At 35.2% G+C, this 57,671-nt stretch carries 32 protein-coding genes and 2 tRNA genes (2 of these 34 running past the window's edge); 6 read left to right on the top strand and 28 right to left on the bottom strand.

Going from position 1 to position 57,671, the window contains the following annotated elements:
* The 4 genes from RTX21_RS01860 to RTX21_RS01875 all read right to left on the bottom strand — a co-directional run.
* A tRNA-Phe gene (locus RTX21_RS01860) sits at positions 1–54 on the bottom strand (it extends 119 nt beyond the left edge of the window).
* Between the two features lie 119 nt (positions 55–173).
* Positions 174–246, bottom strand: a tRNA-Phe gene (locus RTX21_RS01865).
* Positions 247–338: 92 nt separating this feature from the next.
* The gene (locus RTX21_RS01870) at positions 339–2,183 is read right to left on the bottom strand and encodes a lysophospholipid acyltransferase family protein (protein ID WP_312765021.1); all 1,845 of its coding nucleotides are present in this window, start codon (positions 2,181–2,183) and stop codon (positions 339–341) included.
* A gap of 7 nt (positions 2,184–2,190) precedes the next feature.
* Positions 2,191–3,429, bottom strand: coding sequence for an aspartate kinase (locus tag RTX21_RS01875; RefSeq protein WP_312765022.1), 1,239 nt, complete (start codon positions 3,427–3,429; stop codon positions 2,191–2,193).
* Positions 3,430–3,669: 240 nt separating this feature from the next.
* Here RTX21_RS01875 and fbp point away from each other — a divergent pair, with 240 nt between their 5' ends.
* The 6 genes from fbp to RTX21_RS01905 all read left to right on the top strand — a co-directional run bounded on the left by fbp (position 3,670) and on the right by RTX21_RS01905 (position 11,027).
* Complete coding sequence (fbp, locus tag RTX21_RS01880; RefSeq protein WP_312765023.1) at positions 3,670–4,689, top strand: class 1 fructose-bisphosphatase; 1,020 nt, start codon at positions 3,670–3,672, stop codon at positions 4,687–4,689.
* Positions 4,690–4,750: 61 nt separating this feature from the next.
* Positions 4,751–5,761 (top strand): o-succinylbenzoate synthase, encoded by a 1,011-nt coding sequence (locus tag RTX21_RS01885; protein WP_312765024.1) that lies wholly within the window; start codon positions 4,751–4,753, stop codon positions 5,759–5,761.
* 174 nt (positions 5,762–5,935) lie between these two features.
* The gene (locus RTX21_RS01890; protein ID WP_312765025.1) at positions 5,936–6,649 is read left to right on the top strand and encodes a hypothetical protein; all 714 of its coding nucleotides are present in this window, start codon (positions 5,936–5,938) and stop codon (positions 6,647–6,649) included.
* Between the two features lie 180 nt (positions 6,650–6,829).
* The gene (gene groES / locus RTX21_RS01895; RefSeq protein WP_074235464.1) at positions 6,830–7,108 is read left to right on the top strand and encodes a co-chaperone GroES; all 279 of its coding nucleotides are present in this window, start codon (positions 6,830–6,832) and stop codon (positions 7,106–7,108) included.
* 101 nt (positions 7,109–7,209) lie between these two features.
* Entirely contained in the window at positions 7,210–8,832 is a 1,623-nt protein-coding gene (groL, locus tag RTX21_RS01900; RefSeq protein WP_312765026.1) for a chaperonin GroEL, read from the top strand.
* 152 nt (positions 8,833–8,984) lie between these two features.
* A complete protein-coding gene (locus tag RTX21_RS01905) occupies positions 8,985–11,027 on the top strand; it encodes a M48 family metallopeptidase (RefSeq protein WP_312765027.1) in 2,043 nt (680 codons plus the stop codon).
* Between the two features lie 82 nt (positions 11,028–11,109).
* On the opposite strand, the gene RTX21_RS01910 is transcribed toward RTX21_RS01905, so the two are convergent.
* The 24 genes from RTX21_RS01910 to RTX21_RS02025 form a co-directional block, all read right to left on the bottom strand.
* Positions 11,110–11,478 carry a septal ring lytic transglycosylase RlpA family protein gene (locus RTX21_RS01910; protein WP_312765028.1) on the bottom strand — a complete coding sequence of 123 codons (369 nt, stop codon included), beginning with the start codon at positions 11,476–11,478 and terminating at the stop codon, positions 11,110–11,112.
* A 524-nt stretch (positions 11,479–12,002) separates the two neighbouring features.
* A complete protein-coding gene (gene rimO, locus RTX21_RS01915; RefSeq protein WP_312765029.1) occupies positions 12,003–13,304 on the bottom strand; it encodes a 30S ribosomal protein S12 methylthiotransferase RimO in 1,302 nt (433 codons plus the stop codon).
* A gap of 94 nt (positions 13,305–13,398) precedes the next feature.
* Positions 13,399–14,790 (bottom strand): exopolysaccharide biosynthesis polyprenyl glycosylphosphotransferase, encoded by a 1,392-nt coding sequence (locus tag RTX21_RS01920; RefSeq protein ID WP_312765030.1) that lies wholly within the window; start codon positions 14,788–14,790, stop codon positions 13,399–13,401.
* Positions 14,791–14,933: 143 nt separating this feature from the next.
* The gene (gene rfbC, locus RTX21_RS01925; protein WP_312765031.1) at positions 14,934–15,479 is read right to left on the bottom strand and encodes a dTDP-4-dehydrorhamnose 3,5-epimerase; all 546 of its coding nucleotides are present in this window, start codon (positions 15,477–15,479) and stop codon (positions 14,934–14,936) included.
* Complete coding sequence (locus tag RTX21_RS01930) at positions 15,476–15,934, bottom strand: adenylyltransferase/cytidyltransferase family protein (RefSeq protein ID WP_312765032.1); 459 nt, start codon at positions 15,932–15,934, stop codon at positions 15,476–15,478. The genes rfbC and RTX21_RS01930 overlap by 4 nt, the downstream gene beginning before the upstream one ends.
* Before the next feature lie 171 nt (positions 15,935–16,105).
* Positions 16,106–17,074 (bottom strand): NAD(P)-dependent oxidoreductase, encoded by a 969-nt coding sequence (locus tag RTX21_RS01935; protein ID WP_312765033.1) that lies wholly within the window; start codon positions 17,072–17,074, stop codon positions 16,106–16,108.
* A 49-nt stretch (positions 17,075–17,123) separates the two neighbouring features.
* On the bottom strand, positions 17,124–18,203 hold the full coding sequence (locus tag RTX21_RS01940) for a glycosyltransferase (RefSeq protein WP_312765034.1): 1,080 nt from the start codon (positions 18,201–18,203) through the stop codon (positions 17,124–17,126).
* Between the two features lie 195 nt (positions 18,204–18,398).
* Complete coding sequence (locus tag RTX21_RS01945; protein WP_312765035.1) at positions 18,399–19,691, bottom strand: GH39 family glycosyl hydrolase; 1,293 nt, start codon at positions 19,689–19,691, stop codon at positions 18,399–18,401.
* 38 nt (positions 19,692–19,729) lie between these two features.
* Complete coding sequence (locus RTX21_RS01950) at positions 19,730–20,209, bottom strand: acyltransferase (RefSeq protein ID WP_312765036.1); 480 nt, start codon at positions 20,207–20,209, stop codon at positions 19,730–19,732.
* A 6-nt stretch (positions 20,210–20,215) separates the two neighbouring features.
* A complete protein-coding gene (locus RTX21_RS01955; RefSeq protein WP_312765037.1) occupies positions 20,216–21,169 on the bottom strand; it encodes a glycosyltransferase family 2 protein in 954 nt (317 codons plus the stop codon).
* A 23-nt stretch (positions 21,170–21,192) separates the two neighbouring features.
* Positions 21,193–22,335: a glycosyltransferase family 4 protein gene (locus RTX21_RS01960; RefSeq protein ID WP_312765038.1), complete on the bottom strand. Its 1,143-nt coding sequence runs from the start codon at positions 22,333–22,335 to the stop codon at positions 21,193–21,195.
* Positions 22,336–22,340: 5 nt separating this feature from the next.
* The gene (locus RTX21_RS01965; protein ID WP_312765039.1) at positions 22,341–23,564 is read right to left on the bottom strand and encodes an EpsG family protein; all 1,224 of its coding nucleotides are present in this window, start codon (positions 23,562–23,564) and stop codon (positions 22,341–22,343) included.
* Positions 23,565–23,572: 8 nt separating this feature from the next.
* The gene (locus RTX21_RS01970) at positions 23,573–24,526 is read right to left on the bottom strand and encodes a glycosyltransferase (protein WP_312765040.1); all 954 of its coding nucleotides are present in this window, start codon (positions 24,524–24,526) and stop codon (positions 23,573–23,575) included.
* 28 nt (positions 24,527–24,554) lie between these two features.
* Positions 24,555–26,003, bottom strand: a complete 1,449-nt coding sequence (locus RTX21_RS01975) for a flippase (RefSeq protein ID WP_312765041.1) — start codon at positions 26,001–26,003, stop codon at positions 24,555–24,557.
* Between the two features lie 19 nt (positions 26,004–26,022).
* On the bottom strand, positions 26,023–28,380 hold the full coding sequence (locus tag RTX21_RS01980) for a polysaccharide biosynthesis tyrosine autokinase (RefSeq protein ID WP_312765042.1): 2,358 nt from the start codon (positions 28,378–28,380) through the stop codon (positions 26,023–26,025).
* Between the two features lie 242 nt (positions 28,381–28,622).
* Positions 28,623–29,405 carry a polysaccharide biosynthesis/export family protein gene (locus tag RTX21_RS01985; protein WP_312765043.1) on the bottom strand — a complete coding sequence of 261 codons (783 nt, stop codon included), beginning with the start codon at positions 29,403–29,405 and terminating at the stop codon, positions 28,623–28,625.
* Positions 29,406–29,455: 50 nt separating this feature from the next.
* Entirely contained in the window at positions 29,456–31,387 is a 1,932-nt protein-coding gene (locus RTX21_RS01990; protein WP_312765044.1) for a nucleoside-diphosphate sugar epimerase/dehydratase, read from the bottom strand.
* Positions 31,388–31,405: 18 nt separating this feature from the next.
* Positions 31,406–32,539 (bottom strand): DegT/DnrJ/EryC1/StrS family aminotransferase, encoded by a 1,134-nt coding sequence (locus RTX21_RS01995; RefSeq protein WP_312765045.1) that lies wholly within the window; start codon positions 32,537–32,539, stop codon positions 31,406–31,408.
* A gap of 221 nt (positions 32,540–32,760) precedes the next feature.
* Complete coding sequence (locus RTX21_RS02000) at positions 32,761–33,336, bottom strand: sugar transferase (protein WP_312765046.1); 576 nt, start codon at positions 33,334–33,336, stop codon at positions 32,761–32,763.
* Positions 33,337–33,428: 92 nt separating this feature from the next.
* Positions 33,429–33,743 carry a hypothetical protein gene (locus RTX21_RS02005; RefSeq protein WP_312765047.1) on the bottom strand — a complete coding sequence of 105 codons (315 nt, stop codon included), beginning with the start codon at positions 33,741–33,743 and terminating at the stop codon, positions 33,429–33,431.
* Between the two features lie 110 nt (positions 33,744–33,853).
* Positions 33,854–40,267 carry a proprotein convertase P-domain-containing protein gene (locus RTX21_RS02010; RefSeq protein WP_312765048.1) on the bottom strand — a complete coding sequence of 2,138 codons (6,414 nt, stop codon included), beginning with the start codon at positions 40,265–40,267 and terminating at the stop codon, positions 33,854–33,856.
* A gap of 435 nt (positions 40,268–40,702) precedes the next feature.
* Positions 40,703–46,834 (bottom strand): T9SS type A sorting domain-containing protein, encoded by a 6,132-nt coding sequence (locus RTX21_RS02015; RefSeq protein ID WP_312765049.1) that lies wholly within the window; start codon positions 46,832–46,834, stop codon positions 40,703–40,705.
* Positions 46,835–47,557: 723 nt separating this feature from the next.
* A complete protein-coding gene (locus RTX21_RS02020; protein WP_312765050.1) occupies positions 47,558–52,033 on the bottom strand; it encodes a YDG domain-containing protein in 4,476 nt (1,491 codons plus the stop codon).
* 334 nt (positions 52,034–52,367) lie between these two features.
* Positions 52,368–57,671: the 3' portion of an InlB B-repeat-containing protein gene (locus RTX21_RS02025; protein WP_312765051.1), read on the bottom strand. It continues 810 nt past the right edge of the window; only the last 5,304 of its 6,114 coding nucleotides appear in the window; its start codon lies beyond the right edge, outside the window; its stop codon occupies positions 52,368–52,370.

Here is a 57,671-nt window from a genome sequence, read left to right on the forward strand (position 1 = left end):
ACCAGGGACACACGGATTTTCAGTCCGTTGCTCTACCAACTGAGCTAAGAAACCAATACTCTTGTTGTTTTTGAGTGGTGCAAAAATACACTCTTTACTTTTATAATCCAAATTAGATCATTACTAATTTTAAGATTTCCATAAAAAAACCGCCTATTTTAGGCGGTTTTAAGTGGTTTCTCCAGGGATCGAACCAGGGACACACGGATTTTCAGTCCGTTGCTCTACCAACTGAGCTAAGAAACCAGCACTCTTGTTGTTTTGAGTGGTGCAAAAATATACTCTTTATCCTTACCACGCAAATTATATTGAAAAATACTTCTCAAATTCCACAAAAATCATTGATTATCAGAAGATTTTTTTTCAGTTTGGGCTTTAAAAAAATCACTCAACTCTTCTAAAACAGGCTTGATTGTATCTTCCGGGAGATCACTGATCCTGATATACATCAATCCATCAATCGCATCGTTGAAGTTAGGGTCCACATTGAAAGCGATCATTTTTGCATTCTGCTTAATATATTTCTTGATCAGAACAGGCAATCTAAGTTCCGGCTCCAGATCATCTATGATCTTATCCAATTTGTTAAGGTCTGCGTCCATATCTTCGAAAAACAAAGCTTTGTCACGCTCCTTCATCACAACTTTAAATTCATTTTTCGGATGGATATATTGCGCAACAGCAGAATCATAATAATGGGATCGCATGAACTCTATCATCAAGGATTTTGAAAATTCTGAGAATTTGTTACTGATGCTTACACCGCCCATCAAGAATTTGTGTTCCGGATTCCTTAAGCAGACATGGACAATCCCTCGCCAAAGTAAGAATAATGGAAACGGTTTTTGCTGATATTCGATTGATATATATGCCCTTCCCATTTCTATCACTTTTCTGAAAAATGGTTGTAGCTCCGGATCATATTCGAAAAGTGAGCTGGTGTAAAATCCGTTGATTCCAAATTTCTTCATCACTTCGGAACCCAGGGCCATTCTGTATGCACCTACCAATTTTTTCCCGGCATTATCCCAAAGAAAAAGATGATGATAATGATTATCATACTCATCCAGGTCAAAAGGAAGATTCGTCCCCTCTCCTATCGCTCGAAAAGTCAATTCTCTTTGCCTACCGATTTCCCTCATAATAGACGGAATCTCTGCAGAAGTCGTAAAAAACACATCGTAATCTCCGTGCGAAAAGAGTTTTTTATTTTCAGTCTCTTTGAGTATCTGGATTTCTTTAACGATATCCTCAACAGGCGTTTCATCAATAATATTCTGTACAATATTATTTTGCTTTTGAAGTGGTAACTTTAGAGACATATTAGGAAGCTTCAACTTCTCCGTGATACTTTTTCTCTTTTCATAGTAAGACTTCAGCATATATACTTTATTGTAAAGATATTCTCCTAATTCTTCCAGGCTTTCCTCTTCTTCCATCTGTTTTACAGAAATAGGCTTCCCAATTCGGATCCGGATCGGCTTGTCTCTTTTCCGCATCATTTCTGTAGGCAACATAAGCGTTTGCAGATCGGGATGAAGCTTGGAAACATTATAAAAGACCTTGCTATTGGTTGCATGGAAGTACATCGGAATTACAGGTACTTTCGCTTTTTTAATGATCTTAAGCGCTGTTTTTCCCCAGGGTCTGTCAAGTACTTCACCATATTCATTATTTTTATTGGATACTTCGCCAGCGGGAAAAATCCCAATACATCCTCCTTCAGAAAGATGTTTGAAAGTTTCTCTCATTCCGGAAGAGCTATTGTAAGCATCTTTTCTGCCTTCGAAAGGATTGACAGAAATCACAAAAGGTTCCATCGGCTTTATCTTCGAAAGGAGAAAATTACCCATCACTTTGAAATCCGGACGGACGCGTAACAGGATCTTGCACATCAAGATTCCATCCAACGCTCCAAGCGGATGATTGGACACAATGATAAACGGACCTGTTTTCGGCACTTTTGCAAGATCTTCCTCGAAAACGATGTAACTAAGTTCCTGTTCTCTTATAAATTCATCAAAAAATTCTACCCCTTTTGTATGAATCAGTTTATTATATAGATTATTGACCTCATTTATTTTTGTGAGATTCATGATAGCCGAAGCAACCGGTCTCTTGAGAAAACCAATCTTATCAAGTCCGGCGGCTTTTATCAAATCTTCTTTGGATATTAAGCTCATAGTGTTTTTACATGGTTACCATCTGGAAGGTTTTTTTGGATATCTGTTCCAGCAATACTTTTTTGTCCTTGTAAAATTGGTCCAACTTATCCAATTCCGCATTTCTGACGGTGAATAAAGATACATTTTTTGTCATTTGTGTGATGAAATTCTGCTGCAATTCCTCATTAAAATCATTCGCCGTACCAAATTTGTCTTCTAAACATAAAGCTAATGATATTGCTGAATTCTGCATCAAGGAAACTTTGATCTTATATTTCGCCAAAAGTGTAAAGATCAGACTGATGTGGTCTTCTGCTATAAAAGAGAAATCTCTTGTCTCAACATTTAGTAATGTTTGATTTTCTTTTAGAATATAGCTTTCCACCAATTCATTTTCTGCTGAATTTCCCACTTTGGTTCCCGGTTCTTTTGGCTCAACAAAAGATTTTACAAAGAATGGGATATTTTTCTGCTTCAATGGCTGAAGTGTTTTCGGGTGAATTACGGAAGCTCCATAATATGCCATCTCAATCGCTTCTTCGTATGAAATGAAAGATAACAATTCTACATTTTCAAATTTTCTCGGATCGCCTGTCATCACACCTTGAACGTCTTTCCAGATGGTCATTTCGTCTGCATTCAGACAATAAGCAAAAATCGCAGCTGTATAATCCGACCCTTCTCTTCCTAATGTCACAGTGAAATTATTGCTTTCTGAACCAATAAATCCTTGAGTCACGTAACAATTAATTTTATCCAGTTTAGAAATATTCTGCTCCGTTTCTTGCCAGTTTACAATTCCTTCTCTATAATTGCTATCGGTTTTGATATAATCTCTGGCATCCAACCAATGATTGAAAAACTGAATATCATTAAGATATTCGCTCAAAATCTTGGAAGATATCATCTCGCCACAACTCACAACCTGGTCATAAACAAAATTATAATTAGGAGACTTATTTCTTCTCAAAAAAGAATCTATATCATCAAAAAATAATGATATCTCTCCAAAAACCGGATGTCCTTCTGAAAATAGACCTTTGGCAATATCGATGTGATTTTTCTTTATCAATTCTATTTCTTGTTGATAATCCTGTTTCTTGAAATAATATTCTACCACTTTTTCCAAAGCATTTGTAGTTTTCCCCATCGCAGAAACTACCAATAGACATTTTTCAAACCCCTGAGTTTCCAGAACCAAGGCCACATTTTTCACACCCTCAGCATCTTTTACAGATGCACCACCAAATTTGTAAACTTTCATTAGATTTTTTACCGTTAAACTTTTTTATTAGAAATTAAGGACCCGTTAATCGATTATTAACCTCCAAAAATATTAATTATGAACGGAATATAAAAATCAGCAACATTTTTTCTAATGTTTCCAAATGAGATAATGAAACCATATTAATAAATTTATGATAAGTATCATCAAAAATCGATAAATTTTGTTTCATTTGATTGAAAAAAAATTTAGTTTTGTAGAAAATCAAATCAACCAAATATGTCACAACAGGCTTTACAGACTTTAGGGGAATTCATTATTGAAAAACAGGATGATTTCAAGTACTCTACCGGAGAACTTTCCCGTCTTATCAGCTCTATAAGAATTGCCACAAAAATTGTAAATCGTGAAGTCAACAAAGCTGGAATTGCCGACATTATTGGAAAAGTGGGTACAGAAAATATCCAAGGAGAAGAGCAACAAAAACTGGATGTTTTAGCCAATGATATCTTCATCGCAGCTTTGTCACAAAGAGAAGTCGTTTGCGGAATTGCGTCCGAGGAGAGTGACGATTTCATCGAGGTCAAATGTACAGAGAATGCACATCTTAGTAAATATGTTGTTTTGATCGATCCTTTGGACGGTTCTTCCAACATCGATGTCAATGTTTCCGTTGGAACCATTTTTTCTATTTACAGAAGAGTTTCCGATCCGGGAAGTCCTGTTGAGCTTAGAGATTTCTTACAAAAAGGCGTAAATCAAGTAGCTGCAGGCTATGTGGTTTATGGTTCTTCCACAATGATCGTTTATACTACCGGAAATGGCGTGAACGGATTCACGTTAGATCCATCTATCGGAACTTATTATCTTTCTCATAAGGACATCAAATTCCCAACTTCGGGAAAAATCTATTCTATCAACGAGGGAAATTATGCGAAATTCCCACAAGGTGTGAAAGACTACATTAAATATTGTCAGGAAGAAGAAGGTGACAGACCTTATACTTCAAGATACATTGGTTCTTTGGTCTCTGATTTTCATAGAAATATGCTGAAGGGTGGAATTTATATCTATCCATCAACTTCACAATCGCCGAAAGGAAAATTAAGATTATTATATGAAGCCAACCCAATGGCATTTTTGACAGAACAGGCAGGTGGAAAATGCAGCGACGGATTCAAAAGGATCATGGAAATTGAGCCGACAGAGTTGCATCAACGCGTTCCTTTCTTCTGTGGAAGTGCTGCAATGGTGACCAAAGCAGAAGAATTTATGGTAAAAGCTGTGGATAAAAACTAAGATTGAATTATTTAAACAATACTAAAGGCCGATTTCCTCGGTCTTTTCCTATTTTTGTAGAATGAAGACTGCAAAATTCCATCAATACATTTTGAATTTCAAACGACCAAGCGGAACATCGCGAGGTGTTTTGAAAACGAAAGAAACATACTTTATCGAAATCTTTGAAGATGACAAAAAAGGAATCGGAGAATGTTCTCTTTTCCGAGGTTTGAGTTTCGATGACGATGATGATTATGAGGACGCTTTGGAATGGGCTTGCCGAAATATCAATTTGAGTTTTGAAGAATTACAGGAAGAACTCATTAATCATCCGTCAATTATTTTTGGGATTGAACAAGCTTTATTTAATCTTGAACACCAAGGAGATTTGTATTTTCCAAGTGATTTTACCGATGGAAAAGATTCGATTAAAATTAACGGTTTGATCTGGATGGGCGATGCCGATTATATGCAATCTCAAATCGAGGAAAAAATAGAAAACAATTTTACTTGCATCAAACTTAAAATCGGTGTGGATTGGAATTCTGAAAAAGAGGTCATCAAATCCTTAAGAAAAAAATTCCCGAAAGACAAAATTGAACTTCGTGTGGATGCGAATGGTGCGTTTTCTCCGGAACAAGCCAAAATTGTTTTGCAGGAATTGGCAGATTTGGACATTCACTCCATTGAACAGCCGATTGCAGCTGGAAACTGGAAAGCAATGGCTGAACTTTGCAAAGATACACCAACTCCTATTGCTTTAGACGAAGAATTAATCGGCGTTTTGAATATCGAATCCAAAAAAGAACTTCTCAAAGAAATCAGACCTCAATATATAATTTTGAAACCAAGTTTAATCGGCGGATTTTCCGGTTCGGATGAATGGATAAATTTGGCAGAAAAAAACAATATCGGTTGGTGGATTACCTCAGCTCTTGAAAGTAACATTGGTCTTAATGCGATTGCGCAATATACTTACCTCAAGCAAAATCCGATGCAACAAGGTTTGGGAACTGGCGGATTATTCACCAATAATTTCGATACGCCTTTGGTTTTGAATGGTGAAAATCTTTGGTTTGGCGGCAATTGATTTGAGATTTGAGATTTGAGATGTCGTTCCTACGGAGCTCTGCTCACAACATACAATACTATTTCTACAAACATTTAACTCCTACGGAGTTTTTAACGTTATAACTTCCATCGATTCATCAGATTTAGTATGCTGTAACTATATCATATTTGGTACTACTTATTATTAAAAATTATGAGAACACTTCTTACACTTTTAATAATAAATAGTGCCCATTTTTTTTCGGCACAAAACCTTCTGTTACCCAATAATGTCAAGCTCGATTCAAAGTATATCCAAGATGAATCTTCGGAGGTGACTTGGACAATGGAAAATGCCGGTTCGAAATTTGAAATTGGCAAAGTAACCACAGATTTTAAGAAATTAAACAAAAAAGAACTTCTGATAAAAACGACGGTCAAAATGAAACAATCGCCTGAAGCTTGGGTGGATTCTACGATTGTAAAAATTTCAGATTTCCAGCCGGTTTACCATTCGTCATTTAATTCGACGAGAAATATGTCGATTAGATTTAATAAAAATAAAGCGACCGGATATTATCTTGATAAGAAAACTCAGAAAAGAGATATGATTGATGAAGCGACGACTTTGCCTTATTTTGACAGCAACGCTTATCCCGCTTTGATTCGTTTTTTACCTTTGAAAGAAAATTATACGACAGAACTTTCTATTTTCGATTATAATCCAACAGCCAAAAAAGACTTTATCAAAGCTTATATGGAAAAAGTTGAAAAAGCTGAATACAATGGCAAAAAAGTCTGGGTTGTAAAAACGACTGATGATATTCAGGATAGAAAAGCCGAAAGCACTTATTACATTGATATCGATTCCCGAAAAGTTCTTAAGCAGGAAATCAATGTGGGTGGAAGGAAAATGATAATGGAATAATGAGAACTTACTCATATAAAGTTTACCCAATCGGTAAACTTTTTTTTCTGCCAAAATTTCACATCTATAAACAAATTCTGCCAAAATTTAACTTCCATCTTCCATCTTCCGCTTTCCATCGCCATTGGCACATTGTTGGAGATGTAGGAAGCAGAATAACATTAAAATTATATACTTATTATGTCAGTAAATTTTAAACCATTAGCAGACAGAGTGCTGGTAGAACCAACGCCAGCTGAAACTAAAACTGCATCTGGATTGATCATCCCAGACACCGCAAAAGAAAAACCACAAGAAGGAACTGTTGTAGCCGTTGGCCCAGGTAAAAAAGATGAGCCAACAACTGTAAAAGTAGGCGACAAAGTTCTTTATGGAAAATATTCTGGAACCGAGTTGAAATTTGAAGGTAAGGATTATCTGATCGTAAAAGAAGGAGACCTTTTAGGAATCATTGGTTAAAAATTTGTAAAACGTAAAATGTATTCACGTAAAATGATTTGATTTTCGTGGATGCAAAATTCATTAATACATTGTACAACGTACATTAATACAAGAAAAAAATGGCAAAAGAAATAAAATTCGATATAGAATCAAGAGACGCTCTTAAAAGAGGTGTTGACGCATTGGCTAATGCAGTAAAAGTAACTTTGGGACCAAAAGGCAGAAACGTGGTCATCGAAAAATCTTTCGGTGCTCCTCACGTGACTAAAGATGGTGTTTCTGTTGCAAAAGAAATCGAGCTGGAGGACAGAGTAGAAAATATGGGTGCTCAAATGGTGAAAGAAGTAGCTTCTAAAACCAATGACATCGCTGGAGACGGTACAACTACCGCTACTGTTTTAGCTCAGGCAATCGTAAGAGAAGGTCTTAAAAACGTAGCTGCTGGTGCTAACCCAATGGATTTGAAAAGAGGAATCGACAAAGCGGTAACTGCAGTTGTTGAGAACTTGAAATCTCAATCTCAAACAGTTGGTGATTCTACAGAAAAAGTAAAGCAAGTAGCTTCTGTTTCCGCTAATAACGACGAAACCATTGGTTCATTGATCGCTGAAGCTTTCGGAAAAGTTGGGAAAGAAGGTGTTATCACTGTAGAAGAAGCAAAAGGTATCGATACAACTGTAGATGTTGTAGAAGGGATGCAGTTCGACAGAGGTTTCCAATCGCCTTATTTTGTAACTAATCCTGAGAAGATGGTTGCAGAATTGGATAATCCTTATATTCTTTTGGTTGAGAAAAAAATCTCTTCTATGAAAGAATTGTTACCAGTTCTTGAGCCTGTTGCACAGGGTGGAAAATCTTTATTAATTATCTCTGAAGAAGTTGAAGGTGAAGCTTTGGCGACTTTGGTCGTAAACAAATTGAGAGGTTCTCTTAAAATTGCTGCTGTGAAAGCGCCAGGTTTTGGTGACAGAAGAAAAGCAATGTTGGAAGACATCGCAATCTTAACAGGTGGAACTGTGATCTCTGAAGAAAGAGGTTTCACAATGGAAAATGTAACTATCGAAATGTTAGGAACTGCTGAAAAAGTTTCTATCGATAAAGATAATACAACTATCGTAAATGGTGGTGGTGATGAGGCTCAGATCAAAGGAAGAGTTTCCCAGATCAAAGCTCAGATGGAAACGACCACTTCCGACTATGACAAAGAAAAACTTCAGGAAAGATTGGCTAAGTTAGCTGGTGGTGTTGCTGTACTTTATGTTGGTGCTGCTTCGGAGGTAGAAATGAAGGAGAAAAAAGACAGAGTAGATGATGCCCTTCACGCAACAAGAGCTGCGGTTGAAGAAGGTATCGTTGCCGGTGGTGGCGTTGCGCTTGTAAGAGCGGTTTCTGCCCTTAACTTCGAAGGTGACAATGCTGATGAAACAACTGGTATCAAAATCGTAAAAAGAGCTATAGAAGAACCTTTGAGACAAATCGTTGCTAATGCTGGTGGAGAGGGTTCTGTAATTGTTGCCAAAGTTGCTGAAGGAACTGCAGACTTTGGTTACAATGCTAAAACTGACGAATACGTGAATATGTTAGAAGCTGGAATCATTGACCCAACTAAAGTAACAAGAGTTGCTCTGGAAAATGCAGCTTCTGTTTCAGGAATGCTTTTGACAACGGAATGTGTAATCACTGAAGTGAAAAAAGACGAACCAGCAATGCCAATGGGCGGCGGAATGCCAGGAATGATGTAACAATCGGCGACCGAAGCAAATTATAAATTAAACCGTTCAGATTTTTTCTGAGCGGTTTTTTTGTTAAATATTTTCAAATAATTAATTGGATATATTCTGAAAATACCGTTCAATTCTTTATTTTTATTGAAAAATTAATTACCATTCAATTTATGTTTGTACAAGTTCCATCAGATTTCAAGAAAAAAAGCACTTCTGCGATTATTGCGATTGTTTTATTCATCATTGTTTACATTTTATTGTTTCTTTCCGCAATTGCATTGACCATCGGTTGTATCGCCGCCGGACTTTGGATCATTAGCATCAAACCTATGTTTTTCACGGTGATGATAGGTATCGGGCTGGCAAGTTTAGGAATTTTGATTTCATATTTCCTGATAAAATTTCTCTTCAAAAAACACATTACGGATAGAAGTGACCTTACTGAAATCACTAGGAATGATGAACCTCAACTATTTGAGATGATAGACGGGATCGTGAAAAAAGCAGGAACAGATTTTCCCAAAAAAGTCTATTTGGCTTATGATGTCAATGCCAGCGTTTTCTATGATTCCAGCTTTTGGAGTATGTTTCTGCCCATCAAGAAAAATCTGATCATCGGGATTGGACTTGTCAATGCTTGTACCAAACAAGAACTGAAAGCTATTCTGGCCCACGAATTCGGTCATTTTTCACAACGTTCTATGAAAGTTGGGAGCTATGTCTATAACGTCAATCAAATCATTTTCAATTTGGTAAATGAAGATGAAGCTTATAGAAATACCGTTCAAGGTTGGGCGAATGCAAGTGGCTATTTTGCTTTTTTCGCAGAGTTGGCCATAAAAATAACGCAAGCCATCCAATGGACCCTAAGGAAGATGTATTCTTTCGTCAACATCCGTCATATGGCACTTTCCAGAGAGATGGAGTTCCACGCAGATGAAGTTGCTGCCAATATCGCTGGTTCAATCGCTTTGGAAGAATCGCTTCTTAGACTTGACCTTGCAGGTAATTCCTACAGTTCTGTGATAGATTTTTATAATAGCAAAATAGAGGAAAGCCAGACCAGCAAAAATATCTACAAAGAGCAAAATTTTGTGATGAATTTTTTCGCAAAAGAAAGCGAACTAGAACTGAAATATGATTTGCCGGTTGTGAAAATATCAGAAGCCGGTCTTTTCAATAAATCGAAATTGGTCATAGAAAACCAATGGGCTTCCCATCCTTCTACCGAAGATAGAGTTGCTAAACTGCGACAGCTCAACATCATCAAAGATTCTGACAACAGCTCGGCGAGAATTTTGTTTAAAAATATTGATGCTACAGAAGAAAAACTGACCTCAAAAATATTTTCTAATGTACAATATGAAAAACCAAAATCCGAATTAGACCTCGATACGTTTCAAGATGAATTTGAGAAAAATTATAATAAAGATACTTTTGATAAAATCTTCAATAATTATTATGACAACAAAAACCCGAATCAGTTTGATTTGCATTCTGCTGTTCCATCCAAGGAATTTTTCAGCTTTGATGAATTGTTTTCTAAGGATAAAGTAGAATTGGTCTATACTTTAATTGCTTTGGAAAATGACAGAAATACAATTTCTTCTATTGCAGATAAAACTTTCGATATCAAAACTTTTGATTATGATGGTATAAAATTCAAAGCAAAAGAAGCTAAAAATCTAATTCCGAAACTAGATGGCCAAATAAAAATCCTACAGGACGAAATCACTCAAAACGATATCAATATTTATCTTTATTTCCTGAATTTGGCAAAAAATAAAAACCTGGAATTCGAATTAGGACAATCGTTCTCTGATTTTTATGATTATGATAAGAACTATGAAGAAAAATTTGGCTTATTTGCTGAATTAAGCAAAGCTTTGGACTTTGTAAGTACAACAACACCTTTTGAAAGGATAATTAAAAACTTCGTAAAACTAAAACCTCTGGAAACAAAACTAAAGCAAGAATTACAAGAGATCATAGACAATCCTCTGGTGAAAGAAGAGATCAGTGAGCAGAATAAAAAAGATCTGGAATATTATATCAACAATGATTTGTTATACTTCAATAAAAATGAATATCTGAATGCCAATCTTCAGCAATTATTTTTCGCGGTCAATAGTTATCATTTTTACATTGGAAGGAAATTCTTTTTATTGAAAAAAGAACTGTTAAGCAGAATGTCCTCTTTGGAAAAACATTGATCACAGAGTAATAACTTTGATTGAATAAACAAAAAAAAGCCAATCAGAATCTGATTGGCTTTAACTTTAAAATAAGTTGAACTTAGTCGATAATTTCGTATTCAATTGCAATTGTACCTTTTCTGGTATCTGCGATCGAACTAAATGCAGCTTTAGATAGATCAAAGGCTCTTGAAGAATGGTAAGGACCTCTGTCGTTTACTGTCACTACAACACTTTTCCCTGAAATCAAATTAGTAATTTTTACTTCTGTTCCAAAAGGAAGGGTTTTGTTGGCAGCGGTTAGCTCATTGTTATTGAAAATTTCCCCGCTCGCTGTTTTTCTACCATTAAACTTATCGTGGTAGTACGATGCAAAACTTGTTTTGGCATCTGTGGCATAACTCTTGAAAGAGTAAATACCAAGTGTTGAAATCATCATTATGACTACAAGAAAGATTCTTTTTATCATTTTGAATATTTATTGGGTTTTGACTTCGCAAAGATACTGGGAATGGCTTTTCGAACCTCACTTTTATCGGATTGGAGACTCGATTGGAATAAAACTGAAGTAGCAATCTTCTACAACTACTTGCTATAAGCAGATTACAACATTTGTTAATAAATGTTAATTTAATTCAAATCTTGTTAATTAAACTTAATAAATAATAACCCAAAACAAAACACAAAAACCTGATAATCAAATATTTAAATTAAATTCAATTATTTAAATATATATTTAATTTTAATAATTTAATAATTCAAAATATTTTTTAGCTAAAATAATTCAATATAAAACAATAAAAACAAAATTAAAAATTATAAATAACCGATATTAATATCAAATTAATAATAATTTAAATAAAACTATCTTACCCGGTATTGATTATATTTTAAATAATTAAAAATCAATCATTTAAGCAAAATGAATGAAAATTTTAACAGAAAACAAAAAAGCCTTCAGTTTTTGAAGGCTTCATTTATTTAAAATTGAGTTTATATCAATTCTCCAATAAGATCGTAATCTTCTGCGGAAGTAATCTTCACGTTTGCAAACTCACCAATTGAGACATAAACATCTTTTGCAGGCACCAAAACTGTATTGTCAACATCTGGAGAATCGTACTCGGTCCTTCCTACGAAATAATCGCCTTCTTTCCTGTCAAAGATACATCTAAAGATTTTTCCAATCTTTTCTTGGTTCTTTTCCCACGAGATTTGTTGTTGAATCTCCATAATCTCTTCTACTCTTCTCTGTTTTACCTCATCAGGAATATTATCTTCTAAAACATATGCTGTGGTATTTTCCTCGTGAGAATAGGTGAAACAGCCCAAACGATCAAATCTCTGATCTCTAACCCATTGTTTTAATTCCTCGAATTTCTCCTCTGTTTCACCAGGAAATCCAACAATCAAAGTTGTTCTGATTGCCATATCCGGAACTTTTTCACGGAATTTATCAAGAAGTGCATTCGTTTTTTCAAAAGTTGTTCCACGTTTCATGGCTTTCAACAACTCTGTATTAATATGTTGTAAAGGAATATCAATATAATTACAGATCTTTGGCTCGTTTTTGATAATATCCAAAACGTCTTCTGGAAAGCCAGTTGGAAATGCGTAATGAAGTCTAATCCATTCTATACCTTCCACTTTTATCAATTCCTGAAGCAAATCTCCAAGTGCTCTTTTTTTATAAATATCTAATCCATAAAAAGTCAAATCCTGAGCAATAAGAATCAATTCTTTCACTCCTTTTTTTGCCAACTTTTGAGTTTCTATAACTAATTTCTCTATTGGAGTAGAAATGTGCCCTCCTCTCATTAATGGAATTGCACAGAACGAGCAAGGCCTGTCACAACCTTCGGAAATTTTAAGGTAAGCGTAATGTTTTGGCGTAGTCGTTAGCCTTTCTCCGACCAATTCGTGTTTATAATCTGCGCCAAGATGCTTCAATAAAATTGGAAGGTCTCTGGTTCCAAAATATTGGTCAACATCCGGAATCTCGCGAATCAAGTCCGGTTTGTATCTCTCAGAAAGACATCCTGTTACGAAAACCTTTTCTACAACACCTTGGTTCTTAAGGTCAACATATTCCAGAATAGTATTAATACTTTCTTCTTTTGCGTTATCTATGAATCCACATGTATTGATCACCACAACATCGCCTTTTTCCTCGTGCACCACTTTTTTGCCATTAGCTTCAAGCTGCCCCATCAAAACCTCTGAGTCATAGACATTTTTGGAACATCCCAGGGTTACAATATTTATTTTTTTCTTACCGGTTGATTTAGTGCGCATTCATAAAATTTTGAGACTGCAAATTTAGCAATAAAAAAAGAACCAAAATTTTGGTTCTTTCTATTTAGATTGGTTAAAAACAAGTTAATTATTTTTAGTAGGCTTGTTCATCTCCCTTTATAATATTATAAAACGTGAGAAAAATAATTTTCAAATCTAAGAAAAAAGTCCAATTCTGGATATACCAGATATCTTTGCTAACCCTTTTTTCCATATCTGCATCTGAAAAGATCTCACCTCGCGAACCCATTACCTGTGCCCATCCCGTAATTCCTGGTTTTATCATATGCCTAAGCATATACTTCCTGGTGATTTTGGAGTATTGCTCTGTCTGAGAAAGCATGTGCGGTCTGGGACCTACGATAGACATATGTCCTAAAAGAACATTGATGAATTGTGGCATCTCGTCTATACTCGTTTTTCTCATAAATGCTCCAAACTTTGTAATTCTAGTATCTCCCTTCTTTGCACTTTGATGATCCGCAATAGAATTGACTGTCATACTTCTGAATTTGATACATTTGAATGGTTCGTTCTTAATTCCTGATCTTTTTTGTAAAAAAAAGACAGGACCTTTACTTTCCATCTTAATAATAATAGCAACCAAAGGTATTAGCCAAATCAATATAAAGATAAATACTAAGAGAGAAAAGACAACATCAAAGGTTCTTTTTAATAATTGATTCTCCTGAGTAGACAATGGTTCTGGCATCAACTTAAGGAAAGGCACACCATTGATCATACTAAACGAATGTGGTCCTATGTTGATATATTTAAAATCTGGAACCATATAAACCCTTATCATTTTATGTTCGGAAATATGAACAATATTATCAAAAAGTTCTGGGTCTATAGAATCATCACAAAGTATAATATTATCTATTTTACCGGTTTCCAGATCTTCCAAAAGAGAACTGATATCCCCAAGATTTTTACCTTTTTTTATCGTACTTTCCAAAGTATAAAAGCCTCTGATTCCCATTGTAGACCTAATATCTTCATTTGAAAGGATGGTCTCAGAAAAATTATTATTCCCTATGAGAATTGTATTGACAGTATTAATCCTCCTATTGATTCTAATTCTATATCGCTTTCTTATCAAGAAAATAATAATTCTGGATAATATCATCGATGAAATCACCAAAGCTAAATATTTTATAGAGAACCAGATACTTACGTACTTTGAATAGACAAGCGTAATATAAAGAAGAAAAAAAATGATAAAAATTATGAGGGCCTTGGACAAGGTACTAAAATGCTTTGCAGAATCCCTATAATAAGAATCCTTATATAATTTTACCAATTTGGTAATAAAATACCATGAAAAATTAAGGATCAGCAATTGTGTTTTATAATCCGTACCTATTTGAATACTTTCTGGTGGTGTAATAAAAAAATTAATGCCCAGCAAAAAGAAAAGATTAATAATAATATAATCTCCTAATACTAGAAAGCGGGTTAATTTTTTCAGAAAAAAAAGAGGCATAATCTAAAATACAGACTTATATATTTTAATTTTCTTTATTAAGTTAAAATACTTGTCCAATTCAACAATGTATAATTCAAATATAACAATATTTTAGAAATGGAAAATAGTTTAACAAAGAAGACCAAAAATTAAACAAATTTTTAAAAATTATGCTCGGCAAACGTGGAAAGAATAGTGTCTTTATCAGATAATATAACATCCTCCAAAGGCAATTGCCAATCTATTTTGAGTTCTTCATCATTCCATAATACACCACCTTCAGAATTTTTGTTGTAAAAATTATCACATTTGTATGCAAAAACAGCTGTGTCACTTAAAACAGAAAAACCGTGTCCAAAACCTCTTGGCACATATAGTTGCAGTTTATTCTCTGGTGTTAATTCTACTCCGAACCATTGTCCAAAAGTTGGAGAATCTTCACGAAGGTCAACAGCCACATCATACACTCTGCCCTCTAAGCAGGAAACCAATTTGGCCTGCGAATGTTCTCCCTTCTGTAAATGAATCCCTCTCAGGACACCATAAGATGATTTAGAAATATTATCTTGTACAAAATGGCCATTTTGGCCTGTTAGCTGTTCAAACTTTTCTTCATTATATTTTTCAAAAAAATAGCCTCTATCATCTTCAAAAACGGTTGGTTCAATGATATAGCAATCCTTAAGAGGAGTGTTTTTTATTTTCATACAATTTGTTTTCCTAGTGAAGAATCAATTTTTTTAAGTTCTTGTTCAAAAACTGCTTTTTTAAGTGCTGAACTAGAAAATCTATGATCCCTCTTGTTATAGAATATCTCTATTCCTTTTTCATCACAATAATCTTTGCCTGTAAAATTTTTGTCTTTGTAATCACTACCGATAATACGAACATCTATAACAAAAGATTGTAATATGTCCATAAGGTCTTCTTCTGTATTATAGGGAATGATCTCATCTACATCTTTGCATGCCTTTAGCTGAATATAGCGCTCAACAATAGATTGAGAAGGTTTATTTTTATTCGGACGATCCAATGTAGGGTCCAATTGTAAACCAACTATTAGATAATCGCAAACCGTCTTGGCTTCTTCAAGCATTTTAATATGCCCTGCATGTAATAAATCAAAAGAGGAGAAAGTAATACCGACACGTTGTGTTTTCATAACAATTAGTTTAATATATACAAAAGTATAAATTTTAACTATTATTAACTAATTTATCAAAAGAAAATGTTCAAATAAATCATTTTAAATTTAGTAATACTGATTGTGAAAAGAATTTATAATAAAGGCATTATTCTGCAAAATACGGAAGACGGTCAATAATGTGGAGCTTTATTTTAAATACAAATTATCATTGTCTTTATACCAATCTTTCAAGGCATCCTCAAAACTGTACTGAAATTTGTAATCGCTTTCTTTTAGTTTTTTTCCACTTACATTCGTAGATATCATTAGTTTCTTCACTCTATCCGGATGTATGCCAAATGACTTCCCTCCTAATGCCCCAATAACTCCAGCTGCAAATTTCAACAATCCACCAGGAATTTTATAAATGGTTCTTTTCATACCAGTAGCTTTCATCATGGCATTAGATATCTCTTCTATAGTGAATGCCGGTTCATAAGTACAATTATAAATCTCTACATCAGCTATATCCATCTCTATTCTATACAGCATAAAATTGACCAATTCTTTTACATAAATACTAGCCTTTATGGTATCTTTTCTACCCGGATAAAAAAATCTATGCTTTTTTATTCCCCAATATAATCTGGTAAAATTCCCATTTTCACCTTTCCCAAAAACCACACCAGGCCTTACAATAGTTAATTGTCTACTTGCTTCTTGTTTTGCCTGCCAAACCATGTGTATTTTTTCAGCCACTAGCTTCGATATACCATAAGGTGTATTAGGCATTGGAAGTGTATTCTCATCTTTCATTTCTTCAGATGCTCCGTAAGGTGCGATAGAAGATGTAAAAAGTATTTTTTTGATATTGAATTTATTCGCAAACGCCGTAACATTTTCTGCACCTTTTATATTGGTTTCAAAATATTCGTGGTCAGGGTGACCTGGAGTCGTATGAATAGCCGAAAAATTAAAAATAATATCCTGCTCTGAAGCAGAAATCTTCAAATCAATTTCCAACCTAACGTCACAGTATATAAAATTGGATTTTCCAGAATGATTACTTTCTACAATATCCAAATTATAGATAATAGCATCTGGATATTTTTCATAGAGCAAATTTACAAGATGTGTTCCTATAAATCCTGACCCTCCAAAGATGAAATAGTTCATAAATAATAAAATATTTTTCTATCAACAATGTGTTTTTTGTTAATTTTTTTTAAGATTCGTAAATCTTAATTAGTTCTTCAAAATTTTTATCCTTATCGAAAAGATCTTTGCAACGTTGATAAGAAGCTTTGCCCATTACTTTTCTAAGTGATTCGTCTTGTAATTTTTTGATTGCAGAAACAGCTTCGTCCGTTGTATTGATCAAAAACCCTGTTTCCCCGTCTTTTACAGAATCTTTGTTTCCGACGATGTTGCTTGCTACAATAGGTTTACCCAAAGCCATAGCTTCTAAAATAGCAATCGAAAGTCCTTCCCACAAAGAAACCTGAAGATAAACATCAAAAGCAGAAGCACGAGATAAAAGTTCTTCTCTAGTAGCTACCCATCCTGTGATTGTAACATTAGGCGCAGTGACTTGGTCTGCTAACTCTCCATTTCCTATCCAAACAAAATGTACTTCAGGCATTTTGAGGGCAATCTCATTGAAGCCCATCGGGTTCTTCTGCGCATGCAAAACCCCTATTGTACCTACAGTAAATTTTTGATTTTCTTGAGAAGCTTGTGTGAATTTTTGATTTTTAAAGTCTATCCCATTTCTTACAAAAAAAGTTTTACCAATTTTTTTTGCAAATTCCAATTCGGTTTCACCTGAAGCAATAGTAATGCCTCCAAAAAAGAATTGAACAGATTTCTCTATCTGTCGAAAAGCTTTTTGAGTCATTGGAGAAATATCTTGTCTAAGAAAAGCATAGCCATGAGGCGAATAAAATACTTTATCTCTTTTTATAATACCAGAACATGCAATCCTACCCAAAACGCCAGCTTTGGACGAGTGCAAATGTACAATATCCGGTCGTTCGGCCTTGAGTATTTTTCTAAGTGCTTGTAATGATCCAAAATCGTTCTTCGGATTTATGTTACGGGTCATCTGAATTTTGACAAATTTTACTTTATCAGAAAAATCGTCTTTAATCTTTGATTCATCCAATACGTCCCGTTTGCTATACACAATCACAATCTCATAGTTTTCTTCACCCAGAACGTTCGTCATGTAAGATGTCAAATCGCGCAAATAAGTATATATACCTGTACTGAAAGCTTCTGCTATATGTAATATTTTCTTCTTCACTCTTTATAATGCATTATCTGACCAAGAAAAACAATGATAATATTTTAAATAATATTCACGAAAATAATCATTTTAGAAATATGATCTGATTTTAACATGTTTAATTTTTAAAATTTATTTTTCTCTACAGATTAATGTGTTTTTAATTTTGTTTAAAAAACATTATTGTACTTTTCAATATTTTGTAAGGTACAATTATTTGGATAATACCAAATAAAAAATTGATTTAGGGCTTAATGCTGGTAGAATGATTTCTGTAGTATTTTTAGCAATATCAATCTTCTGACTTTTATTGATAATCATTTTTTCCAATGGCTCTTCACGAGTGTTAGGAATCTCATAGATTTTTAAATCCAATTTTTTTGTTGTCCCGAATAAAGATTGCAAATTTTTGATTTTCAAAGCTGTATTGACTACTTTATTTCCACTATTATTATTTACAATTATGTAACCGCCTTTTTTATCATAGGAAGCAAATACGGATGCCTTATCATAATTAGTCCAATCTTTTACTCTATTTTTTGTACTCTGATTGTAGATTTCATAAGCCCAATATATCGCTCTTGTCTTTCCATTTTTATCCAATAGTCCATTCATAGAATTATTACAGTTAAAAACACCATCGCTTTCTGACCAGCAAGTTTTGCAGGTACCATCAATGCCATTATTTTCAAAAGATTTAAAATTATTCAAAGCTTCTGATGCAGACAACATGGAGTATTGGTTAAGTATTTCGGTCAAAACAATTTTTTTCACACCAACTTTTGGATATTTTGGAAGGATTTTGGTTCTTAATTTTATCATATCCTTACTGAAATCTTTTAAGCCCTCTTGATCCCTAAACTCATGCCAGCATAATACATCCACTCTTACGCCATTTGAGTTACAGAAATTTAGAAAATCATCTATTTCTTTTTCATTATAATTATCCAGAGAAGGACCAGTGATCATCGCTTTATCTCCGCCGGGAAAAGACCTTATGATATCATGTGCTTTTTTAAATATCTGATAAAACTCTTCTTTATCAAAATCACCAGCAGTTGGTTGATGAAAAGGCTCATTCCATATATCATAGATTACCGTATTTTTGAATTTCTGATATTCTGCAGTTATTACTGTTTTTAGCTTGTCAGTATATAAAGGGTGTGGCCAATTTTTATTATTTTTTATTCCGGGATAGCCATACAGATCGGAGATCACCAAGATAGGAGTTATACCAAAACTCCGTAGATATGTTATGTCATCTGGGGATTTGTAAGACCAGCCAATACGCCAATATTTTGGTTGGAGCTCTTTTATATTTTTCTCAAGAAGTCTTATATTATCGTAATGTAAAAACCCAGACATAGATTTTACATTTCCAAGTTTTTTGCTAAAATCAACTTCTATTTTTACAGAGTCTTTGATTCTTTGACTTTTGACCAAAACAAACATCAAAAAAAAGACAATGAAGAAAAAAAGCTTTTTATTTAAATGTATTAAAATCATTTTTAAAAGTTTTAATTGATTATTAGTTATCTCAAAACCTAAATATTGACAATGCTTTGCTGATTAACAATAACAGAACGAGGCTCCACATCTTTAAAAACTACGCATCCAGCTCCTATAACAGAATTATCTCCAATTTTAACACCTTTTAGAATCACAACATTGGATCCTATCCAACAGTTTTCTCCAATTATAATCGGTTTTGAATTAAAACCTTGGTTTTTAATAGGAGTAGAAGTGTTTTTATAATTATGGTTATGGTCATAAATCTTCACATTTTCTCCAAAAATTGTATTCTTTCCTATTTCTATTTTATTCATAGAGCAAACAGAACAATAGTTATTAAAAAAAACACCATCTGAAATACTGACTTCCGCTTCTTTACCTTCTATTATGAGTGTAAATCCTTTTCTAAAAGTAACTTTTTTACCAAATTGAAATGATTTACCATATATTAACTTGTATAAAAATAAGTAAAAAGTGGCCTTCAAATGAAAATATAATTTAAGTAAAATCATAATTCTTTATTTAATTATTTTTAAGATCCTAGTTACATTATTAATTCCGAAATAAGATAACAGGCAGATAATTCTTGATTTAATTTTCGCTTCCTTGTCCTTTATTACAGTTGACCTATAAGACTTTATTTTATTGATTAAAAACAATCGATTTTCATTATCGAATGGCATTGAAAGTAAAATATGAAAACTAAAATTTAAAATCCTGGAACTGAGAGGTCTATTAAATTGAGGAGTGTTATCAAAATCAGACTCAAGTTGAGTTATTATTTCCATTGTACTATCAATTTTTTTCTGACTAAATGGGGCACCTTCTATGCTGGTAGATCTTATTAAATAAAAATAACTTTCTTTCGTTGAAAAAGCAATTTTATCACTTTTCCGAAAAAGCTTATATGTCGTTGCTAAGTCTTCATACAATAGTCCTACCGGATAACGTATTCCATCTGAAAATAAAGATCTATGATACAATTTCGCCCAAGCACTGGTATCAAATTTTTTTTGATAAAACATTTCTTTGATAGCATTGTCTGGAGAAAAAACATATTCTTCTATTACTTTATTATTATTTTTTAATTCATCATCTTCTCCAAATTTAATAAAACCAGATGCCGATATTTTACAGTCATTCTTCTTTATTAATCCATACAAAGTCGAAACATAATCATCACTAACATAATCATCACTGTCAACAAATGTAATATATTCTCCTGATGCCACATCTATTGCTACATTTCTAGCATCTGAAAGGCCTCCATTCTTTTTATGAATTACTTTAATTCTAGAATCTTTTTTTGCATAAGATTCACATATCTCACCGCATTGATCTGGAGAACCATCATCTACTAAAAAAATTTCCAAATCTGGATAGTCTTGATTGATTACACTATCTACACATTTTTCCAAATATTGCTCTACTTTATAAACAGGTATAATTATAGTTATTAGAGGATTTTTCATAAATATAGAATACTTTTAGGAAATTATTTTATGTTTTCAAGTGCCTCTACAAATCGATCAGCAGAGCTCGCCCAACTTTTTTCTCCCGAAAAATACAATTTTTCAATATTCTGAGACATTTTTTCTAATAAAAACCTGTTATTATACAGTTCCAATATAGCATCCGCGATTGCTACTGAGTTTTTGGGCTCGATGATGATCCCGGTCGATTGATCTTTAACCATTTCTGGCAAACCACCAACATTGGTTGCTATGACAGGTTTTTTAAAGGCGTAAGCTGACATCACTACCCCACTCTGGGTAGCATCTATATATGGGCAAACTACTACAGAAGAATTGAAAATAAGATTGGCAAGATTTTCTGGATAAATATACTCATTCAGAATTTTAATTTCCGAATATTGTATATAAGGTTCAATTTCAAAATCAAAATTTCCGCTACCTGCAATTGTCAAAGTAATATTTGGATATTTTTTGGTTGACAGAATGTCTACAAAACCATCCAGCAAGAATTTGATCCCTTTATAAGGAGATATGCGACCAAAAAACAAGATGTTAAAATTTCCAGAATCAACAGATTCATTCGTTTTGCAATAATTCAGAAAATCGTACACACTCAAAAAAGAAGTATGAATATCTTTTGGATCATAATTATAATGCGCTATAAATTCATTCTTTTGATTTTCATTCAAAAGAATTTTTTGTCGGATCAAGCTAAAATGTATTTTTCTCAAAACTCTGTCTACTAACAAATTTTCTCCAGAATGTAAAAAAGGATCATGCACTACCAGCAACATTTTTTTTCTGAAAGCTAATGTAGAAACAAAATAAGTGAGCATACTGTTATCGATGATGATAACATCCGGATTGATTTTTTTTAGATATTGATGGATCTGATAAGATATAAAGAGTTTTTTGATAACATTGGAGTTACGGGTTCCTTTGATTACAAAAGTTTTGTCAAGATCGATCAAATCCCGGAAACGTTCCAGTTGATCTACTTCTGTTCCTTTTGAGATGGTCTTCTTTAATTGGTTTTTATCTAGAAAATTATATATTTCATACAAAGCTTCTGTAAAAAAATAAACATCATTATTTTGTTTCAGTGCATTTACAAGAGACACATTGGCATCTAATGCAAAGGTAGATAAAAAAGCAATTTTCATGTTTATTATTTCTTTTTAGGGTTAAGCACTCTGTCCAAATGCTTATTAAAAACGGAATATGCTTTGGTAATAGTAGGCTTATCCCATAAAATATTTTCGTATTTCCTTAATATATTATTATTGGAATAAACCATTTTGTAAACCCCAAAGAACAATAACACCACCGTAAACACCACCTTTAGTTCCTGTCTTAGTGTTGCGTATAGATATGGATATAATATCCAGTAGGAGCAAACAAACAAGGTTGTGATCCTGTCTATAAAAACTGAGTATTCTGACAAAAAGAAATAAGTAGTAATATATATGAAAAATAAATTATAAAAGATATTAAGTGTTTTCTCGTCCTTTATCTTATCACCAATTTTTCTATAGAATTGATATAAAATAATAAAAGTAAATACCTTTTCCAAATAACCAACAGAAATACTATAGCTACTGTTGTATAGCTTATTGTTAGAATAGCTTTCTGCTAATAATGAGTATGCTCCGCCAAAAAAATCTCCTATAGCAATTACAATTGGGGTTATGTATTTGATCTGTCCCAAAAACAGAAAATTTCCTAATAGAAATGTGCCCCAAACAAAAGGCGTTGGAATTTTTTTGTGCAGAAAAAAGTATAGTGGAAAAAAGAAAATGGCTGACGAATGTAAAAAAATTGCTATACCATTACAAATAAAAAACGGGAGAGCTTTCCTTTCTTTAATAAACTGAATGGAATATATGAAGAGAAAAATAGCTTTAGAGTTCCTTATTAAATTTATTTCTATAATTAATCCTGAAAAAATCAAGTACATGATAAAACCCAAAACATACTGAGGAGAATATTTCTTGAAAAAATAATCAAGAAAAAGCACATTCACAAATGAAGAGAAAATTTGCAAGGTAAAATAATCTTCATTAATACTTTTTAACAAGATAAAGATTACTTTGAATCCTGGTTCTACTTTTAAAATAAAATCCTCATTGATACTCGAGAAATATTTTGCAATTCCATTAGCATCATCTAAAGTAGGAGTGTGTTCATACAAGGGATAATAAAGTGCAAAATCTGTATCCAAATAGCCCCTAAACCCAAAGAAAATAAAAAAGACCAACATGCAAAAGTATCTGACCATCTTGATATCCCCATCTTTTTTTCTTATGCTGTTTTCCCAAAGGAAAAAAACAAAAAAAATCAAGAAAAGAATAATATATGGATAAGAATACGTTGTGCTAAAAGTCGGCTGCATAAAGTTTATTATATTTTTTTTGATTTGCTTTTTTTGAGAGCTAATATAAAAGCATATGTGACTTGTATCAAATTTAAATTATACTGTTTTTTATTTTTTAGAAAATAAAAAACATCTCGGAATATAAACCGCTCTCTTATCCCATTATAAGCAATCGTCTCTATGCGTTTTGTAAGAAAATATTTATTTTTCTCTGTTTTAATATTCTGATAAAAATAAACATCTATGGATTTTTCAGGTTGCATGGTTTTCAAAAAAATATCATACCAAATTTCTTCTTCTTCAATCGCTTTAAACTTTAAATCAACAGAACCAGAGTTTGAGATCGTAGTATCAGACTCTCTGTAACAAAATACAGGTTCTTGGGTGTGTGCGATCCCTTTACCCGCAGAAGCTTCAAAAGAAGTTATATCGTCAGATGCCCAAGCTAAAGGAAGCTTGAAGAACCCTCCTTTACTAACTAAATATTCTCTATTATATAAGAAATCAGAAATATATTGACTTCTTAATCCTTTCATCCTGTGCCAAATATTCTCATAAACAGATTCTCTTTCTGGCCAAGAAGGCGTTAACCGTATGACGTCAGACTGGTCATTGATGATGAAAGATCTGCAATGATAAACATTTAAATCCGGAAAAGTATTTATAAGTCCGTCAAATGTAGATAAATAATTCGGCATTAGCTCGTCATCATCACCCATTAATATAAAATAATCTCCTTGTGCGTAAGACAAACAAATATTCCAATTATCAACTACATTTTCAGCACCACAATTTTTTTCATTTTTAAAATATCTTATACGAGAATCATCAAACTGATTCACAATGTCATCAAGATTATCGGGTGATGCATCATTTACTATAATAAGCTCAAAATCTGCATAATCTTGACAAAGAATACTTTCTATACATTTAAGTAAAAACTTTCCTTTATATGCTGGGATTGCAATACTATACTTCATTATAATAAATGATGATATTTGATAATAATTATTTTTTTAAATTAATTATTTTTAGTGTTTTATGAAGAGATGAAATGAAAAATTCATTCTTAAGAAAAAACAATTGTATGATCATAAAATATGTCCCAACAATTAAACCGGCAACTGACAAATCAATAAATGGTGAAAATTTTAAATTATATTTCAAAAGTAAACATATTAAAATTGCAGGAATTGACCATAAAACATTAATCACCAGTTTTTTATACGGAAAGTTAACTTTTATGAATTTATGTACAAAATACTGGCTCGATGCTAGAACAACACACTCACTTATAAACCACACTATAGATGAGCCAATACTCTTGAACAATGGTACCAAAAGTAGATTCAGAGCTATTCCGGCGCAAGCTCCGATAACAGAATTGATAAATATCGCTTTATCTTTTTGGAGTGGTGTTAGAATTTGTAATACAAGTATTTGTTCATATCCTATTATAATCATAAGAGGCATCATAATCCTCATAGGTACAATGGCACCTTCGTAACCATCGCCCGCGATAATTTGTATGATTTCTGGAGAAAAAGCAATTGCGAAGATACATATTGGTATAGAAAAACCAAATAATAAATCTTGAGATTTAATAATCATATCTTTGAACTCATCCATTTTACCTTCACCTAAAAGAGAACTCATTCTTGGTAACATTACATTTGTAAATGCTGTGTACAATGCCAGAAGAATGGTATATAATTTTGATGCTGTTGTGTAATATCCGACTTCTGTATTGCCAGAGGAAAAGCCTAAAAAAATAATATTGAAGGAGATATACATGGACGTTAATATTGCATATATACCTAAAACGATTACAGGCCTGCGATAGATTTTGAAATCAAGAGAAACATTCCGAATTTTAAAAAATCTTCTTGCAAACCAACAGTTCATGAAAGCATTGACAGTAATCATCAATGTTGTCAAGATATAATAGATATAATAATCTTCTGATTTTTTTACAAATAAAAAAATGCACAAGACATAAAATATTTTTACAATAATAGTTCTATTCGTAATGAATTTAAATCTTTCTAAGCCTGTGTACAACCATTCTATAAGCAAAAAATTAGAAATCAGTTTTATCACTCCCACATACATTAGTTCTTTATGTTCATACAACTGAGGGATTGTATAGATAGCTATTACTAAAACTATAAGAGCAATGAAAGTTGTTATAGCATTCAGATAAAATAAAGATGAAAAAGTCTTTGCAATTTTAGATTCATCATCTTTTACGCGCGCAACTTCTCTAATCCCTACAACGGAAATACCCATCATAGAAATCAATATAAAATAATTGATTATACCATCTATAAAACTACAAATACCAACATTAGTAACACCCAATACACGGGATATGTATGGAAAGACAAGTAATGGAAATATATAATTTGATACAGTAAGAATACTACTATATAAAAAATTCTTTTTAATACTTGACATAATTTATAATCAACAACAACTATTTAAAGAATTGCCACCATTTTTTCTCTTCAGCATGATATCCATAGCCATATTTGTTGCCATATCCAAAATTGGTTTTATGGACATCATTAAGGACAAAAGCAACATTTTTAATTTTTTTAGCCTCAATATTTTTATTGGCATAATCGATAAAAGTTTTCTCCGTCACCTCAGATCTAGTCACATATATTGTAACATCAGCTACATCAGCAATAATTAAAGAGTCTGTTACTAGCATCAATGGTGCTGTATCTAAGATAATATATTGGTAATCACCTTTTAAAGATTCTATCAATTCTTCATATCTTCCATTCTGTAAAAGATCGGTAGGATTAGGTGGTATGTTTCCAGAATAGATAAAATCGCAATCTTTGTTAAATCCACTTGGATGTATTATCGATTTTGGATCAGTAACATCTTCATACAGATATTCCGTCAATCCTTTTGTTCCTTTCATGGCTGGATTGTATCTCTGTAATTGAGGATTTCTTATATCAGAACCTATAACCAAAACTTTATTTTTTGGAGATGCCAAAGTTAAAGAGAGATTCACAGAAACAAATGTCTTTCCTTCTCCTTTTACGGTAGATGTTACAAAAATCACTTTTGCTGTATCACTCCTTTGGAGCATATATTTGATATTAGTGACCAAGATTCTAAATGACTCAGCCAAAGGACTGATATCATTATGCTGAATAAGCTCATTTTCTTTGGTGGATAATCTAGGAATTTCCGCTAATACAGATGTTGAAGTTAATTTTTCTAGATTATGTTTATCTATCAATTTATTGTTAAGTAATTCTTTCAGATAGATATATGCAAAGGGTAAAACAGTACCTAACATTATAGCACCTAACAGAACAACCAGTTTTTTAGGCGAAACAGGTTTCTTAGAAGAGTAAGCATAATCTACAACCCTTGCTTTGTTACCTGTCATTGCCATAGAAATGGCGGCTTCTTCTCTTTTTTGTAATAAAAGAAGGTAAAGGTTTTCCTTAATCTGTTGTTGTCTTTCTATGCTACGGAACAATCTTTCCTGTCTTGGTACTTTTTGTATCTGATTGTTACTGTAAGAGTTTTCTCCTTGAATTTGTTCTTTGGTAGCCTGCATCGTGATATTCGCTCTTGTAAGGCTTTCTTTAAGCGCATTTTTTATAGAATTCAGATCTTTTGTATTTTCAACTACAAGAGGATTTTCAAGCGTTGCATTTTCCAACATTCTGCTTCTATCTATCACCAATTTGTTGTACGCCGAAACATTGGACGTTGCTGCAGGATTATCTAAACCAATATTGGTTGGTAAAACATGATAGCTATTTGTCTGTGAATTGATATAACCCAAAAGCATTTTACCTAATTCTATCTGCGTATCTAACTCCAAAACTTTTCTACGAGTTTCATTAGAAATCTGCAGATTGATTTTTGCTTCTGATGGAATATCTATAATGTCATTATCGATTTTGAATTGTTCTTTCTCTGTTTCTACTGAACCCAACTCATCCGATATTATTTTAATCCTTTCGTCAATAAAATCCTTGGTTTTTTTAGATTCTATATTTTTATCCGTGATAGCATAATCATTATAGATTCTACTGAGACCGTTGAGAAAGTCTTTTGCTTTGTCCTGGTTTGCTTCGTTGATACTTAATGCTATCACTGTCGCATCTTTATCCAACAAATCTACATCTAAAGATTTTTGATAGTTATCTACAATAGTTCCTAAATCTGTATAAGTAAAATATAAATCATTAAGATCCAATTTTTTAACTTTCTTTCTTTTGAAGTTTGGATTTTTGGTAATGATAAAGTTGGCGTATGGCAAGCTGATGAGTTTACCAAAAGCTGTATTGATCGGTTTTTTGAACTCTTTAGAATCCAAAGTAATCTTATCTCCGTCTATTTTGATATCAATTGGTTTTTTAGGTAGTTCTTCGTATTGTTTTTCGTTAACAACAAAGATATTGATAGGATTGGTATCATTAAAAAGTTCAACATCATAGAAAAATTCTCTAGAAAAAACAGAGGTTTTGAATTTTTGCTCTTTCACAACATCTTCTATGATCTTTTTTGATTTGAATATCTCTACCTCATTCTCGATACTGTTAGTTCCCATTCCTGCGAAGCCTCCCAAACCTGACAAAACACCCAAATCTCCGGAAGCTGTTGACATTTTTTTGGCATCTTTTATAAATACAGAAGACTGTACTTTATATATTGGAACAGTTATTTTAATATAAATAACAGCCAGAACTATTGCTGCCAGAACACTGAATAGAAACCAATACCATTTTTTAACATATGGCTTTATTAAATCCTTTAAATTAATTACCTCTTCTTTGTTTTGTTCGTTACTCATTTCTAGTTAACTGTTATTCGTGGTCGTCATAATTTATTTTCGTAAACAATGACTAAAAAATTATTATTTTCCAGCAAACGCTGTCTATGATAAGAAAATTTTTTGGTGATACCTATCTATACTTTTCTAAAGATATAAAATCTTATTTATTATAAATAAAAAAACTGACGTGATATTGAGCCTCAATTTATTATAAATTATTTTTAATAAATTTTTAATTTCATCAAAAATCTTACAAGATCTTATCTGACGATAAGTGCCAGAACTCCCAAAACTACGGAAGCAATAGAAATCCAAATGGTGGTCGATGGCCCATAATTGGCTGAACTCTTTCTAGCTTTATTAGGGGAAACATAGATTACATCATTCTGTTTAACATAGTAATATGGAGAATTGATAAATTCCGCATCTGTTAGATTAATATAATGCTTTGATGTAACACCATCCAAGTTTCTTATCAATAGAACATTCTCACGTTTTCCATAGATTGTAAGATCACCAGCCATCCCAATTACATTTAAGAGTGTTGTAGGTTGACCATCTGGAATGGGAATAATCCCGGTTCTACTGACCTCTCCCAGAACTGTTACTTTAAAATTAGTGGTTTTGATATTGACCGTAGGATTTACGATATATTTTGAAATTTTCTCTTTAAGCTCCGCTCTGAACTGTTCTACTGTAAAATTCTTTGTGCTCAAAGTTCCCAGAACAGGAAAATCGATATTACCATTGCTATCTACCAAATAGGTTGGATCGGTTGTGGTATTACGTGTTGGCATAGTAGAGAGCTGAGACATATCAGTAGAGTAATAATTCTGATTGAAAGGTTTTGCTACTTCATTATCTTTAGCCAGAACAGATATGAGCAATTGGTCACCAGGTTGTATTGTAGAATTATATCCCTGAGTAGAAGTTTTTATCGCTATCTCTTCTATATTTTGCATATAATCAATATCTTTTTTCGGTTTACAAGATACCACGAGGAGTAACAAAGGAAACCAAACAGATAGTAAATACTTCTTCATAATATTATTTAAAGATAATTTTTATTATAAGTCTGCAAATATAGGCAAACTTATTTATCTAACGATTCGTAGATAGAATTATTGCTTTTAAATTCTTTTACAATAGATTTTAAGACCCTAACTATTTCTTGCTTCTCTTCTTTTTTAGAATATTCGATTACAAGCTCTGTCAACTCATCAATTTCCTCGAAAAACATAGACGGATCTTTGGATATCATGATTTTCTCATGAGAAGTTGGCAAGGTGCGAGCATTATCACTTAAGAGTTCTTCGTATAATTTTTCTCCTGGTCTTAATCCTGTATAAATGATCTTTATGTCAATATCCGGTTCAAAACCTGAAAGTTTTATCATTCTTTTGGCCAATTCAAGAATTTTAACCGGGTCTCCCATGTCAAAAACATAGATTTCCCCACCAGCACCCATTGTTCCAGCATTCAACACCAGTTCACATGCTTCAGCTATTGTCATAAAATATCTTACAATGTCTGGATGAGTGATTGTAACGGGACCTCCTTTTTCTATTTGTTTCCTGAAATGTGGTATGACCGATCCATTGGAACCTAATACATTTCCGAATCGGGTTGTGATGAATTTGGTTGTATTTCCTTCCAAATTTTGTAATGATTGTACAAAAAGTTCGGCAACTCTTTTAGAGGCTCCCATTACATTTGTAGGATTAACAGCTTTGTCTGTAGAGACCATTACAAAACGGTTCACTTTATATTTATAGGAGAGCAATGCGAGATTTTTTGTACCCAATACATTCACAAGTACGGCTTCATGAGGATTATCTTCTACCAAAGGAACATGCTTGTATGCAGCTGCGTGATAGACCATGGAAAAATTATACTTACTGAACAATGGCTCCAAACGAGTAATATTGGAAATATCTGCCAAAATGAATTTGAAGTTGATATGAGGGTATGTTTCCTTCATCTCCAGTTCGGTATCATAAAGTGGTGTTTCGGACTGGTCTAAGATAACAATCTGCATCGGCTCCAGCAAGGCAACCTGCCTTACAATTTCACGTCCGATAGAACCTGCACCGCCAGTAACTAAAACCGTTTTTTGAAAATGTCTTTTTTTAACCTCTATATTGTCCAATTTAATTGGTTTCCTATTCAAAAGGTCTTCTATCTGTATCGTTTTGATTTGGCTAATTGTCTCTTTTCCTCGTAATTTTTGTAAACTCGGAGCTTTGTAAATCTTAACATTGTGCTCTAGTAGTAAATTCACCCAAAAGTCCAGCTCTTCTTTTTGCAAAGCCTCTTTGATGACCAATACCCCATCTACTTCTTTTTTACCTGCATTGAGGTTGTTGATAAAATTAGCTTTAGTGACAATATTTTTATCCAACAGCTTTATACTTACCCTTCTATCATTATAGGATATAAAACCTTTGATGTCAAAAGGTAGATTGGGGTTGGAAAGAATCACTTGAGCAATGGCTACAGATGTATCATCATCTCCCAAAATATAGATCTTTTTTCTGCTTGCGCTTCTTTTGTTTTCTTTAATTACATTAAAAAAACCTTTTACACAAAGTCTAAAAACAAATAGGAAAACAGAAGAAAGAGCAAAATAAAATCCTAGAAAAGGTATGAGTACAGCTTTTTCATTAGAGCTGAGATAATAAGTATAATTTACAATTACTATTGTTAGAACACAACATAGATTTGCAAAAAATAATTTGAAAAGATCAACAAACGTAGAATGTCTTATAACTCCCAAATATGTCTTGAATATATACATATACAAAACATTGGTTGATAAAATAAATAAAAATACATACCGCAAAGGAAAAGCTCGATAATGCTTTACCTCCAATCCCATTATTAGAAGATGGGATATAAAAAGAGAAACAAGTATGATTAATATATCAATAAATAAAATAACCCATCTTGGCAAAAATTTCAAATCTATGAGATCCAACACATTGTCATTAAGCGAAAATTTTTTAAGATCTTTGACCTTTTCCATTCTGTTTGGTAAATTATTTTAAAATTGAAAATTATTTATTACATCTTTTATTCTTTTTTTATCATCAGTTGTCAAATTAGAACCAGAGGGCAGACATAGTCCTCTGTCAAACAGATCTTCCGCAGTTTTTACTCCGTAATACGGGCAATCTTTAAAAACTGGCTGGAGATGCATCGGTTTCCACAATGGGCGTGTTTCTATATTCTTTTCAGCAAAAGCATCCATCAAATCATGATTGGTCTTAGCTGTCAAGTCCTTATCTAAAGTAATAGTAGTAAGCCAGTAATTGGAATAGAAATCCGAATCAGCTTCTGAGAAAACAGTAACGGCCTCTATATTGGAAAAAAGGTCTCTATAAAATTCATGATTAGCTCTCCTTTGGTTTACTCTCTCAGACAAAACCTCCATTTGTCCTCTTCCAATTCCAGCAGAGATATTACTAAGCCTGTAATTATATCCTATCTCCGAATGTTGGTAATGTGGCGCATTATCTCTTGCTTGTGTTGACAAAAAAATAGTTTTATTCTTTTGTTCTTTTGTATTGGCAACCAATGCTCCTCCTCCCGATGTGGTAATTATTTTATTACCATTAAAAGATAAAATAGCAAACTCTCCAAAAGTCCCACACATTCTGCCTTTATAGCTAGACCCTAAAGACTCGGCACTATCTTCAACCAATGGAATTTCATATTTATTACAAATTTCCAAGATCTCATCCATCAATGCTGGCATTCCATAAAGATGAACAACGATTACCGCCTTCGGTTTTTTACCTTTTTCAATTCTATCTTGTATAGCCTCTTCTAAATATATTGGCGACATATTCCAATTATTTTTATCAGAATCTACAAAAACAGGTAAAGCACCTAGGTATTTGATAGGATTTGCGGATGCAGAAAATGTAAAAGACTGACAAATAACCTCATCATCAAAACCAACACCTAATTGTACCAACGCCAAATGTAAAGCTGCTGTACCAGAACTAAGAGCACCAACATATTTATTGTTACCAATAAATTTTTCTATAGCAATCTCAAACTCATCAACGTTTTTACCCAATGGTGCTACCCAATTATGCTCAAATGCTTCTTGAATATATCCCATTTCTCCTCCACCCATATGAGGAGATGAAAGCCAAATTTTAGACTCCACTAGTATTATTTATTATATAATTGTAACATTGTTTATATAATTCCCTTAAGTTCAAATCTTAAAAGATTTACTAAACCTTGGCAAAGTTAGCACAAAAAAACATTTAATTTTTAATATAATTTAACATTTTTAGAATATTAAGTATTATTTAAAAATAAGGTGCTATATTACTTTTCTATCCAAGAGACTGTAATTATTTTTTCTTTATTAATAAAAACAAACTAAACTTTAATGAATGTCTTCATTATAATCTTGATATCCAATCCAAAAGACCTTTTATAATAATAATCAAGATTCATTTTGACCTTATCAGGAAAAATTATTTCGTCATTGTATTTTAATGGATTATCTTGATTTGACAACAAGGACTCCTCATCAGCATATTTTATGCTCGCAAGACTTGTGATTCCTGGTTTTAAATCTAAAATTTTTCTATTTTCCCCTTCCAGTACATCATAATATCCTGCAACATCTGGTCTAGGTCCCACAAAACTCATATTACCTAACAGCACATTTAGAAGTTGGGGTAATTCATCAATTTTATACTTTCTAAGAAAATGTCCTATTTGAGATATGTTTCCGGTTTTGGGATGAATTGTTTTCAGTTTAAAAATAGTGAAGACCCTACCATATTGCCCAATCCGTTTCTGAAGAAAAAAACCATTTGAAAATGTATCTATGGAAGAGAGTAAAAAACAAATAATAATTATCCAACCAAAGAAACAAAGTGCCGATAAAGAAAAAACAATATCAAAAATGCGTTTAATTAACAAATAACCATTAACATCATTACCCATAGAAAAGCCAAGTACTTTTAAAAACAGAGTTCAATCACTTACTCTTTCAAACAAAACAAATCCGAAATTCATGAATTCCGGATTTAAATTATCTAAATATTGATTCTTTTGTTTCTCCTATGATAGTAAACCATTAATCCTAAACTACCAATCAACAATAAAGGCACATACCCATCAATTGGAACTGGTTCTCCCGGATTACCCGGACCTAATGATTCAGTTGGTGTATCAGACGCACCCGTATTAGAATCAAAAGGTTGAACCGACTCGCCTTGAGCAGCTGCATTCAAATTCCGAGAAGGTTGAGTCTCGACTTTGGATTGTTCCTGATTAAACACATTGTCTTTAAATTGAGCCAAAGACATAACACTCAGGGACAGGTATATTAAAGCTAAATATTTTTTCATTTGCAATTAAAAAAAAGATACATTTTTCAGGTTGTAAATATATAAAAAAATCTTAAAATTTTATAATCATCTCTATATTAATTAATATTAATATCTAAATTATATTCAAATTATTTAATGATTTTATGTGTTTTTGTTGCTCCAGAATTTTCTACTTTCAGGACATAAACCCCACTGGCAACATCATTCATATCAATTCTCATAGTAGTTTCCGTAGTGCTTAAACTTTTTATCAATCTACCTGACGTATCATACATTTCTATTTTTCCTAATTTTTTAGAAGAATTGACCACATAAAAAGCTCCATCCTTATACACTACAAAGTCTGATTTGCTAGAAGAGCCGACACCAAGAACTTCTTGATTCTTATAAACCAGCTCGAATCTAGTTTCATCCAAGCCCTTATTTGCGACAAACGAATAATCATCACTAGCCAGATCTATATAAGTATTCAAAAGTTTATCGTGAAGATATATCTTCTGTGTTGAGCTGAAAATCCCTTCTTTACCCGACAAAACAATCTTGTAATTTCCATTCATAGAATATTTTGTACCCAACGGAATAACATCCTGATTATCAAAAACCGCTCTTGCCTGGATTTGCAATTTTTGTGCACTCAGTTTGGAATAGAATGAATCATCACCTATTGTCAGAAGATCTGCATCATAATCCGCATCATAATTATTGGTCGCATCTGCCATATGAGCTATTAATATCATATTGGAAACGTTTTCCGGAGAAATCAACTTCAGCCAATAACGGTTCTCGGGTGAACCGGACTTGTTGTTATTATAGAAAACGCCCGCTGCATTGCTTCTCATACTGTTATCAAATTTTAGAGTTGCAGTATTAGGTGTAGAACCCGTTGGCGCAGTACCTCGCATCTGCACTATAAAACCTTGTCCAACTTTTATATATTGTGTAGGCGTCGGGCTACCTGTCGTATTACCATTATCTACGCCTGTAGCTGCTACAGCTCCAGCTAATGAAAGTACGGCATAATTACTTCCTGAATAACTAGACCCGGTTTGAGTCTGAACAGGGCTTGTATTAGTCCAGAACCAAGCTTTGCCATAGATATTACTTCTATTGTATACACCTCCTCCCTGATCAAAATTATAGAAAGAGATAAAATCAAGATTTGAAGGATATGGATTTCCTATCAAGTTATAACCATGTTCAATCGGACTACCAATAGTCCCTCCGTTCTTAGATTTTTGAATTCCCACAGACAGACTGTTTCCATTGTTGGGAACTCCAATAAATTTAAGCGATGTATCTGATACAATATCCCCGTCCGGAAGATAGCTATCCTTTCCTCGAATGGCATAGCCTTTACCTGGCACAAAATTGACATCTGTCGTCATTTTGAAATAATCGGTCGGCTCATCATAATAGTATATTCTATTATTAGGCGTTCCTTCCGAGAACCCCCCTGTATTATAAGTATTTGGATTAGTGGTTCCTCCAGTATTCCTAAGCGGTTGACCAGTAACAGGTGAACTCCAGAATGTATAATCCATTTTACGCATCTTCACATCACGCTTAGCATAGATATTACCAGTATTCGCAACATTGTTGATCTGCAAGAGAGATGCATCACTTTCCAAAACAAGATTATCATTGGTAACATTATTCGAAATATCAATTCCATCTGTCACGGTTAGTGATTTGCCAGAATTTATTGTCAGTTTTCCTGTACTGGCGATTTTGATGGATTTTGCCAAAGCATCGTTTGAAACCACAACTGTTTTACCAGAAGGTATATTCGCACATTTGTTTGCATCCGGAACTGCATTTGGGAACCAGTTGGAAGCAGTTGCCCAATCCGTACCCGCTCCTACATATTCATTTCTTGTTCTTACAATAGAAGAGGTAACATTAGATTTTTCGCAAGTTCCAATTTTAGCTTTAGCCGTATAAACCGTAGCGGTAGTTGGTGCCGCATAAACTGTTGATAAATAGTCTGTCCCATTATACGGAGTCGTAAGTGCCGTATCTGTATAAAGACCTGTAGCCGGCGACCATGTCACTTGTGGGGCTGAGTAGGTCAATGTGATTGAACAATCCACTAAAGTTCCTGTATCTAGATTAGCATCATCATAGACTCGTACCTTCCAAGAACCATTTGGTGTTGTAAATAAATCAGAAAAAAGAGTAGAATTGACAGCTGGCGTAGTCCCGATAGTCGCCTGTGAAGCTAAATCTGCCCTAAATGTACCAGTCAGAGGAGCTGTACCAGTTGAAAATGCCGGTGACGTAGTATCAGATGTAACAATAGTATTAGTAAAATTAGCACCAGAAGATCCAGCTTGGTTTACCAAATTCACTATTTTGCCATTAGGTGCTTCCAAATTAATCCTAAGATCAGAATCATATGTATGAGCTATATTAAGTTTTACCTCTACTTTGGTTATTGTGGCATTTGCAGAAATACCGCTGACTGAGAGAGTTTGTAGTACTCCTGTTGCTAAATTATTATCTGGAATAGCCAGATTTACTGTCCCTGAATTTACAGTGGAAGTAATTCCCGCTACAACTCCTCCATTAGAATTAAGCTCTACATAATCTACATCGCATGCGGATGTAATTGTAGTAGATGATTTTTGAGTTTCCGCTATAGCAGTAATATCCGTTGGGGAAGGGTTAATTGTTGCGGTAACCAACGTTCTTGTAGTTGACTCACAAGTACCAACTACAGCTACAACATAATAATTTGTAGTTGAACTGATTGACGGTGTAGTCCAAGAACTTGTCGAGGAATTACCTATAAGGGTACCACCTGAACTCGCAGAATACCAATTGTAACCAGTAATTGCCGAACCAACAGAAGCGCCGTTAGCTGTCAAAACCACCGTTCCTGTACCACAATTGGAACCATTAACAACACTTGCAATTGTTGGCGGAACAGTCCCGTTAAATTCATCTGCGCCCAAATCTGGTTTGGAGGCACTTCTTGATTCACCATCAATATCAGATGTTATTTCTGAAATTGGCGTTCCCGCAGATTCCAAAACAGTACAACTGTTAAGATGTAAATTGGAAGCAGACATAAATACAGGCAGGACATTTAAAGAATTAGCATCTTTCCCCGTAGCTGTTTGCCAGTTTGCAAGAGTTGCACGAGCACTTGACAAATATCCAACAGAGCCAGTTGAATAATAGTCATTATAATCTATATTTCCGTAAACCGTATTGGCTGCCGCAGAATAAAAAGCATATCTAGTACCTGTTGTCTGGGCATTATTGAAAATATTATTTCTAATATCTAAGCCTCCCGCAGTAGAAATACCATTATCGACATACATTGCAGCAGAAATACCTGCCGTGGTTTGATTTGTAGCCATATTTACTGAATTGAAATAAAGCTTGTAACCAGCTCCATCAATAACGGTAATACCAAAACCATTACGCCAAGCCGTAGAACTTCCGTATGCTGCCACATCCCACATCATATTGTTATATACACTAATATTAGATGATGTTGATGACGACCCCAGCAATATACCTGATGATGTATACGCTGTAGTAGATGTATTTTTTACGTTTGAAACTGAATTCGAATAAATATTCACGTTAGGAGTTGCTCCTGAAACATATATTCCGGAAACCGTATCTACATAAGTCGTCCCAACAGATGAAATAGATGATATATTATTATTATTTATATTCACAAAACTTGTACCGGCTCCAGTGGTCACAAAAATACCCATAACAGAATTTGTTCCACTTACCGTACTTGCAATTCCTGAAATAGTATTTCCTGAAACATTAGCTTTATTGACTCCTGTCGCTAGCCAGATTCCATTGATTGTTTCGCTATTTGCATTGGACATATTCCCTATTAAGTTGTTACTAATCGTAGAATTCCCGTCCACACCTTGTACATAAACCCCTATCAATCTAATAGAATTTGTTCCTGACGAATTCAGTGTATTCGAATCAATCAATAAACCGTCCCCGTTATTAGCAACAGTATTACCACTCACATAAACTCCAATATAAGCCTTATTAATTGTATTATTCTTTATTGTAACATTATTAAAATATCCTGGATCACCAGCAACAGCTGATGATGAAATCAATATAGCAGAAGCCGTATTAGCACCATTTGTTAAAATTGTATTTTTAACAGTGACATTACTAACCGGAGTAGTATTGGGCGAACCAATTAAAACAACATTAGGGCTAGTAGTAGAAGTATTGCTGATGGTCAGATTTTTTGTAGTTCCGCCAACCGTATTACTTCCATCAATGATAATATTACTTGCTCCATTTATTGTAATTAATGGACCAGAGGCAAGAGACCCTGTAATTGATGCTGTTACCCCGGAAGCAGGTTTTATTGTAATAGTGTTGGTCGTGCTGGAACCTGCTATGCTTGGAATCAGAATAGGAAAAGTTTCCGAAGATGAATTATAACTTGAATTAAGTGACAGAACTGTAGGTTGAGTAATACCACATCCGGATAAATCCGCTATCGCTGCTGTAAGTGTTGGATAAACACTACCCGGAGTAGTGGTAGAACCTCCAATAGAAATGACAGAGCTGAATGTTGGACAAGCCAGCGTAGTTGCGCTAGCAGTAGTTGCACTGGCAGAATATTTTGGACCACTGGAACAAGTTACAGCATTGTAAGAAAATACATAATAGTAATACTGTGTATTATTAGAAAGACCTGTTGATGTCCAACTTCCAGCTGATGTACCAATATATTCCACATAGCCATTTGTCGCAATGGTATTGTTTGCCCCCACTGTATAGGTGGTTCCATCAGTTAGAGTTGGCAAAGTATTGGAAGTGGACCTTACAACCACATATCCATAAGGAACAGGTGAACCCGCAGCAGTGAAACTACCTGAAATTGTTGTTGACCCTGTAACTGTTGGCGTAACAGTTCCTGCCAGAGATGTTGGTTTACTACACACCAATACCACAACCTCATCTGCTCCAATATCAGGATTGGTCGTTCCTGCGTTTGGACGAACATCCCCATCTATATCTGTTGTTACTCCGGCACTAGCGGAGCCTTGCTGTTCAAAGCTTGATATTGTAGCCCCCGACGTGTTGAGATGTAGATCAGTTGAAGAAACAAAAGGTGGGTTAGCATTTTGAGCTGCAGCATCCTTTCCTGTACTGGTTTTCCAGCTTGCAAAGGTTTGATTAGCACTATTGTAATACCCTACATTACCTCCTGGAACATAATAATTGTTATTATTAACAGACCCTCCAGAAATATTAGCCGTCGAGGCCGTATAAAAACCATAAGCAGCCGTTGAAGTATGATTGTTAACTAAAATATTATTGTAAAAAGTATTAAAACGAACTCCAGCCGCAACCACATTGATACAAAAAGAAGAATACACAGTAGAAGTGGCTAATTGTGTATTCATAACAATAGTATTGTGATTGAAATTCACTCCTGTTACTCCAGCATTAAAGAAAACTCCCGCAGGAACATAAATACTTGATGACGACGTTTGATAGATATACATTTTAACATCTCTGATAAAATTATTTTCTATTGTTGAAGAAGTATTATTAGTTGATCCGGTAACATAAATACCATGTGCTCCCCATCCATTGGTCGAGGGCTGGTTAATATCATGAATATTATTTTTTCTAATAATGAATCCGTAATTAGAAGTTCCAACTTCAATACCTGCAATAGTAGAGGAGTACCCACCTCCAGATGTATAATCTCCCACTCTTATGTCATTACCTTCAATAATAGCCCCTCCACTTGATGCTGCTGTATAGGATAAGAATATCCCCCTCAACCCTATATTATTAGCAGAGGTAGCACTTCCAATAATATTTCCAACAATCTGCAATCCAGTATTCGGATATGTTGCACTAGCTCCTGCTGCATAGATTGCGTTCCAAACTCTCGTTATGGTATTATTCTGAATGATTGTATTTAAACTTGAATAGTTACCTGTTGGTGTGGAAGTAGCCATAGCTGCTGTACCATCCACAAAGACAATCCCAAAACTATATCCATTTGATTCCGATGCACTGCTACGAGACCCAATAATATTACAGTTCTTAATGGTAATATTATCTGCACCATTTGCTCCCGATGTAGAATTAGAAGAAACTCTTATCACCGATTGATAAGTTGTGGTTGATGTAGCTCTTTGTATTGTAAGATCTTTTGAGCTTGTTCCATTAGAACTTCCATCTATGGTCACATTATCTGCACCAACCAACTCTAAAATACCTCTCCCCGAGGCAGCAGAACCGCTCATTACTATGCCAGCACTCCCTGGTTTTATTGTGATACCTGTGTAAGAAGAAGAACCTGTGCCACTGGCCAAAAGCTGGACAGGCGTTGCCGGTTCTGTAGTGTTTGCCGTAACAGTAATTGTAATAATGCCTTTGTGGGTACCATTGTTAATATTCGTAAAAGCAGCATTGACAGTCGAATATGACCCAGAAGTTGTTCCTGTCGAAGCAACAACGCTTACTTGCCCCATCATGCCTATAGAAGATAAGAAAGCAAATAAGAAAACCAAAGTCATTTTAAAATTCAAAAAGCATGAAAATGCTCTCTCTGTAACTCGAGTAAATTTTTCCATCATATAAATTGGATATGTGTTTATAATTCCGTGAAATTCTTAACGAAAAGAATAATATCAACAAGCAAAAATATAATTTTTTTTGAATTTAATTAACAATTAAATTATTTTTAAATAAAAAATATTAATAATTACAAATCAATAAAATATAATCAAACAATCATTTAATTAAAATTAAATTAAAAAATACCCTTACAAAAATACAACACGATACACAAAACATCTTTAAATGCTATAATATTTACAATTCAAAAAGACAAGCATCATAAAAATAAAATTAACAAACAATAATTAAAACATTAAAATTTATTTTTTAATCTTAAAATAAAAAAGGGACAAAACAAATGTTTTGACCTTCAATTTTGAATAAAACAATAACTACTTTATTATTTTTTTCGTTTTTGTATCTCCAGAGTTTTCAACTTTAACAATATAAATTCCATTAGAAACATCACTTATATCAATTCTCATGATATTTTCTGTAGAATTAAAACTTTTTAACATTCTTCCTGTCGCATCATAAACTTCAACTTTTCCAAGCTTTTTAGTTGATCTGATGACATATTCTCCCGCATCTTTATAGACCAGAAATTCTGATTTTGACAATCCATCAACACCCAAAACACTATTATCTTTATAAACAATTTCGAATCTTGAATTATCTAGACCTTTGCTGGCAGTGAAACTATAATCCCCTTGTGACAGATCTACAGTCTTGTTAAGTAATTTATCTTTAAGATAAACTCTCTGCCCGTTCTCGAAAATACCCTCTGCTTTGTCTAATCCTATTTTATATGTTCCGCTTTGGAAAAAGTTAGCCCCAACTGGAATCACATCGTTTGAATTGAAATTCTCAGAACGTCCTTGAATCAATAATTGCTTACTTCCTAAAACCGAATAAAATACATCAGAACTTGTAGACAAAGCTTCAGTATCGTAATCTTGCTCAAAATCATTGCTAGCTCCCGAAACATATCCGATCAATTGCGTATTGATAAGATTTGTTGGTGATACTAGCTTAATCCAAAAACGGTTTTTCGAGTCAGATTGCTTTTGAAAGAAATGAGCATTATTAGATACCCTCAGATCATGCCCTGCAGAATAACTGTTCTTAAAACTCAAGCTGGATGTTCCTTGGTTTTTTGCCTGTACAATGAACCCTTGCCCTACGCTTACCAAACCATCCGGAACAGTGGTATCTCCAGAACCTTCTGCCGCTTGTGTAGCCGCATTACCTCCGGTACCATTATATACCGCATAATTGTTTTGAGCATAATTTGTACCTGCCTGTGTCTTTACAAAGACATTATTGGTCCAGAAATACGCCGTGTTGTATATCGCACTACTATTGGCAGCATATAACTCCCTGAAGTCCATGTTGGACGGATAAGGATTACCAACAAGATTAAATCCTAATCCAGTTGTACCCGTTACATTTGTACGTGCAAGATCAACACTGATATCTCCATTATTTGGTACTCCATTGAATTTGTAAGTCTTAGAATAACCATCTATATAATTAGCGTTCGTATCAGGATTCAAACCTGTTTCTGCTCTTACAGCATAACCTTTACCTGCTGTAAATGTACCATCTGTTGTTGCCTTGAAAGTATCCTTGCTCTCATTATATTCATAGAATCTGTTAGCTGGCGTTCCCGGAGAGAATCCAGTTGAACCCGTCGTTATCTGTCCACTTACTGGCGAACTCCAATACACATAATCCATAGCTGTATTAAGGTCATTATTGATACCTGTCACTGAGCGTTGAGCCTGGATAATTCCGTTGGTATTATTTGCAGCGGTACTTGTCTGTAAAAGGTTACCTCCAGTCTGAATCACAAAATTGTCTTTCGCAACATTATTGTTAATTACAAGCGTTCCTTCTACTTTTACAGAGGTACTATTGCCAATAGTTACACTGCCTGTATTTTCTACAGTAAGGTCTTTTGCAGTAATATTTCCTGATGCCGAAGTTGAATATGCATCTCTAACGATGGCATCTAATGTAGAAGTTGGGCCTGCGCCATTTGTCCATGCATTATTAGTCCAAATAACAGTATTATTTGTTAAGACAGTCTGCACATTAGAATCAGAAGATTTACAAGAACCTGAAACTGCATTCACCCTGTAATAATAAGTTGTATTTGGCGTAAGTCCAGAAACAAGCTGAGAAACAGTAGATGCCCCTACAATTGATTTTGGATAATATCCAGATACAGGATGCTCTACAATTGAATTATAAGCAATATTAATATCATCTAAAGCTACATTCCCAGAAGTTTTCAAATTATAATAAAACTCGAATTGTGTAATATTTGCAGGCAGTGCAGGCGTGGTTGATGCATTATATGTAATCGTCGTTCCTGTAGTAGGTATAGAATTCGTAATATTTTGTATCACCACCCATTGCGAATTCACAGAATCCCAACCTCTTATTCTAAAATCGCTTGATGCTGCCGTACCTTGCCCCTTGATCCAAAACTTCAATTCAGTAGCACTTCCTGAAAGTACCGGAGTTAAAATTTTATCTGTAGTTGTATCAAAACTTACTGAAGGAGAAGATTGTCCATAATTTGTAGCAGAAGTATAAGTACTACCAATACCCGTGTACGCCCAACCACTTGGAGCGGTCGTTCCTGCATCAAAACCGTTTGTAAGTGTTGCAATACCCGTCGTTAAAGTATAAACATCCAACTCATAACCACTCACTCCATTCACTTGTGACCAATTAGCCGCAAATGTTGTAGCAGTAATATCTGTTCCCGCAGAGGTTGTAGATACCGGAATAAATAAATCAGCAGTAACTGCTACAGTAGGTGAAGTAATTAAATTAGCCGTTGCAAATGTCACATTACCAGAAGTAATCCCACAAGCCACAGTTTCATCAATTATTACATAAATTGGTGTAGAGGATAAAGAACTTGTTGTATATGGCACATCTACAGCCGCAAACCAAGTCGTGTTATTTAATGACACTTTATACCCCGTAGGTGCTGTTATTGTAATTTTGTTATTTGCCGAAGTAGAATCGACTGTCAACAAATCAGCCGTCAAATTAAAACTACTACTAACAACAGAACCCAAATTAACTGTTCCAAAAGCTATGGATGTAGGGTTAGCAGTAATAATTGGATTAGCAGTGACACGAATATCAAAAGTTCCTTTTGCCGTTTGATAATCGTAAACCGCTATATAATAAGTTGTACCACTTGTAAATGTATTAGTAACCGTCTCTGATGTCGTAGAAGTAGTAGTTCCGGAATACCCACTAACTACAGTACCAGGCACAGCTGACGGGCAAGAAGTATAAATATAAAGATCCCTATCTCCTGCACTGAAATTATTGATTGTTACGGTATAAGTTCCTGTAACGCTTGGTGTGAATTTATAGAAAACATCAGGATAGGTACTTGACCCTGTCTTAGTTGCACCATTTAATGTTCCGTGAGTAACAGGATTGTTTACAATCAAAGTAGCAGCATTACTACAAGTATCGTTAGCTGGTGGCGCCACATATACAGCACCTGTAGAACCAACAACAATATAATTATTACCACTAGAGACAGCAACACCAGTAGCCGTTGTCTGGTTTTGAGGCGTAGCAACCAAAGTAGTTGGATAAACAGTATAAGAACTAACATAGTTACCAAGCTCTCCAGGTCCCGGATTTACAATTGAGCCTTGTTTTGCGCCAGCCCACACCGGTGTAATGGTAGCTGTAGTAGCAGAAGAAGAATTCACCAACCATTCTTGCGTAACAACATTACTAGCATTATACACAGCATTAGTAATTGAACCATTTACCCTAACGGACATATCTGCTGTTCCCGTTGTATTTCTAATAGTCAAAGGTGCGTAATATGTAGTATCTTTACCAACAGGGAAAGTTTTGTCAGCATTACCAACTGCTAACCATTTCAAAGCTCCCGTACTGTTAGTTACAATATAATTGGATGTTGTCCCTCCAGAGATACTACCACTAGCAGCAATAGTAAGATCATTGGCACCTAGAGTGATTTTCCCAGATGTCAGATTAAGCGTCTGGTTCACACTCACTGCGTTGTTCAAAGTAAGCCCTGCAGAATTATTGATGGTAAGATAATCAAAAGTCGTAGTCCCAGTAAGTGCCTGTGCAGATGTGCCATTGAAAGCAACCGCTCTATTATTACTAACCAAAACACCGTTTGTTGTATTTCTCACCCAATTCCCACCAACGGAAATATCGCCCCCAACGTTGGTTGACAAGGTCAAAGTAGATGTCCCCGTAGTATTACCAAGGTTTACATTGCCTTTTATTTCGACAGCATTGCCTGTATTCTGCATGTTAAGACTTCCCGCACTTGCAGCAATACCCAAATTAAGATTACCATTAGCACGCAAAGTACCGGTTAATCCAGTTTCTATATTAAGAGCTGTTCCATTTTGTACCGTTACATGATGAGGATATCCATTTGCAGGGAAAGTAGTTCCTACAGAACCCCACTCAACACCTCTTGCATAGGTTCCCGTATTGTTATATATCAAGGTAGAGCCAGTAGCATACTTTGGAGCACTTGTAACATAGCTATTGCTATTCAGAGTCAATGTATTTTGAATCGTTGAACCTATAGAATAGGATACTCCCAATACACTACTAGGACTTTGAGCTACAGCAGGATAGAAATTAATAGTCCCTGCAGTACTTGCCGTCCCTAAGAAATTAACCGTTCCACTTGTACTCGCACTATTGAAATTACCAGACGTAGAAACTATTGAGGAATTATTAGCAATATTTAGATTAACTCCTGATGCCAAACTTACAAGACCCGTCGTAAACCTAAGTTCGTTATTAACAGTTATATCATTATTGATGGTAAGCACATTACTCCCAGCCGAGCTATTATATTCCAAATAAGCGAAAGTCGTAGCACCAGTAATAGATTGAGCAGTAGTCCCGTTGAATGTAACCTTTCTTCCATTGGCATTAAAAGTAGCCGTATTGGTAAAGTTACCTCCAATCACAAGGTCACCACCAGACTGGTTACCCAAAGAGATATTTCCATTGCCCAATACATTTCCTTTTACTGTTAAGGCACCAACGCCTGTTCCCGGGCTTCCATAATCCATATACAATGCAGAGCCTGAACCTACAGTCAGATTACCATTCAAGGTTCTGGTGATATTTCCCCAGCCATTAGGATAATTAAGTGTTGTACTATTTTGAAGCGTAACATTATTAGGATTATTATTCCATTCATTTCCTCTATTGAAGGTTGAACCAGAGTTATACACTAATGTAGAGGCAGCTCCATAATTAACTGCTGAATCAAAAGAAGCCGATGTGCTATTGATTTGATTGGTCCCATTAACAGTAAGATTAGACGCCCCAGTTAAAGCTGCGGAAGTTGCGAATACCCCGGTAACAGTTCTTGCAAAACCTAAATTCACAGGACTATTAGCATTCAAAGTAACATTTACGGGTCCATTTGTAGATGGCCAATAACTACCACCATTAACGCCATAAACTCCATTAGGTGAATGATTGAATGCCAAAGTACTAGTCGTACCATAGGTTAAATTAGTCGTACCATCTGCATACCCTCCAGCATTGAGCTGGAAAGTTCCATTGACAGTAGTCGTACCATTGTTGGTATATGTAGCTGCAGCAGCCAATGTTCCAGTAACAGTTGTTGTTGTTCCACTATTTCTTGTTACTGCGGATGCTAGAGTAACCGTATGGCCGGCTGCAATAATTACATTTTGAGCAGATGTTGGAGCAACTCCCCCAACCCAAGTAGAACCATCTGCCCAATTTCCTGAATTGGCAGAGGTAATACCAGCAGATCTTGCAGTAATAGATAAATCATCAATTGCCAGCCCTGAACTAGAAGTTCCCGATTTAGTCCATCTCAAAAATATTTCTGAGCCCGCGGGAATACTTACTGTTAAAGTCCCTGATTTTGCAGCTCTATTAGCTGGAAGATTTCCATCTAAAGGACCTGCCGTCCCAATATTTGTACCTGTATAATCAAAAGTCGGTGCAGCTATCCATGTCCCGGCTGTCAAACTTGTAATAGCACTAGTACTTGTTTGATATTCGAAAACAAGTGTTTGAGCTGTCGCATTTTGTCTCCATTGCTCACCATTGAAGGCAATATCAAGTGCAGCAATTGCAGCAGAAGAATTATTCTTAATTCTTACCCCAAAATTATGGGTCGTAGAAGTTGATAAAGCACCAATACTTCTATCCGTAGCACTACTAGTACCATAATTATAGCAACTATTACCATTTGCACTACCATCCGATACAGCCAAAGTACTGGAACTGATATACCAACCAGTTAAGGTAGAATTATTCGTAAATGTTGTTGCCGTAGTACTTAACCCATTAAAATCTTGATTATATGTTTGTGGTAAAGAAGTTATACTCACTTGTCCCCAAGTATTAACCATCGAAAACAAAACGGTAAAGAACAGATACCGTTTTACAAAATGAACCAAGCCTTGGTCATTCAATAAATTTTTTTTCATATTATGTTTATATTTATTTTCTTACAAATTCCAACAAAACCCTTTATTAAAAGGTATTTCGTTAAAAATAATTCACCTCATCAATTGCTTTAATGTATTTTTTAAACCCTAAAATCAGTTAAAATGAGCCCGCTAAATTAATTATTTTTTATAATCATTTGTAAAAAAGCTAATTATTTTTATCGACGATTAAGCTCTTACCTCACACAATCGTTTATGCATCGACATTTTTAGTTGCATTTTTTTTCAACATTGATGCGTTGCTGCTCTTTATTTGATCACAACTTATAATCTCGCAAAAAATATTTTGTAAATCTATCATGGATATTTAAATTTAGCACCACAAAAACCTTATGATGGAGAATGAACCACAACACAAGATCCTGGCTTTTCTGTACGATAATATATTCACGCCGGAAAGCAAACATGACTAAATCGCACGCGCCATTAGTGAGCACCGAGTGTGTCTATCACACTCAATCGGGTGTAATTGGTACACTAGTCGAGTACGTTTTATAGTACAACGGATATTTGATATCTCTTGCTTTGCATCATAATAATGGTATATCTAAGTAATTATCAGGTTCGGTTGGAAAACACATTTTATTTTATTAGGAGGATTTTCCCTGACCTTAGATGACTCATATAAAAAAAGCATCTGGTTTATATGAACCAGATGCTTTTATAAAAAATAATTGATAGAGGCTTTGCGCCCAAACAATCTTATTTGATCACTTTTTTAGTTTTCATATCTCCTGAGTTTTCTGCTTTCAGGATATAGACACCGTTAGAGAATGCAGAAGCATCTATTCTCACGGTAGTTTCATTTGTATTTACAGACCTCATCAATCTTCCTGCTGTATCATAGACATCTACTCTACCCAATTTGTTGGAAGAAATCACCACATAATCATTTCCATCTTTATATACATTGAAGTTAGATTTTGTAACTGAATCTGTTGCCAAGACCGCATCTTCTTTGTAGACAATTTCGAAACGTGTAGCATCTGTACCCTTCACACCTTGGAAGGTATAATCTCCTTGCGACAAGTTGACTATTTTGTTAAGTACTTTATCTTTCAGATAAATGCTCTGACCCGATTTGAAGATACCATCTTTGTCTTTGATAGAAATCTTGTACTCTCCATTTTTAGAATACACATTTCCTAAAGTTACCTTATCATCTACATTGAAATCAGCTTTACCTTGGATTGCCAACTTCCTGCTTCCTAATATAGAATAGAAGGAATCAGAACCAATGACGAACAATTCTCCATCATAATTGATCTCGAAATCATTAGTCGCTTCCGGCATATAAGCCACCAATATTGTATTACTTACATTGGCAGGTGAAGTAAGCGTCAACCAGAAACGGTTTTTATCGGCTTTTTTGCTGTTATAGAAAATAGCATCAGGATTGTAACCCAATCTCATACTGTTGTTGAATTCTAAGGATTGGCCCTTACCTGCAACTTTTGCTTTTACAATAAAACCTTGCCCAAGCTTGATGATTCCGTTTGGAATTTCTGAGCCGTTTCCTTGATTAGGGTCCGGGTCTACAGCTCCCGTACCACCACTCAGGTTATAAATTGCGTAATTGTTTCCTGTATAGTTTGTCCCAGCTTGCTGCGTAGCAGTGATATCATTATTGGTCCAGAAGTATGCTGTTGCAAAGATTTTCTCACTATTAGCATTGTATAATGCTTCAAAGTCTATACTTGATGGATAAGGGTTACCCACAAGGTTATAGCCTTTTTCACATCCTGCTTCTACTGTACAAGAGTTATTAAGCGCCTGTGAGAACAATTGACCATTGTTAACCTTACCGGTAAAGTTAAATGTGGTTGTCGGGTAAGGAATCGTGTTTCCAAAAGTATTCTTTCCTTTGATGGCATAACCTCTTCCTGTTTCAAAAGTTGACGTACTGTTAAGCTCTATCTCATTGGTGATCTTCGTCACAAAATAGTCAGTCGCTTCGTTATAGACGTAGAATCTGTTCCATGGCGTCCCGTTACCACTTGCTCCACCCGCAGGATCGTATCCATCAGAGAAGCTGTACAGGTTTTGTCCTGATACTGGAGAACTCCAGAATGTGTATCCCGCAGTTGGTAATAAGGCAAATCTCTTCGCAAGAATAGAGAAGTTATTAGGGTTTGTATCCGCACCTGCCTTTTTCTGAACAAGGTTCGCATCATTTTCCAAAACCAGCTTATTGTCGGCAAATGTAACAAGATCCCCATGCACGGTTACATCCTGATTATTTTGTATCGCCAATGATCCATCCCCGACAATAGTAAGATTATTGACCTCAAAGCTTTGATTGATATTATAGGCACCGATAATTTCCGCATCTTCAGAAGCCGTAGGTCCTGTACCATTGCTCCATGCTGTACCGTTCCATACAATACCAGTATTGGTAGTTACATCAATTTCATTGGAATCCGGTGTTACGGCAGTTCCGTTTACAGCTCTTACAACATAGAAATATTCTGTATTTTGATCCAGATGGGCAACGTTATATGTTGTTATATTTCCTACATCCTCATTTTCCAGAACATAATTTTTAACCGTTGTGGTTGTTGGTACTGTAACATTAAGAGTAAGGTCATCTATACGCCAGTTTGCTGTATTTGCTGCAGCATTTCCACTACCTCCATATCCATATATTCTAAACGTTATTGCTTGTGTTGACGCCACGGATAGTCCGGAGTGAGTCTTCAGATTCCATGAAGTACCACTAATAGTTCCTGAAGCAATATCAGACACATAACCATCCAATGATGACCTCAAGGTATAGCTTTGAGGACCAGTACCTGTTGACCTAGCCCCAAAACTGATTCCCGTAAGGGTATAATTCCCATTCGTCGGAGTTACTGAAAATTGGAAATAAGCACTTGTAGAAGTGTTCAAAGCTCCAGTCCTTGCAGCAGCTCCAGCATTGTTACCACCCGAAGCACCTGTGTAGCCAGAAGAGGCAGAAGTATCGTTCAATAGTGTTGTTGTCCCATTATTGTTACCTTGTGTAAGGGCAGATGTTGCAATTCCATCAGGGATGGTTGTAGCAGATGCTGATGTGAAATCCCAATATACAGAGTCATCAACATCACCCATTCCTATTTCTTTTTTATATACATCCAAGGCATAGCTAGTTGCCCCAGGAACAGCCAGCCAATTGGCACTAAAAGAAGTATAAGTAATTGGACTTGCCGCTAGAGCCACCGGCGTAGATATTACTGTTACGATCTTTTCTACATCAGTAGCTGGATCATAGTTACTATCCCCTGCCTGAGAAGCTTTTATAGTGACAGTTCCAGCCGCAACCGGAGTCAATGTACTACCTGTGACATACGCTACCGAAGGGTCAGAACTCTCATATGTAAGGTTGAGACCTTGTGTAGAATAAGCATATTCGTTCAAATCTATAGAACCTGCAGGCATTACAAATACCGGTACATCATCAAATATGATAGATTGTGCTGCTTTTAAGATATCAGCAGTTAGTCCGGGTTGTGTTAATGAATAGTTCCCAAGCGTATTACCTGTTAGAGAAAGCGTAACTGCTATCCCAGTACCCGCGTTAGATGTAGCAAAAACACCATTAGGATTAAGTGTTACAGATGTATCTGTGGGTTCTACCCCAACAAGAGTAGCACCATTGATGACTGCAATTGTAGTCCCATCATAAGTTTTGTTTTGTGCGGAAGCGCCAGTTACCGTCAGTGGCTTAGCCGTGATAGAAGCTGATAATGATGGTGCTGTAAGGCTATAGTTAGATGACTTAGAGCCTGTAAGAGTAAAGCCTGATGTTGTAATTGTTTTATTCGTTCCAACATTTGCATTGGCAAATGTATAAGATGGCGTACCGGACAGTGTAACATCGGCTGCATCCGCAGCAATTACATTGTTCAGAACAGGCGTACCATTTACCACAGCAGCATTGGAGGCATTGTAGACCTTGCTAGAAGCTGTTAGCCCTGTAATGGTAAGCGCCCTAGGATTGACGATCAGCGTTCTTGGCACATCGGTGGCAGGATTGAAAACAGCATCACCAGCCTGAGAAGCTGTTATTGTAGTTGTTCCGACACCTACAATTGTAACCGTATTACCAGAAACAGTGGCAACAGCCGTATTAGAACTGGCAAAAGCAACTGTAAGATTAGATGTTGATGAAGCGCTCAATGTAAAATTGGCATCTCCATAGGATCTTGCAGTCAAAGCGGCAAAAGTGATTGTCTGATTTGCTTTTGCAATATTATAACTAACAGATACCGGGCTACTGGTTCCAATACCATTGGTCGCCGTCACCGAAACATTTCCCGTTCCCGCAACAGTAGGCGTACCAGATATAATACCAGTCGTCGTATTAAGACCAAGACCATTTGGTAAAGTTCCGGCTGTTATGGCATAACTTGTCGGACTGTTAGAAGCTGCGATTTGAAAATTAGATATAGCTGTATTTACAGTTCCTGTAAAACCAGTTCCAGATGTAACCACAGGAGCTGATGTAGGTGCTGAAGCCGTAACACTTATGTCGTCTATGGAAAAATTACTTCTATTACCTGAACCCGAAACATCCGCAATCATCCATCTAAACTGAACAACACTTTGATTTTCTAGACCGGTGGGCAGATTCACAGAAACTGTTTGCACATCGATCGGGGTGTTACCTGTACCTGTATTTGTAGTACCAATATTCCTATATGCAGAACCTGCTAGATTTGTAAAAGTACCACTCGTTCCAATTCTATACTGAACTGCTATTTCATTAATTCTTCCTACTGAATATTGAGTTCCAACTTTGAAAGAAAAAACTATACTCGTCTTACCTGTTGTGACCAAAGAAAGAACAGCAGTACTGAGCGCTGACCCCGTGGAAGCAATACCTAATTTACCGTTCATATCATAAAGGCCTCTTGTTGTAGTATTATTACTACCTGATGCACTCAAAGAACGATCTGCAGAAGGAGCACTGGTTACATAACTCGTACTTAAAGAACCCGCTACATCCCATCCCCTCCATCCATCAGGATAAGTTGTAGTTGAGCCTGTAAAAGTTGAAAAATTCTGAGTATATGGAATAGATTGTGCGGTGGGGTTTGTTTGTCCCAACAGAACCGTATTCGCAATCATCAACATAAACAGAGATAGGCTTCCTATACTTTTAAGTAGTCGATTTTTAATTAGTAATTTTATTTTCATAACAAATTATTTATCATATATAACTTTACAAAATTAATATATTAATACATATCGTGAAAGAAATAATTCTTATTTTTATCAATAATTCAACAAATTAGCATTTAGTTCATATTACATTCAGTGATTTCTAAAAAATATTCATTATAGGCAAACAATAAACATAAAACCTGCTTGTTTTTGTTAATAAAAGCGCTCAGGCAATGGTTTTTCATAAGAAATGTGCAGACTACTGAATATCGTTAGGCCTCAGTTTACTCTCATGAAGTCTTCAATTAAAAAAAGCCTCCCAAAGTTTTGAACTTCAGAAGGCCTGGTTATAATAAATCTTTTATTTTTATTTGATAAATTTCTTTGTTTTTACATCTCCGGAATTCTCGATCTTTAATATATAAACACCAGTTGAGAATGCGCTGGTATCTATTCTAGTCTCAGTTCCATTGACATTTAATACTTGCATCAATTTTCCCGAGGCATCATAGACCTCAATCTTACCCAATCTCTTAGATGATCTTATAACCTGTTCGTTATGATCTTTATAAACAATAAGATCGGTTTTGGAAGCATTTCCTACATTCAAAACATCTTCAGCTTTATAAATAATCTCAAAACGCGTATTATCCGTTCCCTTCACTGCTTGGAAGATATAATCCGTATTAGTTATCTCTACAACTTTATTCAGCAATTTATCTTTCAGATAGATAGATTGCCCGTTAGCAAAAATACCTTGCTTATCAATCACAGCAATCCTATAATTACCATTCTGAGAGTAAACATTCCCGAGTGCCACTCGATCATCCTTGACAAAACTTGTTCTTCCCTGGATCCCCAACTTTTTCCCATCCAACAACGAGTAAAAAGAATCCGACCCGATAATGAATAGTTCCGTATCATAAGCCAACTCATAGCCATTGGTAGCAGCCGGCATATAACCTAACAACAGTGTATTGGAAATATTGGTTGGCGATATCATCTTTAACCAGAATCTATCTTTTTCCATATCTAGCTTGTTATTAAAAAAAACACCATTATCCGTAAGTCTTATTGTATTTGCAAAATCAAGGGGTTGATCATTCATACCCGTCTTTGTTTTGACAATAAACCCTTGTCCCACTTTTATAATATTGGTAGGCGCCATACTACCGGAAGAAGGCTGATTTGGATCTCCCTCGACTTGTACCGCAGGTGAGCCTCCCGTAAGGTTATAGATCGCATAATTGTTCCCAGCATAATTAGATTGCTGCTGAGTAACAGACATATCATTATTGGTCCAAAAATAGGCTATCGGATGTATCTTTGAAGCATTAGCATTATAAAGCCCATCAAAATCTATATTAGAAGGATAAGGATTTCCTACAAGATTATAACCTTTATCATCATTGGTCCATTTCAGATACTGAAAAGATACATTTCCATTATTAGGAACGCCGGTGAATAAAAACTCGTGCGATACCGCTGGAGTCGTAGCTCCAAAATCATCCATCCCTCGTATAGCATAACCTCTTCCCGATTCAAAAACAGAAGAATCATTCAATAGGAAAGCCCCGGTATTTTTAAACAGATTGGTCGCCTCATCATAGACCCAGAATCTATTCTTAGGTGTCCCTCCTGTTTGTCCACCATTAGAGAATGCATAAAGGTTCTGTGAGCTTACAGGTGAGCTCCAATAAGTATAGCCCATTTTTGGAAGCTTACTTTTCCTTGCTGATGAGATGTTACCTCCATTAACAGCATCCGCATCCTGCATCAACTGCGCATTGGAACCAAAGCTAACTGTTCCGCCCAAATTAGCAATACCTTTGTGCGCATAAAGGACATTGGTAGTGGTATGATCTTCCGTTTCAGAAATTTTCAAAGTACCCGCACTAACAGTAGTCAGACCATTCGCAACAACAGTTCCCGGAGAAGCTGTTTTGGTACCTGCTGTAGAGATTGTCAAATTATGATAATCTAGCTCATTGGTCACAATCTGATTATTTCCTGTATAATCTATTGTAGAGCCCGTTTCTAAAACAATGGTGGGATTATTCGTGTTTTTAATTGCCGTTGTAGTGGATCCGCTAAATCCATTATCATTATTCACCTTAAATCTCGCTCCATTTTTCACCGTAAAATTACCATTCTCCTGAAAGATTAACCCTCCATTAGTAGTGGTTCCTGCAACAATATTGCTCCCGGAAACGACAACATTAGCATAATGTGGCGCCAAACGGATTTGAGTAGCGGCAGTTCCCGTGAATTCTATATTTGTTCCAAGAGACAAATTATAAGTTCCGCTGATATCAGGTTTGGTTCCTGAACCCGCCAGACGGAAGGTACCTGCTGTCATTGTAAGACCGGTTGCAGAATTACCAAATGTATTATTAGAAACATCTAATATTGTATTAGTTCCATTTATTGTCACAGTACCTGCAATAGTTGCAATACTACCTGTCGTACTTTTTGTACCATTGCCTGTAAAGAGTAGATTTTGATAATCCGCCCTGGACGACACCGTCTGAGCACCATCTAACGCATAATGGATTGTAGAGCCTGCATTAACAGTCACCGGAACAGTTGGTACACTGGAATTACTTCCTGTAAAACCTTGCGCATCTTTCGTAACAAATGTTCCATTTATAATAATCGCAGCAGCACCACCACCACTTGTGATCTGATTCTCTCCATTATTGTCAAATGCAGCATTCTCACCAATGGTCATCACTCCTCCTAAATTAAGATTATTTCCTGCACTGTTGAGTGAAAATTTTGACGTTCCATTAATATTCACGGCTCCGGAAACAATAAGGCTACCTGTTCTATTAGACATAACTTCTACATTATTGAACGTAAGACTCTCCGGATTCCCTATCGTCCCTGTTGGAAAAGGCGCATTTGTATTTGCATTGAAAATATAATTGATACCCGCTATGAACTGAGCCCTTCCATTTGCAGCTGTAGAATTTGTAGAGCTGAAAGACCTTAAACTTCCTGTAGTACTAACTCCGCCAATTCCGTTAAGATTAGAGGTATTAAGTGTTGCCCCACTGGCCGTATTAAATCTTGCAGCACTATTACCTATAATAGACCTGTCTCCAAAATCCAGATTTCCTTTTACTGTAAAATAAGATATGGGACTAACTGTTGAAGAGCCTAATGTAAGATCAGTATTCAATTTGGCATAATAATTCGTGTCCACTTCATAACTTGTATATTCAGAATTTTCTCCTGAGTAACTGATCAGAGATGGCGCAGAGGCAGTTCCCCTAAAGACAAAACCTCTAGCTTGTCCATTTGCGCTGGTCTGATAAACACCATTTCCTGTATGAGTCAAATTACCCGTGATGGCAATATAATTATTAGTAACCGTTCCTGCTGTTCCAAAATCTACATCCACCGCATCCGCATCGGTATTATTTGAGCTAAAGTTTCTACCTACGTTCACTATACCCGCTCCTACAGTGGTACTTGTACTGGTATTAGACCTCAAATTGAGCGTAGCAGCAATCCCATCAATAACGAAATCTCTCGTTACATTCAAAATTTGACTTGTCACCGCCGTACTAGTACCAGCAACCAACTCCAAAGAAGCATTATCTTTGAGCAATACATCATTTCCTATTGTCACAATTGCATTTCCGCTACCAGTAGACGACCTGAACGCACCGCTATTTTCTATTACTAAATCAGTAGCAACATTCAAAGTTAAAGTTGTGCCCGACCCAACACCATGAAGCGCGCCACCTGTTAAATTAATTCTATTAATATTGGCAGTAACCCCAAAATTAGAATTACCAAAAGAAACCAAATTGCTTGACAATGGCCCTACAGTAAGTGTACCTCTCACAGTAATACTTCCCGCAGCAGAGAATAAGTTGAGATAACCGGTCATTGCATTGTTGATGGTTAAGTTTCCAAAATTCTGTCCTATACCTGCCAAGCCTGTGATATTACCAGAACCTGTAAACCCAATCACATTACAATTGGATGAATCATCCCAAGTTGCAGTTGGTATCGTTCCACCATTGACATTATGGTTATAAATAGCACCTTCTCCAAAAGCAAGTGTCCCCGTATTCGCAATTGCCGTCGTAGAGGTCTGGTTCCAAGTTCCGTTCACAACATTTGTACCTGAAGTAGTCAAACCAGAATTCAAGTTTAGAACACCTCCGGCTTCAACCGTGATATTCTTTCCAGCTGCTGCTGTAGATATTGTAATTGTATGCCCACTTAGTATATTAATAGCCGTCGCTGATGATGTAGGTACTAATGAGGAAGTTATCCAAGTCGACCCATCTGGTGAAGATTCCCAATTAGCAGCAGTAGCCCAAGCACCCGTTGCTCTACTTTTGAAATAATCTGTACTCGCAGTTACCAATGCAATGTTAAAGGTAGAAGATTCTATATTGCTAAATGATGATGAAGTGGCAGCTAACTTCAAATTAGTTCCTGCTGCCGTATGCCTCAAAGTAGAAAACGTCGCTAAACCAGAAACAGGATTAACAGCAACAGGCGTTCCTGTTAAAGTTCCAGTAGATGTTAACACCACAGATGTTGTATAATCTCTATCTCTATTTCCGTTCACATCATTGGCAGAAATCGTGACTGCCGGGGACATATTGGTATTGACCGTCGTATTGGATGGTTGCTGAACAAAACTTAGGTTTGTTGCTGTAACTTCCACCGCATTATTATTTGCCCCAGACTCTACTGCCGTTCCCGTTCCAGCTTCAAACTGAGTAGATGTTGCCGAACTTGCCGTTGCAAAATTGCTTCTATCAACCTTAAATTCCAAATTCAGTCCATCGATTGTTGTAGGCAACGTTCCTGCAAGTGCTGTTTTTAACCAAATTTTTAAAGTATAGGTCTTATTATCTCCATCCGCAACATATCCTAATGAATTAACCGTGACCGGAATAGAAGTAAATGTCATGTTAGTAGCATTAACCGTTCCGGCAATAGCATTTGTGCCATCACTCAAAATTGCCCCTTCTATAGCCTGCGTCCAATTGCCAACATCATTGCCTGCACCTTGTGGAATAATGATTTGACTAATCAAAGTCGGCAGATCATCATTACCATCTGTTATGTTACTATCATCCGTGACTGTAAAATCGAAGTTAAGAACAGAATCCCCCTGCGAATTGATAAGTGAGGAAATCGTAGCAGGTTCAACCGCTGCCCCGGCGCTTATCCCTGAATAAGATGCTATCAGTTTCCATTCTGCATATAATGTAGTACTGCTTGCAGGTATTGTAAAGTTTGCATTTTCATTATAATGGGTACCTGATCCATTCGGCGCAGTATTCCAACCCGTGAACACATATCCATCTTTCACAAGTCCACCTGAATTTGACTGCAGGTTAACCGTTGTATTGTAATCTCCGCTTTGTGATGCAGGAATAGAACCACTTGTAGACGAATTGGCATTATAAGTAATTGTATAGCTATTTATGGTCCAATGTGCAAAGAGAGCCAACAAGACACTTGAGCCGGAATGCGTGTAAGTTGCGCCACCCAAATAATCTGCAGCAGTTCCTGCTGCACTTGCCTTCCAACCAGCAAAAGCATAACCTGGCCGAGTAAAACCCGAACCAGTACTCAAATTAACAGCACCACTACCTGTTGTACTATTATAATAACCCGTTTGTGCAGCAATCGT

This window comes from Epilithonimonas sp., assembly GCF_032054305.1.
Taxonomy (GTDB): Bacteria; Bacteroidota; Bacteroidia; order Flavobacteriales; family Weeksellaceae; genus Epilithonimonas.

Coding starts and splice junctions, on each gene's coding strand:
- RTX21_RS01870 (WP_312765021.1), bottom strand. CDS start 2,183: ATGAGCTTAATATCCAAAGAAGATTTGATAAAAGCCGCCGGACTTGAT.
- RTX21_RS01875 (WP_312765022.1), bottom strand. CDS start 3,429: ATGAAAGTTTACAAATTTGGTGGTGCATCTGTAAAAGATGCTGAGGGT.
- fbp (WP_312765023.1), top strand. CDS start 3,670: ATGTCACAACAGGCTTTACAGACTTTAGGGGAATTCATTATTGAAAAA.
- RTX21_RS01885 (WP_312765024.1), top strand. CDS start 4,751: ATGAAGACTGCAAAATTCCATCAATACATTTTGAATTTCAAACGACCA.
- RTX21_RS01890 (WP_312765025.1), top strand. CDS start 5,936: ATGAGAACACTTCTTACACTTTTAATAATAAATAGTGCCCATTTTTTT.
- groES (WP_074235464.1), top strand. CDS start 6,830: ATGTCAGTAAATTTTAAACCATTAGCAGACAGAGTGCTGGTAGAACCA.
- groL (WP_312765026.1), top strand. CDS start 7,210: ATGGCAAAAGAAATAAAATTCGATATAGAATCAAGAGACGCTCTTAAA.
- RTX21_RS01905 (WP_312765027.1), top strand. CDS start 8,985: ATGTTTGTACAAGTTCCATCAGATTTCAAGAAAAAAAGCACTTCTGCG.
- RTX21_RS01910 (WP_312765028.1), bottom strand. CDS start 11,478: ATGATAAAAAGAATCTTTCTTGTAGTCATAATGATGATTTCAACACTT.
- rimO (WP_312765029.1), bottom strand. CDS start 13,304: ATGCGCACTAAATCAACCGGTAAGAAAAAAATAAATATTGTAACCCTG.
- RTX21_RS01920 (WP_312765030.1), bottom strand. CDS start 14,790: ATGCCTCTTTTTTTTCTGAAAAAATTAACCCGCTTTCTAGTATTAGGA.
- rfbC (WP_312765031.1), bottom strand. CDS start 15,479: ATGAAAATAAAAAACACTCCTCTTAAGGATTGCTATATCATTGAACCA.
- RTX21_RS01930 (WP_312765032.1), bottom strand. CDS start 15,934: ATGAAAACACAACGTGTCGGTATTACTTTCTCCTCTTTTGATTTATTA.
- RTX21_RS01935 (WP_312765033.1), bottom strand. CDS start 17,074: ATGAACTATTTCATCTTTGGAGGGTCAGGATTTATAGGAACACATCTT.
- RTX21_RS01945 (WP_312765035.1), bottom strand. CDS start 19,691: ATGATTTTAATACATTTAAATAAAAAGCTTTTTTTCTTCATTGTCTTT.
- RTX21_RS01950 (WP_312765036.1), bottom strand. CDS start 20,209: ATGATTTTACTTAAATTATATTTTCATTTGAAGGCCACTTTTTACTTA.
- RTX21_RS01955 (WP_312765037.1), bottom strand. CDS start 21,169: ATGAAAAATCCTCTAATAACTATAATTATACCTGTTTATAAAGTAGAG.
- RTX21_RS01960 (WP_312765038.1), bottom strand. CDS start 22,335: ATGAAAATTGCTTTTTTATCTACCTTTGCATTAGATGCCAATGTGTCT.
- RTX21_RS01965 (WP_312765039.1), bottom strand. CDS start 23,564: ATGCAGCCGACTTTTAGCACAACGTATTCTTATCCATATATTATTCTT.
- RTX21_RS01970 (WP_312765040.1), bottom strand. CDS start 24,526: ATGAAGTATAGTATTGCAATCCCAGCATATAAAGGAAAGTTTTTACTT.
- RTX21_RS01975 (WP_312765041.1), bottom strand. CDS start 26,003: ATGTCAAGTATTAAAAAGAATTTTTTATATAGTAGTATTCTTACTGTA.
- RTX21_RS01980 (WP_312765042.1), bottom strand. CDS start 28,380: ATGAGTAACGAACAAAACAAAGAAGAGGTAATTAATTTAAAGGATTTA.
- RTX21_RS01985 (WP_312765043.1), bottom strand. CDS start 29,405: ATGAAGAAGTATTTACTATCTGTTTGGTTTCCTTTGTTACTCCTCGTG.
- RTX21_RS01990 (WP_312765044.1), bottom strand. CDS start 31,387: ATGGAAAAGGTCAAAGATCTTAAAAAATTTTCGCTTAATGACAATGTG.
- RTX21_RS02000 (WP_312765046.1), bottom strand. CDS start 33,336: ATGGGTAATGATGTTAATGGTTATTTGTTAATTAAACGCATTTTTGAT.
- RTX21_RS02005 (WP_312765047.1), bottom strand. CDS start 33,743: ATGAAAAAATATTTAGCTTTAATATACCTGTCCCTGAGTGTTATGTCT.
- RTX21_RS02010 (WP_312765048.1), bottom strand. CDS start 40,267: ATGACTTTGGTTTTCTTATTTGCTTTCTTATCTTCTATAGGCATGATG.
- RTX21_RS02015 (WP_312765049.1), bottom strand. CDS start 46,834: ATGAAAAAAAATTTATTGAATGACCAAGGCTTGGTTCATTTTGTAAAA.
- RTX21_RS02020 (WP_312765050.1), bottom strand. CDS start 52,033: ATGAAAATAAAATTACTAATTAAAAATCGACTACTTAAAAGTATAGGA.